The sequence below is a fragment of the Amycolatopsis sp. NPDC001319 genome (assembly GCF_042896185.1).
Classification (GTDB): Bacteria; Actinomycetota; Actinomycetes; order Mycobacteriales; family Pseudonocardiaceae; genus Amycolatopsis.
Window position 1 is genome coordinate 189,417 of record NZ_JBIAWY010000001.1, and the last position, 55,856, is coordinate 245,272.

A 55,856-nucleotide genomic window follows, 5' to 3' on the forward strand; every position below is an offset into this window, starting at 1 on the left:
ACCAAGTTGCGGGTGGCTGGCCTTCGCGCAGTGGCCGAGTTGAGTGGTGAGAGACCTGCGCTGGCGAGTTGCGGGGCGGAGGCGCTGCGCGGTTGAGGTGCGCTGGTGAGACGAGTGCCCGGAGCAAGTTGCGGGTGGCTGGCCTTCGCGCAGTGGCCGAGTTGAGGGGTGAGAGACCTGCGCTGGCGAGTTGCGGGGCGGAGGCGCTGCGCGGTTGAGGCGCGCTGGTGAGACGAGTGCCCGGAGCAAGTTGCGGGTGGCTGGCCTTCGCGCAGTGGCCGGGTTGAGTGGTGAGACGGTTGCGTTGGTGCGGTGCGGGGCTGGGCGCTAAGGGAGCGCGGGGCCGGCGGGCCAGGCGCTCGGGCTGAGCGCGGTGGCCGAGCGTGCTCCCAACCGGCGGTGGCTGCCATGCACCCAACCGCAGGGCGGCAGCGCAGTAGCGGGAACACCCTGACCCCTCCCTGCGCCTCGATCCGCAGCCCCCACACGGTCTGAATCGGCTTGTCAAGGCACGCTTTCCCGCCTTGACAAGCCGATTCAGACCGTCGTGACAATCGATGATCGGGGTGCGTCCAGCGGCACCCGGAAACCACCTGCAGAGGTGACCCGACGACGGCCAAGGCACCAGAGCAGAAGGCAAGCGGACGGTTAGAGGACCACCAGCGCGAGGCAAGGCGGAGCAACGGCCCGAAGGGAACCGCCGAGTGGCGTAATGCCTCTACCAGCGGAAACAGGGTGGTTGGGGGTTGTTGGGTAGTTCGGCAGTTGTTTTCATCATGTGTTAGTCACTCGTTCCGAGATAACCACCTTTTTGGGTGACGGCGTGGCTGCAGGGTGTCAGCCATGACCGAACTGACTCGTCGCCGTCTTCTCGGATCCACCGCCGGGGCCGCCGCTGCCGCCGCCGCGGCCACGCTCCTTCCGCCGAGCGTGCAGAAGGCGCTCGCCCAGGGCGCGCCCAAGCACGGCTCGATCAAGGACATCGAGCACGTCGTGCTGCTGATGCAGGAAAACCGGTCGTTCGACCACTACTTCGGCACCATGCGCGGCGTCCGCGGGTTCGGCGACCCGCACGCCAAGAAGCTGCCGAACGGCAAGTCCGTGTTCTACCAGCCCGACGCCGAGAACCCCGCCGGCTACGCGCTGCCGTTCCACCTCGACACGCACGCCACCAACGCCCAGAAGATCCCCTCGACCTCCCACGCCTGGCAGGTCCAGCACGACGCCCTCAACGGCGGCAAGATGGACAGCTGGCTGCCGGCCCACCGCAAGGCCGACGGCAAGAACGGCCCGTACGTGATGGGCTACCACACGCGCGCCGACCTGCCGTTCCAGTTCGCGCTGGCCGAGTCGTTCACCGTGTGCGACTCCTACTTCTGCTCGGTGCTCGGCCCGACGTGGCCCAACCGCATGATGTGGATGACCGGCACCGTCGACCCCGACGGTGAGAACGGCGGCCCCATCCTCGACAACAACGCCCCCGCCGGCGGCTACACCTGGACCACGTACGCGGAGCGCCTCCAGGCCGCGGGCGTGAGCTGGAAGGTCTACGAGCAGAGCGACACCTACGGCTGCAACATGCTCGAGAACTTCGCCAACTTCAAGAACGCGCCGGCCGACTCGCCGCTCGCCGTCAACGGCCTGACCCACCGCCCCGAGGGCCAGTTCGAGTACGACGCGCGCAACGACAAGCTGCCCACCGTCTCGTGGATCATCTGCACCTCCACGGCTTCGGAGCACCCGAACTACACGCCCGCCGAGGGCGCGGCGTTCGTCGCCTCGAAGATCGACGCCATCGCGTCCAACCCGGACGTGTGGGCCAAGACCGTGTTCATCCTCAACTACGACGAGAACGACGGCCTGTTCGACCACGTCGTCCCGCCGATGCCGCCCGCCGGCACCCCGCACGAGTTCGTCACCAAGACCTCGCCGGGCGGCACCAAGGGCAACGGCCTCTCGGTCGGCGCGGGCTACCGCGTGCCGGCGATCATCATCTCGCCGTGGACCGCGGGTGGCTGGGTGTGCAGCGAGCCGTTCGACCACACGTCGACGCTGCAGTTCCTCGAGCAGGTCACCGGTGTGCGCGAGACGAACATCTCCGACTGGCGCCGCAAGACCTTCGGTGACATGACCTCGGCCTTCCGCTTCAACGACCACAAGGCGCAGCCGCCGACGCTGCCCGACACCTCGGGCCCGCTCACGCTGTCGCGCTACGAGGCCGCGAACCTGCCCGCGCCCGTGTTCCCGGGCACGGACCAGAAGCCGCCGCGCCAGGAGCCGGGCAGCCGCCCGCAAACGCCGAACCACCACCACTGACGGCGTCCCACCCAGAACGCCCTCCCGCGGGCAGAAAAAGCGAACGGCCCCTTCGTGCCACAAGCGCGAAGGGGCCGTTCGTGCCGTTTTGGCTACCGCACAGTCCTACAGCTCGTAGACGTCCAGCACGGTCGGGGCGACGGGCGTCAAGTGTTCGTCGCGGTGCTCGCAGACGACCCCGCGCGCCATGCGGAACACGCGGAACTCGTTGTCGTGGTCGGGATCCTGGTCGTCCCAGACGTGCAGCAGCCCGTAGGAACCCGGCGCCAGCTCGCCGACGCGCGTGAACGTCTCGAGCAGCTCGGGCGCGATCGCGCCGCCGTGCTTGTCGAGGCCGCCGAGGTGCAGCATCGGCATGCCCGCGCTCCAGCGGAGGTCGACGAGGTCCAGCGTGCCGGCGTCCCGCACGGCTCGGTGGACGCGATCGACCAGGCGCTCCAGCAGAGCAGCGTTGTCGTCGCCGCTCGTGGTCGCCGCGATGGTCACCCAGCCGTGGTATTCGTACACGTCGCGAACGGTAGCAGCGCCACAAGCTGCGCCGATGCGCCGGTCGGCCCGCCGCGACGGGCGGTTCTCCAGGCGGGACGGGCGGTCAGCGAGCCAGGGCGCTGGGGCGGCCGTCGCGGCGCAGGACCTTGGTCAGCACGCCCTTGCCGTGCTTCTCCACGGCGGGCAGCAGCCGCTCGCCGAACGCGCACAGCGTGCGCTCCCATGGGTGCCCGAGCGTGCCGAAGCTGAAGTCCTCGGCGAGGAACAGGTGGTAGTCGCCGCGCGGGAACACGGGCACCGGCCACGCCGCGCCCTCGGCCATGCGGTGCGGCCAGAACTTGAACGACTGGTGCTGCCAGTGCAGCACCCACAGCCACTCGTCCTCGCGCACGCTCTCCTTCAGCGCCGCCAGCACGATCCGCGCGACGTCGGGCTCCTCCACCGCGTACGGCCCGAGCCGGAACTCCGCCGACGCGCGGTCGAAGTCACCCGCCGACAGGTCCCACGTCCGCGACGGCGTGGGCTCGCGGAAGCCGGGCCAGTCGTGCGCGAAAGTGCTCGGCCAGAAGCCGAGCTTGTTGTAGACCCAGTACCAAGCGGGCTCGTCGGCCACTCTTGAGAGCGGTTCCCAGGCTGCTGCGTTCACTTATCGACCTCGAAGTCATCGGCCGGCTCAAAACTGTCGAAAGCTTCGTGTCCGGGGGCGAGATTGTCCAGTCCACAGCCGCCCAGTGCAAAAAGCGTCACCCGAGTGGGTGCGTCTCGTGTCCATGGCCTGGGGTTCGGTGACCGAGCGCAGCCGGGGCGCCCGGTCACCGAACGTCACCTCATGCAGCATCCCACAGGGTCATGAACGCTGACGCCTCGCTGAACGCCCACGGCCGCAGCCGCTCGCGGTCGCGCGCCGTGAGCGTGAACTCCTTCGCGCGCCGCACGTCGACGACCAGCGCCTCGCCGCCCGGCAGGATGTCGGACATGCCCTGGGTGAGCAGCCACAGCGCGAGCTGCGCGGCGTCACGCGTGAGCGGTTCCTCCTTGAAGTAGAGCCAAGTCGCGTAGCGGCCGCCGTTGCTCTTGCGCAGGCCGAGCTGCGGGCTGAGGCCCACCTCCAGCTCCCCCAGCGGCACGCGCGCCCGGCCGACCTCGATCAGCTTCGGGTCGCGCCGGCCCAGGTAGCGCAGCCAGCCCTCCGCGATGGCCGAGTAGTGCGGCCGCGTCCGGTCGTCCGCGTGGTGGACCAGTGACCGCATCGCCACCTCGTCCTGCCGAGCCGCGCGCCCGGCCCGCACCGCGTTGGCCGCCCGCCGGTAGTAGTTGAACGCCGCGCGCGCCGGGTCCTCGTACAGCCGCCGCTGGCGCCGCACGAACGACGACCGCGTGGGACCCGTGCTCGCGCTGTAGCCGACGAACGTGGGCAGGGTGATGTAGGCCATGGGACAGCCGCCTTCCGGTCCGAACTCTTCGCCGATGCCGCCCGCGCCGCACACTTGGTGAACAGTGTGCGAGCGGCATCTCCCCTGGACACGGCCAATTTTAGAACATGTGTACGACAGTTTTTGCCGCTCAACGGGTGATCGGCGGCCAGGTTCCGGCGAGAAGTTCACGGGCCTGCTGGAGGATCTGGTCCTCGCAGAAGCTGACGGGCGTGACGTCGGTGGGGATCCAGGAGTCGAGCATCGCGATCCACCGCCGCATCTCGGCAAGCCCGCCGGGGTGGTCGAGCCGCGAATCGAGCTCCCAGACGACAGTGGCACCCTCCTTCACCGACACGTCGCCACGTGCCAGGACGGCCAGCGCTTCGCCGAGCAGCTGCCAGCGGGCCGCCGCCGCGTCGGCGGGCACCTCGATGCCCAGCTCGGCCACGACCTGCGCGAACAGGTCGGGCGCGGTCGCGTCGTCGTGCCCGAGCCCAGCGAGTTCTGGCAGCGTCGGCGAGTCGAGCCCCGCGACGACCGCCCGCACCGCCGCGGCGACCAGGTCATCGGGAAGAACGGTTCGGCCGGCGAGCCGGTCCACGGCCAGGGCGGCCAGTTCACCGCGGGCGGAGGACATACACCGATCCTACGGACGGCCCTGGACCCTGGACGCCACGCGACTGGCGCGGAATGATCTCGCCGACGAATCGATCACGAGTCGACAAACCGGTACCCCCGCAGGTCCGGGTGCATGAAAAACTACGGCCCCGACCAGTGGCAGAGGATGGCGATGAGCTGGCAGGAAGAGCTTCGGCGGCTGGACTCCGATCTGGCCGCGGGCCGGATCGGGCACGCCGAGCACCGGCACAAGCGCGAGGAGCTGCTCGCGGAAGCGTCGGGTGGGGCTGCGGCCTCGCCGGTGGCTTCGCCGTTGCGGGCGGGCGCGAGCGAGCTCCCCGCCCAGGTGACGGAGCCGAGCCCGGCCGCGGGGACCTGGAATGCCGAGCCGGTGTCGTGGAACCAGTCGCAGCAGGGCTGGGCGCCGACCACGCCGACCACGCAGACCACGCCGATGGCGCCGGCCACTCCGAGCACCGCGAACACCTGGGCCAGCGCCAACCCGGCGAGCCAGCCGCAGCAAGCCCAGCCCCAGCCGGTGTGGCACCCCGTCCAGCAGCAGGTCACCGAGCCCGTCCCCGCAGAGCCGCAGCCCGAGCCGGACAAGCAGGACAAGAAGAAGGCCAAGCCGCCGCGGCCGCCGCGGTCGTCGCTGACCCGGAAGCCGCGGTGGAGCCCGAAGGACGGTGAGCCGTCGTTCGCGACCGCGCCGAGCCCGGCCGACACGAGGCCGACCGGCTACCTGCCCGTCACCGGCGACACGGGTGACCTGGGCCGGCAGCAAACGCCCGAGCTGCGCCGCCTCTGGGAGGAAGCGCCGCCGCGCAAGAAGAAGCCGACGTGGCTGTTCCTGTCGCTCGGGGTGCTGGTCGTGCTGGCGCTGGTCGTCGGCGGGATCTGGTACATCGGCAACCGGCCGAACCAGAGCGACAACGCCGACACGGTCTCGCCGCCGCCGGTGCCCACGGCCTCCGGCGGCCAGGAGGCCTCGCTCGAGGACAAGCTCCCGGAGCTGGCGGGCACGCCCAACCCCGACAACTCGACGATGTCGCTCGACAAGGCCGTGCAGCTCAAGGTCGTGTCGCAGGCCGACGCGGACCTGATGAAGGCCGCCACCGCGTCCGAGCTCGTCTACCACGCGTACGCCGACACCACGCACACCGACAACGGCACGATCCTGCTGGCCGTGCCGACGCCCTCGCCCGCGCAGGCCGCGCAGCTCGTGAAGGGGCTGAAGCAGAACCTCACGGCGGGCGGCTTCGGCAGCACGCCGCTCGGACCGGCGCCGACGGACCTCCTCTACTCGGGCAGCAGCCCGGCCGGGCGCGTGCTCGCGTTCTGGTACACCTCCGGTCCGGTGGCCATCGGCATCGGCGTGTCGCAGCCGCTCACGGACGACGCGGTGGTGCTCCGGTCGCGGATCGAACAGATCCGCACGAAGGTCGCGGCGGCCCTGCCCGCCCGCTGACGCGAGCCCCGGCCACGGAAGTCGACCCGCGGGGTCGCGCGGGGTCACAGCCGTGCACAATGTCCACGTCGTCACACACATCGGGTCGCGGTGGCGCACTGATCGTCGCCATGCCGACAGATAAGGGGGGCCCTGGTGTCCTGGCAGGAGGAGCTGCGGCGGCTGGACGAGGAGCTCGCGTCAGGGCGGCTGTCCGCGGACGACTACCGGATCCGGCGCGACCAGGTGCTGTCCTCGGCCGTCGGCCAGCAGGACCAGCCGGCGCCGCAGCAGGCCGCCCCGAGCGCGGACTCGACGCAGATCATCACGCCGGTCAGCCCGCCGCAGGGGATGCCCCAGCAGCAGCCGGCCCCGCCGCAGCAGCCGCCGGTCCAGCAGCAGGCGCCGCAGCAGCCCGCCGGTGACCCGAGCGCCGAGCGCACCCAGGCCGTGCAGTCCTGGCAGATGCAGCAGGCCGACCCCGCGCGCACCGAGTACGTGCAGCCGTCGCAGCAGCCGCCGCAGGCGCAGTACTCCCCGCCCGGCGGGTTCCAGCAGCCCGCCTCCCCGGCCGGCGGTTTCCCGCAGCAGCAGCCGTGGAACGCGCCCGAGGGCGACCAGAGCCCGCCGTGGGGTGGTGGCGAGCTGCCTCCGCTCGGCCCCACCGGCAACGACTCCTTCCGCCAGGGCCCCGAGTTCTTCGCCGAGAAGCCCAAGTCGGGCAACGGCAAGAAGATCGGCGCGATCGTCGGCGCCGTGGTCGTGCTGGCCGCGATCGCCTTCGGCGCCTACTGGCTCTGGGGCCGCGACAGCGGCGGCGGCAACGAGCAGCCCACCGCCCAGCCGACGCAGCAGGCGTCGTCCAGCGCGCCGAAGCCGCCGGACCCCATGGCCGTCGCGAACATGCCGGGCAAGGCCGAATCCCACGACGACATCACGTCGTTCAGCCAGGTCAACTCGCTGTCGTACCTGAACCCCGACGAGCTCGAGGCCTACCAGACCGCCGGTGCGGGCAAGGCCAAGTTCGTGGTCTACCACCTCGACAACGGCGACCAGATCACGCTGCTGCTGACCCAGGCGTCGAGCCCGGCCGCGGCGGCGACCGCGGCCGAGAAGCTCATGCAGATCCAGGTCACCAACGGCGCCAAGCGCGACACCACCGCGCCCGACGGCGTCTTCGCGACCACGATCGACAAGAAGGACGGCCAGTCCGCCCAGGAGCGCGGCCACTACGCGCACGGCAACGTGATCGTCCGCATCGACGTCTCCGGCAAGGGAGACCTGTCGACGGTGAAGGCGGACTTCTCCTCCGCGCTGAACCAGCAGCTCACCACCCTGCCTGCCGATGCCTGAGCACGGCAGCACCGGAACCACCGCCTGCACGATCGTCGCGCGGAACTACGTTCCCGCGGCGCGCGTGCTGGCCCGGTCCTACCTCGCGCAGCACCCGGACGGCCGCTTCGTGATCGCGGTGATCGACGCGCCGCGCGACGAGGTGACCGAACTCGAAGACGGCACGCAGGTCGTCGGCCCCGCCGCGTTCGGCATCGACGAGGACGACTACCTGCGGATGGCCACGGCGTACTCGGTCACCGAGCTCGCCACGTCGGTCAAGCCGTACCTGCTGCGCGAGCTGCTGAAGACGTCCGAGGTCGCGATGTACATCGACCCGGACATCGAGCTGTTCGCCCCCATTCCCGAGGTCACAGAGCTGGCCCGCGAGCACGACATCGTGCTCGTGCCGCACTTCCTGACCCCGCTGCCGCAGGACGGCCTGGAGCCGGACGACGCCGTGATCATGGGCACCGGCATGTTCAACCTCGGCTTCATCGGCGTCGGCCGGGGCGCGGGCGCGTTCCTCGACTTCTGGGCCGGGCGCCTGCGCCACGACGCGATCGTGGCGCCCGAGCAGCAGCTGTTCACCGACCAGCGGTGGGTGGACCAGGTGCCCGCGCTGTTCCGCAACCACGTGGTCACCGACCCGGGTTTCGACGTCGCCTACTGGAACCTCCACGAGCGCCCGATCGCGCGCGAAGCCGACGGCACGTACACCGCGGGCGGCGCGAAGCTGCGCTTCTTCCACTTCAGCGGCTACCGGCCGGAGAAGCCGTGGCTGCTGAGCTTCCACTGCGCGCGCAAGCCGCGCGTGCTGCTCTCACACAACGAAGACCTTCGGGCCATCTGCGACTCGTACGGCGCGAAGCTGCGGGAATCCGGCTACGCCGAGACGCTCGACTCGATCCCCTACGGCTTCAAGAACTTCCGCGACGGCACCGAGGTCCCGAAGCTCGCCCGCCGTGTGTTCCGCGAGGGCTGGATCAAGGCCGAGCGCAAGGACAAGCCCGCGCCGCCCCACGCGTACGGCGAGGACGGCGGCCAGGCGCTGCGCGAGTGGCTGGCCACGCCCGAGGACCAGGCGCAGGCCGCCGCCGGGCTCAACCGGCTGACGCACGCGATCTGGGCTTCGCGCACCGACCTGCAGATGGCGTTCCCGCACCCGTACGGCGCCGACGCGGACAACTTCCGCTTCTGGTGCGCCGGTTCCGGCGTCAGCGAGGCCGGGCTGCCCGAGTGGGCGCTGCCCGCCGAACGGCCCGCCAGCCACCCGCCGGCCGAGGAGTTCGGAGTGAACCTGCTCGGTTACCTCACGGCCGAGCTGGGCCTGGGCGAGATGGGCCGGATCGTGCTCGAGGCCATCGAGACCGGCGGTGTGCCGGTGGCGTCGGTGCTCGAGGAGAAGGCGGTGTCGAACCGCACGGGCATCGAGCGGCCGGCCACGGTCGGCGACCCGCGGTTCCCGCTGAGCGTGCTCGCGGTGAACGCGGACCAGACGCGCGTGATCCTGACCAACCACCCCGAGGTCGGCGCCGGGCGCTACCGCATCGGGCTGTGGGCCTGGGAGCTCGAGGACTTCCCCGAATGGCAGCACGAAGCGTTCGGGATGCTCGACGAGGTGTGGACGGTCAGCGAGTTCTGCCGCCGCGCCATCGCCGCGCACTCGCCGATCCCGGTCAAGACCATCCCGGTGCCGGTGCGCGACCCGGGCGAGCCGTCGCCGCCCGCGCGTGAGCAGGGCGAGCCGGTGCGGTTCCTGTTCGCGTTCGACTTCAACAGCGTGGCCGAGCGGAAGAACCCGTGGGGTGCCGTCGAGGCGTTCCGCCGTGCGTTCGAAGGTCGCGACGACGTGCGCCTCACCATCAAGGCGATCAACGCGAAGCTGCACGCGAACGCCGCCGAGCGCCTGCGCGCGGCCGTGGTCGGCGACGACCGCATCGAGCTCGTGGAGCGCTACCTGTCGGTGGCCGAGCTGCACGAGCTGTACGAGCGCAGCACCTGTTACGTCTCCCTGCACCGCAGCGAGGGCTTCGGCCTCACCGTCGCCGAGGCGATGGCACGCGCGATGCCGGTGATCTCCACGAACTACTCCAGCACCACGGAGTTCCTCGACGCGTCGACGGGCTGGCCCGTGCCGTTCCGGCTGGTGCCGGTGGGCAAGGACAACTACCCGTACCACGCCGACGCCGTGTGGGCCGACCCCGATCTCGACGCCGCGGCCGCCGCGATGCGCGAGGTCGCCGACAACCCGGCCGAAGCCGCGAAGCGCGGCCAGGCGGCGCGCGCGTACATCCTGCGCGAGCGCTCGATGGCCACCGCGGCCAAGTGGATGCGCGAGCAGCTGCAGGACGCGTACGGCGTGTGGCAGTCGGGCCGGCACGCCGGCCAGCCGGCGCCGCCGCACCCGATCACCCCGTTGCACGAAGCCGCGCAGGCCCTGCACTGGCGGCCCGAGCCGGCCGCCCCGTCGCGGCTGCCGCTCGCGCCCGCGCTGCGCAAGGCCGTGCTGCGCGCGATCGACCACTACGACGTCCACCAGCGCAAGGTGATGGGCGCGCTGCTGGCCGGCGCGGAGGAGAGCAACCGGCGGCTGCTGGAACGCATCGAGGCACTTGAGCACAGCTTCGCCGACGCGGCCCGGGCCGCCGATGGCGCGCGGAGCGACAGCCAGGTGCTGGGCGAGCGCATGAAGACGCTCGACGACACCGTCGGCGAGCTGCGTCAGCGCGCCCCGGACACCGAGCTGGCGCTGCGCAACCTCGAATCCGACGTGGCGAAGCTGTCCGAGGGCTACGGCGGCTTCGGTGCCGACCTCGAGGCGACCACGACGTCGGTGCACAAGATGTTCTCCCAGCGCGATGAGCGGCTCGATGCCGACGAGAAGGCCATCCAACGCGTGACGCTCGACGTGAGCGCCATGCGCGACGCCGCCCGCCTGGCCCACGCTCCGGTGCCGCACGGCGCCGACGTGGTGCCGTGCGACGTCGGCGCGCTGCTCATGCCGGTCGACGAGGTCATGCTGCCGTGGATCGTCTTCCACCGATCCTGGGAAGACAGCGAGGCCGACTTGATGGCGCGGCTGGCCGAGGGCGCGTTCCTCGACGTCGGCGCCCACGTCGGCTACCACACGCTGCGGCTGCTGCGGGCCACGCCGGACGTCACACGCGTGGTCGCGGTGGAGGCCGACCCGGTCAATGCGGCGTACCTGCGCCGGAACGTCTCCGTCAACCTCCCGCCCGCGGCCGCCGACCTGGTCACGGTCGTCGAGTCGGCGGCCTGGGACTCGGCCGGCACCGTGCGGCTGACCCAGGCGACGGAGGGCAACAGCGGCGACAACCGCGTGAGCACCGAAGGCCCGGGCATCGAGGTGCCCGCCGTGCGGCTCGACTCCCTGCCGGAGGTGACGGCGCAGCGGATCGGCCTCGTGAAGGTCGACCTGCAGGGCCGCGACCACCGCGCACTGGCGGGCCTGCACGCGGTGCTCGAACGCGACCGTCCGCACGTGGTCTGCGAGTTCGACCCGGGCGCCATCCGGGAGCTGGGCGACGACGCGGCGGCCGTCCTCGCGGGCTACCGCTCGCTGGGCTACACGCCGAAGATCGTCGGCGACTCCGGCCCGGACCCCCGGGAACTCGACGACGCGGCGCTGATCGCGGCCGCGGAGGGTGACGCGAAGGCCTTCGTGACGTTGTGGCTCGCGCCTGCGTGATCCCCGCTCAGGGGGCCACGTGGACGATCGCCATGAGGAACGAGCCGTACCAAGCGCTGATCGCCGCGCCCGCCGGTAGCAGCACCGCGATCACCCGCGTGGGCAGGCGGGCGAGCACCAGCGCGAGTGGCACCGTGAGCACGAACGCGGGCAGCAGGAACCGTGCGCGGGATTGGAAGTAGTTCGACGACCCGAGCGCGACGAGCACCGTCAGCGTGCCGTACAGCTGCCACGGCAGGGGCAGCTTCGTGCACCACGTCCACACCAGCAGTGCCACGGCCGCGAGCACGATGATCGCCGTGATGCTGGTCCAGCTGGACCCGTTCGCAGTCAGCCCCTCACGGACTTGGATCCACGTGAAACGACCGAAGTCGAAGTGCATCTGCCAGGCGTTCTGAAGCCAGAACCAGCCGTCGGCGCGGCCGGCGCGAAATCCGACGTACGTGAGGTAACCCAGCAGGCCCAACGGCGCGAGCAAGCCGCCGAGCCACGGCCGCCAACCGTCCTGGCGCCGGAAGATCGCGACGATCGCCGCGACACCCACCGCGGCGACGAGCGCGCCGGCACTCGCGCGGGTAAGCCCCGCGAAGATCGCGAGCGCGCCCGCGAGCAGCCACTGCCGGCGTGACACGGCGACCAGCGTCCACGCGACGAGGGCGACGAGCAGCGCCTCGGAATAGGCCATGTGCAGCGCCGTCGAACCGGGCCCCAGCGACCACAGCACCGCCAGCAGCAGGCCCACCCGCGGGCCGGCGAACTCGCTGCCCAGCACGAACAAGCCCCACGCCGCGGCGCAGCCCGCCAGCAGCACCACCGCCAGGGCCGCGGGCAGTGCGGGAATGCCGACGAACTTCAGCACCGCGATCAGCGCCGGGTAGAGCGGGAAGAACACGAGGCTGTTCTCGCCGGGCAGGCCGTTGGCGAGGGTGGTCGGCACCTGGTCGTAGCCGTGCGTGGCCACGGAGATGAACCAGTTCGCGTCGAACGCGCCCACGAAGCGGCCCGGGGAGACGTCCGCCTTCCAGCTCATCAGCCACAGCACGCCGAAGGCGAGGAGCTGGAACACCAAGTACAGGCCGACCGCGGGCAACGCCGGGCGGATCCTGGTTCGGAAGGCGGAGTGGGACTCGAGATCCGCGTCGAGGGTGGTCGAATGCACTCGCGCGGAACTCCTGAACAGCTCGGGTGAAATAGGACGAATTCGTACCCGATCGTACCTGCGACCCCCATCTTTCGAGGCCAGAACGCCGTGGGTGGTTTTTCCCGGATCCCGGGCAATTCCGGGGACTGGTCGGCGGCACAGGAGCAAGGCGCTACCCTGCTCGGGGGAATCAGCACGAGTAGACGGGGGTGGTCGCGCTGGTTGAGCAGCCACCTGCTGTGCAGAAGAAGACCCGCATCGTCTTCATCGACATCGGCCGTGGCCTCGGCGCCCTGCTCGTGTTCTACAGCCACATCGCCCACCCGTGGGTGATCGCGAAGAAGGACTCCGCGCCTTACATCAGCTTCCTCGAGGCGCTGACGAGCAATCCGATGCACATGTCCACCCAGGGCATCGGTGAGATCGCCGTGCCGTTCTTCTTCGTCGTCAGCGGTTTCGTCGTCACGCCCATCGCGCTGCGCCAGGGGCAGGGCCGGTTCGCCGTGAACCGGTTGATCCGTGTGTACGCGCCGATGCTGTTCGTGGTGCTGCTGACCGCGTTGATGCTGGTGGTGAACCTGCACCCGCCGTCGACCGGGCAGTCGCAGGAGCTCAACCCGCTCACGATCTTCACCAACACCTTCCTGGTGAACTACCTGATCTACCCGCAGGTCGTGCTGGTGCCGGTGGCGTGGTCGATGATCGTCGAGGTCGTCTTCTACGTGGTGCTGATGGCCGTGCTGCCGCTGCTGCGCCGCTCGGTGTGGCTCGCGATCGCGGTGGAGCTCACGTTCATCTTCGTGGTGATGATGAGCCGTTCGCAGCTCGGGCCGTCGTGGTCGCTGTTCGCGGTGAACGTGTCGTACCTGCCGGTGATGATCATCGGCCAGACCATCTGGGCCACCACGGCCAAGAAGATCCCGCTGTGGACCGGCGCGCTGTACGGCGCGTGCGCCTGGTCGCTGTACGTGCTGGCCGACATCATCGACGTCGGCCGCGTGGACACGTCCTACAACCTCTCGATGGCGTTCGCCGTGCTGCTGTTCATGCTCGGCATGATGGCGGAGCCGAAGCTCAAGCAGCGGAAGTTCTGGACCGCCGTCTCCGAGCGCAGTTACTCGATCTACCTGCTGCACATGCTGGTCTCGTTCGTGCTGCTGCAGCTGCTGCGCCCTGCGGTGCCGCTGCCGATCGCGCTGCTGATCGTGATCCCGGCGGTGTTCGGCGTGGTCGAGGTGTGTTACCGATGGGTCGAACGGCCGAGCCACGCGCTGGCCCGCAAGCTCTCGTACCGGCGCGCGAAGCCGGCGCCGATCAAGGTCAACAGCGAGATCACGATCGAGATCCCGAAGGTCGGGGAACGGCCTCGGCACGCGGCCGGGTCAGCCAATGGGTCGGCGAATGGGTCGGTGTCCGGGTCGCTGAACGGCAGCCTGCCGTCGACGCCGCCCAAGGGCACTCCGAAGCCACCACCTGGCCCGAAGCCGCCTCCCCCGACCGATGCGGAGAAGACGGTCATCACCCGGGCGGCCCCGGCTCGCCGGCCGCAGCCCCAACCGCAGCCGCAGCCTCGGCCCCCGCTCGCGCAGGAGTCGGGCTCCGACCGCACGGCCGAGCCCCGCGCCCGCCACAGCACGCCGCGGCGGCGGCCCTCAGCCCCGCTTGAGCTGCAGCACCAGTCTGACCAGGAAGACCACGGCCAGCGCGGCGACCACGACGATCTCCCACGCCATGGGAGCTCCTTCCGCCGAACACATCGCTGAGTGAGGCGATGCTCTGCCGGTAAGGCGTCCGAACGTGGGACGACGTTCACCGACACGGCGTAACTCACACCTTCGGGCTAGTTGCGTCGCGGGGTCACGAGGCCGGATTCGTAGGCCAGGACCACCAGCTGCGCACGGTCGCGGGCACCGATCTTCGTCATGATCCGGCTGACGTGGGTGCGGGCCGTGGCGGTGGAAATGACCAGGTGAGCGGCGATTTCGTCGTTGGACAGGCCGCCGGCGACGAGGCCGAGCACCTCGCGTTCGCGGTCGGTGATCTCCTTGACCGCGGCCGTGTCGATGCGGCGGTGCTCGGGGCGGCCGACGAACTCCGAGATCAGCCGGCGCGTCACGGTCGGGGCCAGCAGCGCCTCGCCGGCGGCGACCACGCGCAACGCGCGCAGCATCTCCACCGGCTCGGTGTCCTTGAGCAGGAAGCCGCTCGCCCCCGAGCGCAGGGCCTCGTAGACGTACTCGTCGACGTCGAACGTGGTCAGGACCAGCACCTTCACGCCGGCCAGCGCCGGGTCGGCGGTGATGCGGCGGGTGGCTTCGAGGCCGTCGGTGCCGGGCATGCGGACGTCCATCACCACGATGTCCGGTTTGTGCTCGGCCGCGAGCGCCACAGCTTGCGCGCCGTCGCCTGCTTCGCCGACGACGTCGAAGCCGTCTTCGGTCTCCAGCAGTACGCGGAATCCCGCGCGGACCAGGGCCTGGTCGTCGGCCAGCACCACCGTGATCGTCATGCTTCCCCCTTCACGGGCAGTTCGGCACGGACTTCGAAACCGCCCTCGGCGGCACTGACCAAGCCGGCCTGGACCGTCCCACCGAGGGCGGCCGCGCGTTCGTTCATGCCCCGCAGCCCGTGGCCGGGTGTGGGGGCCGTGGTGGTGCGACCGTCGTCGCGGACGGTGAGCGTGAGGGCTCCCGGGCGCCGTTCGAGGTGGACGTCGACGTGCTGCGCCCCGTCGGCGTGACGGACGACGTTGGTGAGCGACTCCTGCAGGATCCGGTAGGCCGCCCCGGCCACGGGCGCCGGCACGTCGCCGGCGTCGCCGTGCAGCCGCACCTCGAGCCCCGCGGATCGAGCGTGGTCGAGCAGCTCTCCCAGCTGCGAGAGGCTCGGCGCGGGTGCCTTGTCCTCGCCCGAACGCAGCACGGCGAGGGTCGCGCGCAGATCGTTGAGCGCCGACGCGCTGGCCGCCTTGATGTTCAGCAACGCCTCTTTCGCCTGCTCAGGCCGCCGATCGGCGACGTGCGCGGCGACGCCGGCCTGCACGTTGATCATCGCCAGGCTGTGCGCCACGACGTCGTGCACCTCGCGCGCGATCTGCAGCCGCTCCTGCTCGGCCAGGCGGTGGCGGTGCTCCACCGCTTGCTCACGCCGCGCCGCCAGGGCCGCGAACTGGTAGCGCACGGCGGTGCCGATGCCGATCACCGCCGCCAGCCACACCACGAACACCCCGGCCGAAGGCGCGATCGCGAACGACCGCGTGGTGATCACGTGGGCCGCGTACCCGGCGACGAGCACTCCGGCGCCGGTCCAGCCCGCGACCACCGGGCCGCTGCGCCGGGTGAGCATGAACAACGCGATCGTCGGTACCAGGATGATCGGTCCGCCGGGCTCGGCCGAGGCGTAGAACGCATACGCCGACGCGGCCGTGAGCACGAATACCGGCAGCGGGTAACGGTGGACGACCAGCAGCGTCAGCACGGTCGCGACCAGCCACGCGGCACCCGCCGCGGTCAGCAGGTGAGCGCCCGGCTGCCAGCGGCCGGCCGCGCTCGTGGCTCCGAGCGTGAACACGAGCACCACGACGGTCCGAAACACGCGTCCGAACCACGGGTTCCGCGCCCGCCACCAGTCCTGCATGGTGCAGAAAACTACCGTTCACGGCGCCTTCGCGCGTCCGTCCGGAAGCGGCACTCCGGCTACGTTTGGTGCCGTACGACGCCCCGAGGAGCTGACATGCCGGACATGCTGACCGTCGACCTGCACCCGATCTTTCGGAGTGACCGCGACATCGACGCAGCCGTGCGAACCGCGATCTTCCGCGCGGCGCGGGAAAAGGTCGAGGTCGTGGAAATCATCACCGGAAAAGGCTCCGGCAAGCTGAAGAAGCGCGTTCTCGCCACGCTGAACCAGCCGCACCTCAAGAAGCTCTACCGCCGGGTGGAAACCGACAAGGACAACGACGGACGGGTGCTGGTCCGCTTCTAGTCGAACGAAGTCGGCAGCTTCGCGGCCGTCTGCTCGTCGGCCGGGGTGTAGGTGGACACGGTGATCTCGGAGCGGCGGCCCGAGTACAGGTACGTGAAGTTGAACTTGAGCAGTCCGACGTCGGGGTGGTCGTAGCACTTCGTGCGGATCGGCTCCGGGTTCACGTCGTGGCGGTTCCACAGCTGCTCGAACAGCGGCGACTCCGCCTTCAGCCGCTTGACCAGCGCTTTCCATGACGGTTCGGCCACGTGCTCGGCCATCGCCGCGCGGAACGACGCGACCACGCGCGGGGTGTTCTGCTCCCAGTCGAGCATCCGGCTGCGCCAGTCCGGGTTGAGGAGGCACTGGACGAGCGTGTTGCGGTCTTCGAACGGGATCGAGTCGACGTCGCCCATGAGCCACGCGTACGCGCGGTTGTAGCCGAGCAGGTCGCAGCGCGCGTTGCGGATCGCGACGGGGAAGGGCTCGAGCTGCGTCATCATCTTGCGCATCGAGGCCGTGATGGCGTTGCACTCGTTGGCGGCCGACGGTTCGGGCGCGCCCGCGAGGGTGAACAGATGCGAGTGCTCGTGCGGATCGAGGCGCAGCGTCCGCGAAATCGCGCCGAGCACCTGCTCTGACGCGTTGATGTCGCGGCCCTGCTCCAGCCACGTGTACCAGGTGACCCCGACACCGGCGAGCTGCGCGACCTCTTCGCGCCGCAGGCCGGGCGTGCGACGGCGGCCGCCAAGGGGCAGGCCGACCTGCTCCGGCGTGATGCGGGCGCGGCGGCTGCGCAGGAACGCGCCGAGCTCGCCGCGGCGGAGGCGTTCTTCGACAGCGGTGGTCATGCTCCCAGTTCAGCACAGCGCGTTGCCTGGTACCAGGTAGTCCCACTACCAGGATAAGAGCGCACCTGGTACCAGTTTCAAAAGCGTCGGAGCGTGGTAGTCATGACGACGACAACCACCACGCCGGTGCACACCACCGGCGTGCCGACGAGACCGGCACTCACCTCCGCCGGCCTGGTCACCGTGCTGCTGGGGGCGGCACTGCCGATCATCGACTTCTTCATCGTCAACGTCGCCCTCCCCACCATCGATGCCGACCTGCACGCCTCGACCGCGACCCTGGAACTGGTGGTGGCCGCGTACGGCATCGCCTACGCCGTGCTGCTGGTCCTCGGCGGCCGGCTCGGCGACGCGTTCGGCCGCCGCCGGCTGTTCCTGCTGGGGCTCACGCTGTTCACGCTGACGTCGCTGGTCTGCGGCCTCGCCCCGAACGCGATGACGCTCGTGCTGGCGCGCGCGGCGCAGGGCGCGGCGTCCGCGATGCTGCTGCCGCAGGTGCTCTCGATCATCCAGGCCGGCACGACCGGCGAACACCGCTCCCGCGCGCTCGGCTTCTACGGCGCGACGGGCGGCATCGCCACCGTCGTCGGCCAGCTGCTGGGCGGCGCTTTGGTGGCCGCCGACCTGTGGGGCACGAGCTGGCGGCCGATCTTCCTGGTCAACGTGCCGATCGGCCTCATCGGGCTGGTGGTCGCGCGCCGCACGGTGCCCGACAGCCGCGCGGAGAACCCGCTCGGCGTCGACCGCTGGGGCACGGCCCTGCTCGCCGCGTCGCTCTTGACGCTGCTCGTGCCGCTGATGGAAGGCGGCGCGCTCGGCTGGCCGTGGTGGACGATCGTGCTGCTGGTGTTGTTCCCGTTCGCCGTGCTGGCCTTCGCCCGCGTCGAGACCCGGCTGGAGTCGCGCGGCGGGATGCCGCTGCTGCCACCGGCGCTGCTGCGCACGGCCAACGTGCGCCACGGCCTGGTTGTGGCGGTGCCGTTCTTCTGCGGCTTCGGGTCCTTCATGTTCGTCTACGCCGTGACCCTGCAGGACGGCCTGCACCTCGGCCCGCTCGGCTCGGGGCTCGTGCTGACGCCGATGGCCGTGGCGTACTTCGTGACGTCGCTGGTCAGCACCCACCTCGTCGCGCGCTTCGGTCAGAAGGTGGTGCTCGCCGGTGGCGTGATCGCGGCGTTCGGCCTGCTCGTGCTCGCGGGCTCGGCGCTGTGGGCGTGGCCGGACCTCACGCTGTGGGAGCTGGCGCCCGCCATGGTCCTCATCGGGATCGGCAACGGCCTGGCGATGACCACGCTGTTCCGCATCGTGCTGTCGCGCGTACCCCACGACCTCGCCGGCATCGGTGGCGGCGTCATGACCACGACGCAGCAGACGTCGCTGGCCCTCGGGGTGGCCGTGTTCGGCAGCCTGTTCGCGGGCTTGAGCACGGGGTCGATGGGCTACGAGGGGGCGTTCGTGCTGGTCATGGCGCTGCTGGCCGCGGTCGCGTTGCTCGTGGTGGTGCTGGCGCGGAAGCTGCCGGACCCGCGGTGAACGCTCAGCCCGGGAGCGACGACCAGCCGCCGCCCCGGGCGAGCAGCGTCCGGACCGCCTCGGCGTGTTCGGCGAAGCTCGCGAGGTCGCCGTGGAGCAACGCGGCGCGCTCGGCGTCCAGCGGGACCGTGTCGTCGCGCCAGAGTTCGAGGGTCCAGTTGGCGGCGAGGAACATCGAGCGCACCAGGCCGATGATCCCGGCGCTGTCGGGGCCACCGCTGCGGCGGTAGGCCTCGAGGATCTCGTTGCACGTGGCGAACAGCTGCGTCAGCCCGGTGACGGCCTCGGCGGGCGTGCCGTCCCAGTCCGGCCCTGGCCACGTGCAGGAACCCAGCTCCAGCCACAGCCGCCAGCCCGCGGTCAGCTCAGCTTCGTTGCACGGAGTCCAGTGCCCGGCCATGGTTCGAGTGTGCGCCCGGGGACGCGGGAGCCGCCGGGGTCATGGGGTTTCTCACTCGGCCGGCTGTTCCCAGAGCCAGAACTCGATGCCCTGGTCGTCGATGCAGTCGGCGGTCGTGCCGTACGGGTGGTGCTCCACCTCACCGGCCGTGCCGCCGTGGTCGCGGACGCGGGCCAGGGCCGCTTCGAGGTCGTCCACGGCGTACATCAGCTTCCAGCCGACCTGCCGGCCCGGGCCGCCCCACAGCCCACCTTCGAGGCCGGGCCCTTCGAAGCGCCAGGCACCCGGAACGGAGCCCGGCGCGAACTGCCAGCCGACGACGCCGCCGTAGAACGCCTTCGCCCGTTCGTCGTCGGGCACCTGGAACGTGAAGTACATGGCCGCACCGTGGCGGGTGGGCTTCGCGGCGGGCTTGGTCGTCTGCCCGGCCTGCGCGACGAGCCAGCGCTGGCCGTACGGGTCCTTGATCGTGCCGGCGAGCCCGTAGCCGCGGTCCTCGACCGGACGAAGCAGCTCACCGCCCAGCTCCACGGCGCGGCGGGCCGACGCGCGGACGTCGGGCACCTCCACGCGGATCAACGGCCCGCCCTCGGGCGCGACGACGTTGCCCAGCTCGGGGAACTCCTCCGCGAGCATCAGCACGCTGTCGCCGATGGCCAGCTCGGCGTGCCCGACGCGGCCGTCGTCCATCACGATCGGATCGGAGCGTCGCCGCGCGCCGAAGACCTCGACGTAGAAGTCCAGCGCGGCCCGGGCATCGGTGACGACGAGGTAGGGCGCGAGCGCGCGCACGGCGGCGTCGGCAGGGGTTTCGGTGGTGGTCATCTCGGCTCCGTTCAGAATGAGGCGCCGCAGGTTGTCCCGCAGCTCCCTGGCGAACGCCGGGTCCGGGTCGACCGGCGTCGGGGGCAGGCGAAGCGCGTCGAACGGTTCAGTCATCGCGGCCCCCTTTCTCCTCATAGCTGTGGCGGAACGCGGCCTTGGCGCGAGTCAGCAACGCTTCGGTGGCGTTGAGCGTGCGGCCGAGGCAGGCGGCGACGTCGCCGACCGGCAGGCCGTCGACGTACCGCAGCGTGAGCACGGCCCGGTGGTGCGCGCCGAGCGACTCGAGCACCTGGCGTGCGCGCAACGCGTCGAGCTCGGTGTCCCACGGATCGTGGGTGTCGGGCTCGTGCACCAGCCGCAGCCCGCGTTCCTCCCGGGCCTTGCGGCGCCAGTGGTCGGCCAGCTTGTGCCGCGCCACCCCGATCAGCCACCCGGTGCTCACCGGCGGCGCGCCGCCTTTGCGGCACGCGGCCACGGCCCCCAGGAACGTCTCCGACGTCAGCTCCTCGGCCAGCACGCGGTCGCCGCAGCGCGCGAGCAGGTACCCGTAGACCTCCGGCAGCGCGGACTCGTACAGCCCGAGCAGCGCGAAAGCCGGGTCCGGTCTCACCCGCGGTTCCGTCACACCCACATCGTCGTCCGGCGGCGGCGTTTTCCGTCGGGTGAATTTCGGGCCGCCGGAAAATCGTTGGTCGGCTGGCGCGGCGGGCGGCGACACTGCGGTCATGACCGGGCGAGGAAGAGCGACAGGGTTGAGTCTCACTTCGTGGGTGCTGTTCGCCGGGTCCGGGCCGGTGGCGAAGGCCGTGATGGGCACAGGGTGGTCACCGGCCGCGGTCACGGCGGTGCGCATCGCGCTGGCGGCTGTGGTGCTCGTGCCCGGCGTCGCGCTCGTACGGCCGTGGGCGTTGCGCTTCCGCGGGTCCGACGTGTGGCTGGTGCTCGGCTACGGCGTGCTCGGCGTGGCCGGGGTGCAGCTGTGTTTCTTCGTGGCCGTGGACCGCGTGCCGGTCGGGGTGGCGATGGTGCTGGTGAACCTCGCGCCCGCGTTGGTCGCCCTGTGGGTCCGCGTGGTGCGGCGCGAACGGCTGCCGGCGCTCGTGTGGGTCGGGACCGCGCTCGGCGTGGCCGGGCTCGCGCTCGTCGCGCAGATCTGGCAGGGCGGCCGGCTCGACACACTCGGCATCGCCGCCGGCGTGGGCGCGGCCGTGTGCTCGGCGGGCTACTTCCTCCTCGGCGAACGCGGCGCCGGCCGCCACGACTCGGTGGGCCTCACCGCGGTCGGGCTGGCGATCGGCGCCGTGGTGGTCGGCGCCGTCAGTCCACCTTGGACGGTCGCGCCGGCGGCGGTCACCCGGACGGCCACGCTCGGCAGCCTGCACGTGCCCGTGTGGCTGGCGCTGCTGGTGCTGGCCGTGGCCGGCACGGTGCTGCCCTACCTGGCCGGGCTGCGCGCGTTGCGCGATCTGCCCCCGGCCCTGGCAAGCGTGCTGGCCCTGGTGGAACCCCTCGTCGCCGCGGGCCTGGCCTGGCTGTGGCTCGGCGAAACCCTCGGCGCGACCCAACTGGTGGGCGCGGTGGTGTTGCTCGCGGGGGCGGTTCTGGTGCAGGTGGCCGGATCCCGCAGCCCGGAAGACGTACGGGATCCGACGACGGTCCTCACCTGATTCGGGTAATGCAGGTGAGGTTTGGCCTGCGAAGTTCTTGAACGTTGTGAAGATGCCGATCCCGGCAGCGTGGTAAGCCCGGTCGGCCAACGCCGGTGCGCTCTGGCCCGCCGAGGCAGTCAGGGCGCCGACAGATCACGTGGGTGTCCCAGATGGCCCGGCGTTGCTAGAAGGCCTGGTGCAGGTCCGGATCCTCACAGGCGAGGACGGTGGTGGCTTCGCGCAGATAGCGATAGGCGCCAGCGATGTGCCCGGTTCGGCCAGGGCGGTAGCAGCGCGGCGGAGGAATCCGGCACATTCGTCATGATCAACCCGACGCGCCGCTCACACGTCAACAATCTAAATAGCTGTCACCAGCTAGCGGGGCGGCGGCGGTCCGGCTCGTAGGGCTGCGTGATCACTTCCATGCCGTTGCCGCTCGGGTCGAGGAAGTAGACGCCGCGGCCGCCGTGGTTGTGGTTGATCTCGCCGGCCTGGCGGCCGGCCGGATCGGCGTGGTAGGGCACGCCGGTTTCCTTCAGCCGCGCGAAAAACGCGTCGAAGTCGGCCTCCGGGATGAGGAAACAGTAGTGCTGCAGGCGAAGGTCCTGCGGCGGGATCGTCGCGAAGTCCAGGCGGACGCCGTTCGCGGTTTCGACGGGGATGAACGGTCCCCATTCCTCGCCCACTTCGAGGCCCAGCAAGCGGGCGAGGAACTCGGCGGACTCCCGGTTGTCCCGGGACGGCACGATCAGATGGTTGAGCTCAACGGAAACGGACACGGACACGGACACGGACAATGCCTCCAGAAGGCATCCCGGCACCTCCATGTCTCACCCGGCCGGTGACCGACACGCGATGCCGCGTCCGTGATCGTAAACCAGGGGCTAGGAAACCGTCACGCGCTTTCGGCCCGCCGCGCGCGGGCGGCCGACGCCCTGCCACGACAGGCCCGCGTCGATGACCGTGCGCGGGTCGAGGAGGTTGCGGGTGTCGACGACGTCGTCGCCCTCCATGGCGTCGGCCATGATGGTCCAGTCGAGGTGCTTGAACTCGGCCCACTCGGTGAGGACGACGATCACGTCGGCGTCCTTCGCGACCTGGTACGGGTCGTCGACCACGGTCATGCCGTCGATGGCGCCGTCGACGGCCGGGTCGTAGGCGGTGATCTCCGCGCCCAGCGCGCCGAGCACCGAGGAGACGGCGAGGGCGGGCGAGTCGCGCAGGTCGTTGGTGCCGGCCTTGAACGCCAGGCCCAGCACGCCGATCCGCGCGCCGGCGAGGGTGCCGCCGCAGGCGCCGGCGATCTTCGCGACGATGCGGTCGCGCTGGGCGATGTTCTCGTCGATGGCCGAGGTGAGCATGCGGAAGTCGTAGTTCACCGACTCCGCGACCTTCACCAGCGCGCTGGTGTCCTTGGGCAGGCACGAGCCGCCCCAGCCCGGGCCGGGCTTGAGGAACGTGCGGCCGATGCGCCGGTCGTAGCCCATTCCTTCGGTCACCAAGTCGATGTCGGCGCCGAGGCGCTCGCACAGCTCGGCGATCGAGTTCACATAGGACAGTTTCAGCGCCAGGAAGCAGTTGGCCGCGTACTTCACGAGCTCCGCGCTCGCCGCGTCGGCGACGACGACCGGGGCGCCGAGGTCCGCGTAGAGGTCACCGACCCAGCGTGCCGCGCCGGGAGTGTCGGAGCCGACCACGATGCGGTCGGGGTTGAGGAAGTCGGAAACCGCCGTGCCTTCCCGCAGGAACTCCGGATTGGACACGATCGGGACGTCTTCGCGGCCGAGCATCGCGCGGATGCGCCGCGACGTGCCCACGGGCACGGTCGACTTGGTGATCAGCGCGCAGCCGGCGGGCAGCACGTCGCCGATCTCGGCGGTCACCGCCTCCACCGCGCGCAGGTCCGCGGAACCGCCGGCGCCCATCGGCGTCGGCACGCACAGGAAGACACCGTCCGCCTCCTGCACGGCTTTGCGCGCGCCGACGACGAACGACAGCCGCCCGCCCGCGATGCCACCGGTGACCAGTTCGGCCAGCCCCGGTTCGAGAATGTCCACTCTGCCGGCGATGAGGCGAGAGACCTTCGCCTCGTCCACGTCCACGCAGGTGACGCGATGCCCCAGGCTCGCGAGACATGCCCCCGTGGTCAATCCGACGTACCCCGTCCCCACCACCACGATCCGAGCTGCGCTCATGATGCCGAAGGTGACATTCGGAGTTGAAGCGGGCGCTAACGGAAAACGGCGGGGCCGAATACTCCACGCGAGAAGTGAAGAACGGCCTCGCGTGAGGCAGCACACCCGGCGCCGGTGCGAACGAGCGTTAACCTGTCGCTACGGTGCAGGGCCGCACCACGAGCAGCAGAAAGGCTGAAGATGCAGATCACCGACACCGCAGCGCTCGTCACGGGTGGTGCTTCCGGCCTCGGCGGCGCCACCGCCAAGGCGCTGGCCGCCAAGGGCGCGCGCGTCTTCGCGCTCGACCTCGCCGCGTCGATCGAGAAGGCGGAACAGGTCGACGGCGTCACCTACGTCGAGGCCGACGTCACCGACCCCGACCAGGTCCAGGCCGCCGTCGACACCGCGGCAGGCTCAGGCGTGCCGCTGCGCACGGTCGTGAACTGCGCCGGCATCGGCCCCTCGGCCCGCATCCTGTCGAAGAAGGGCCGCCACGACCTCGCGCTCTACGCGAAGGTCGTGCAGATCAACCTCATCGGCACCTTCAACGTGCTCACCATCGCCGCCGAGGCCATCGCCAAGACCGAGCCGCTGACCGACGACGCCCGCGGCGTCATCATCAACACCGCCTCCGTCGCGGCCTACGACGGCCAGATCGGCCAGGTCGCCTACTCGTCGTCGAAGGGCGGCGTCGTCGGCCTCACGCTGCCGGCCGCGCGCGACCTCGCGTCGCAAGGCATCCGCGTGCTGACGATCGCGCCGGGCATCGTCGACACCCCGATGCTCGCCACGGTCAGCGACGAGTTCCGCGCGGGCCTCGCCGCCGGCGTGCCGTTCCCGAAGCGCCTGGCGCGCCCGGACGAGTACGCGCAGCTCGCCCTCTCGCTGATCGACCACGACTACCTCAACGGCGAAGTCGTCCGCATGGACGGCGCGCTGCGCATGGCCCCGCGCTGATGCTCCCCGGCGGTCTGGACCACGCGCGTGGTCCAGACCGCCCCCGCGTCACGCCTTCGTCAGCCGCGCTTCCAGCCCGATGCCGTCGGTGGTGATGTGGCAGGCACCGAAGCGGCTTTCGCGCGCCAACGTTTCGAACTGCTCCGGCGTGTACGCGCGCTTGCGCAGCTGCCCGAGTGTCCACTTTGTCGTGAGCGCACCCACGGGCCCCAGGTTCATCCCAGCCACCTCGGCGGCAATGTCCTCCGAGGTGGCCGTCTTGCGCAGGTCCTGCACCAGCGCCACCCCGCCCGGCCGCAGCACGCGCCACATCTCGTCGAGCGCGTCGACCGGGTCGGCGAAGTTCTTGAACGCCGCCTGCGTGATCAGGAAATCGAACGACTCCGCCGCGAACGGCATCGCCGCGACGTCGCCGTGCACGAACTCCGCCGCGACCCCCTGCTCACGCGCGTACTGGCTCGCCAGGGACACGAACGTGCGGCTCACGTCCAGCCCCGTGACCGCGAAGCCGAGCCGCGCCACCTCGACCGCGTGGAAGCCGGGCCCGGGTGCCACCTCCAGAACGTCGGCGCCACCGGGCAGCTGCTTGGCCAGCTCCGCCGCCGACGAGCGGTAGAACGCCAGCTGCGGCGCCGTTCCGCGACCGCGCGCGTACGCCCGCGCGACCGGTCCTTCCATCTCCGGCACGAGCTTGGTCCGGTGCCGTTTGACCTCGGTGTTCGTCATGATCGCACTCCAGTTCGGTGAGTCGGCCGAACCGCTCCGGGGAGTGCGGGCCCGTATCCTGTGATCGCAGCCTGAGGATCGGGTCCGCTGCCGCGGAATCGGTTCGAGGGTTTCCCCGGTCCCGGTGGCGGTGTGCCAGCACTGCCTCCGGGGCCGGCTTTCTACTCCTGACCACCTTCGACGAAAGCGGTCAAGTCTTCCGGCAGTTCGCCGGTCTCGCGGTAGTGCCGCCACTCGACGACGCCCGGCAGCGCACTCGTGGCCAGGTCGTCACGCAGTCCGCGCACCCAGTCGATCTCGGCGCGCAGCAGCACCAGCTCGTATTCGCCTTCGACGAGGAACAGCCGCGGCACCTCGGCGCGCAACGCGTCGAGCGCCGCCACCCGCTCGGCGAGGCGCTTGTCCAGCGCGGTGAGCCGTTTCGTCAGCAGGTCCGCCACCTCGTCCGGGCCGAGCGAAGCCATGATCGACAGCCCGGCCTGGAACTTCGTCGGTTCGAGGTCCGGCTCGCCGAGCAGCTCGGCCACCCAGTCCTCCAGCTCGGCGCGGCCGGCGTCGGTGAGGCGGTAGATCGTGCGCTCGGGCCGCGCGCCGTCGCGGACGCTCTCCACGGTGGCGACGAAGCCGTGCTTCTCCAGGTTGCCGACGACCGTGTAGAGCGAGCCCCACTTGATCTTCATGTCGGCGTCCTTGCCGCGTTCGCGCAGCACGGAGGCCATTTCGTAGGGGTGCATCGGCCGCTCGACCAGGGCCGACAGCACGGCCAGCCCCAGCATGTTCCCGACCTTGCGCCGCTTCACGGTCACCACTTCCTCGTCTACGAGTATTCGCAGACGAGTATAGGCACAGCCGGCCGGTGACCGCCAGGGTTCAGCGGTGGATCAGCAGCACCGAGGACTGATCGGGCGGCAGGGGGACGGCGCGCTGCAGCAGCCAAGACCCGTCTTTGCCGGCACGGACGGTGCCCAGGGCGACCACGGCAGCCGAGCGGCCGAACCCGGTCAGCACGATCCGGTCGCCTTCGTGCAGCGCGCCCGCACCGGCCGGGATGACGGTCGTCGGGCCACCGGTGCCGATCACCGTCACGGACTCGCCGGACGCCGTCACCGTGCGCAGACCCCAGGGTCCCGACAGCTCGTCCGGGTTCGACTTCAAGAGCGCGAAGTCGTCGAGCCCGGTGGTGATCACGCCGACGAACCCGGCCTGCGTCGCGACCACGTCGCCGGGCTTCGCATCGACACCGGAGATGCCGAACTGTGCCGCGGCCCCTGCGCGCACGACGGTCCCCGTCGAGACCGCCGGGTCGTGCGCCGAGCTGGTGAGCGTGCCGAAGACGGGGTGCTGCGGGTTTCCGGTGGCCAGCGAGGTGTTCCACGCGGCCGCGGTGGGTGGGAGCTTCGCGGTCGCGAGGCCGTCGCCTACCTGGGTCTCGCCGGAGGTGAACCTCGCCGTGTCCACTTGCGGAGCCGTCACCGCGACGCCCGTGGCCGGGCCGCCGTCCGGCGCCGAAGCGACAAAGCCGTACGCCGGAGCCGTGAGCTGTGCCGAAGGGACGGTCAGCTGCGCCTGAACCCGCAGCTCAGGCCCGGTGAGGAACGCCAGCCGGACGCCACCGTCGCGCTCCTGGCGGCGGAGCACGACGATCGGGCCCACCTCCGGCCGGCTGCCCGCAAACACCACCTGCGCCGCCGGCCCACCCCAGCCCCACCGCGCGCGCTCGATCACGGCCACGTTCCCGGCCAGCGACCCCCGCGCGGGCCACTGCGTCACCGGCACGGCCTGGACCTGCGACGACGTGGTCTGCGTGGTGACGACCGTCGCCGCACCCAGCGCGAGCACCACCGCAGCGGCCGCGGCCCCGACCAGCGCCCGCTGCCTGCGTCGGGCCCGCGTCCCGAGCACCCGCCGTGCCATCCGAGCCGCGTCCCCCGGCTCCGGCGGAGCCAGCGTGGTCTCGCCGAGCTCCCGGAGAACGGTGTCGGTGAACTCCTGCTGCCTCAACGCGGTCCCCTCCCGCTCGCCGCCGGACTCGGCTCGTGCGTGGCCTCCCACAACTCCCGCAGCCGGGCCAGCCCGCGCGCCGTCGACGACTTCACCGTCCCGACGCCGCAACCCAGCAGCCGAGCGGTCTCCGCCTCGCCGAGGTCCAGGTAGAACCGCGCCGCCAGCACCGCCCGCATCCGCGGCGGCAGCTGCCACAGCAGCGCGACCATCTCCGACCGGCCCGCCGATACCGCGAACGCGTCTCCCCCGGCCTCGACGTCTGCCCCGGCGATCGGCATCAGCCGCTCGCGTCGGCGACGGTCGCGGCGAGCGAGGAAAACACGGAACAACGCCTGCCGCGCGTAGGCGCGTTCGTGCTCGATGTCCGCGCGGCCGACGTGCTTGACCAGCCGCAGCAGCGCGTCGTGCACCACGTCCTCGGCCTCGCCGCGGTCGCCGGTCAGCACGAGCGCGTAGCGGAACAGCTCGTCGTAGTGCTGCTCGACGAAAACCTCGAACCCGCGCACGCCCACCGCCCTCCGCTACCTGACGCCCCCTTGGATCACGGAGGACACCGGAAAGTTGCCTGGGCGGCCGAACTCGGGCCGGCGAGTCACTCGGCGGGCTGCCACACCCAGTTCTGCCGCTCGTAGGCCACCTGGAAGCCCAGGTCGAGCATGTTGTGCAGCGACGAATTGTGCTCACCCTCGGCCTCGGCACCGGTTTCGGCGACGAGCAGGCTGCAGCCCAGCTCGGCCGCAAGCCGGGCGCGGGCGGCGAGGAGCTCCGTCTGCCCGCCGCGGTTGCGGGCGTGCTCGGCGACCGCGCCGCCGAACATCTGGCCGATCTCGCCCTGCCGGTACATCATCGCGGTGCCGACCATCTCGTCCTCGAGCCACACGGCGAACGGGTGGCAGTTCGGCTCGGCGGCCGACGCGGCGAACATCTCCGCGAAGTGCTCTTCGGGCATGCCGAAGACGCTCAGCATCAACGCCGCCCACCGGTACAGGTCACCGCGTTCGACCGGCGCGATCCGGATGCCGTCGGCCGGCCTGCGCTCGTCGTCGTCGGCACGGGCCACGACCTCGTCGACGGGGGCGACGAGCTTGGCCCACGACGACGTGGTCGTCAGCCCCTCGCGCGCGCAGATCTCGGCCCAGTCGTCCGGAATCACCGACGGCGCAAGCTGCAACGTGGCGCGACGCGTGCCTGCCGCGCGGTAGAACGCGCACACCTCGGCGATCAGCTCCGCGGTGACGGGCTCCTCGCGGCCGAAACCGAGCGCCTTGCTCCAGTAGTCCGTCGGGTCGTTGCGCACCGCCAGCACCACCGCACCGCCGAGGCGGGTGGCCGTCATGCCGAGCGCGGAACGCACCGTCTCGGGACCGCCGGTCTCGAGCTGGAACAGCGCTTCCGCCTCGGAATCCTCGATCGCCAGCGGCGGGTCGACCTTGATCACCAGGTCACCCTACTGCGCGCCGGACCCCGGATCAGATGTCGAGCATGAAAGGCACCTCGACTTGTGCCCGATCGGACATCCACTCGCGCAACGCCTTGGTGGCCAGCACGTCGTCCTCGTTGTACTGCAGGAGACGCTCGCGCTGGGTGTCGTCGGGGGTTTCGCCGTCCATGCCCACGGCGTCGCGGTACCAGCGCATCGACGCTTCGCCGCCGGCCTCCGCGTCGCGCCACTGGAAGCCCGCGACGGGGGCGATCACCTTGAGGCCCTTGCCGCGCGAGCACAGGAACTGGTCGGTGACGCTGCGGAAGAGATCCACCCACTCGTCGGAGTCCACAAAGGACTGCACGTCCTTCTTCGCCGGGATCCCCGGGTGGTCGCCGAAGCGCTCGACGGAGCCGAACAGCCAGCGGTTCTCCGCCAGCGCGTTGTAGCAGTAGGCGCGGAACGTGAGCCCGGCCGCCAGCGTGCGGTCGCGCACGTCGGTGAACCACGCCCAGAACTCCGCGAACGAACGCGCTTCGTCCGTGGTCGGTAAGGGCTCCCAGGTGGCGAAGGCGCGGTAGCCCCGCTCGACGCCGATGTCGGCACCCGAGAGCAGCGTGCCCCACAGGTACGCGCCGGCGTCGCCGAAGCTCTCCATGTCGACGTCGACCTCGACGTCGCCGCGCGGCACCTCGACCAGCGGCGTGCGGCGCACCACCGTGAGGTCGGCCAGCCACGCGCGCGCGAGCATGATCGCGTCGGCGAACGTGCCGCCGGTCCAGTTCATCGGCGGTGCCTCGGCGGCCGGATCGAGCGCGGCCAGCTTGTCCACAGTGGACACGCCGGCCCGGCGCAGCTCGCCGGCGTCCTCGCCGCGCACCACGAGGCTGACGTCGCGGGTCTCGGTGAGCTGCGCCTCGCACGTAGGCCAGAACGGGCAGCGCCGGCACTCCAGCACTCGCGAGGGTTGGGCCAGCGGTTCGCCTTCGGTCGCGGCCGCGGTGGCGACGGCGAGCCGGTCGGCGAAGCGCGCGTCGTACTCCGCCAGCGCGCTGCGGCCGCCGGGCCAGGTGCCGGCGGTGAGGTCGTGCCAGACCACCACGTCGGCGTCGAGCCCGATGACCCCGCCGACGGCGCGGCCGGTCTCGGCGCGCCCGTACGTCTGCAGCATCCGCCGCAGGTGCGCGAGCCTAAGCTGGTCGCGCGGCTGCGAACGGACCTTGCGCGTCTCGTCCGGCGTGCGGTGCGCCGGGTCGAGGTCGGTCAGCCCGGTGGTCGGCGCACCCTGGCCGCGGTCGGTGATGCGGTGGCGCACCACGAGCACCGGCACGTACCCGGTCGCGGTGCGCACGAGCAGGTCGACGCCGCCGCGCCGGTGCCCGACCGGGTCGGCCCGCAGCAGCGGGCCCCAGATGAACCGCGCGCCCTCGGCGAAGGCCTCCTCCGTGAGCCGCACGCGGTCGGCCGCGGGCAGGTCACGCGGGATGCGCACCCAGGTCGCGCCGGCCGCCTGATGGTTCTCGGCATCAGAGCCCTCGACGTCGGTGGTCGCGTCGATGAGGCGCTGCAGGATCGCCTCGCGGTGCGCCGTCGCGTCGGCGATCCGCTGCTGCGCCGTCGGATCCGGCGGCGGCAGCGGGACGTCGCGCATCGCGGGGTCGTGCTCCAGATGCACACGACGACGGCAGCGACTGACCGCTCCGGCGTCGAGCAGCACCTCGTTACCCATGACGATCACCTTATCCGCCCCCACCGACAGAACTGCCTTTCCGTGCTGCGAGCCGACATGCCCGGCCCTGCTCGGACCAGTAAGTTCGACCCCGACGAGTAGCAGGAGGTGGGCCATGGCGCGCAAGGCCAAGCAGGACGCGGGTGAAGCTCGGATCACCCCGAAGAAGGCGAAGAACGCGATCGCGGTGGCCAAGGTGCTCGGCCCGGCCGTGATCCCGGTCGTCGCGCCGTACGCGGTGCGCGCGGCGGGCGCGGCCCGGGAGATGTACGACCGCTACCAGGCGCGCAAGCTCGGCGTCGCCGTCGACCAGCTCGGCGAGTTCTCCGGCCGCGGTGCCGCGCTGCACGCGCGGATCGCCGGTCTCGTGCAGGGGCTGGGCGAGCTCAGGAAGTCGAGCAAGGCCACCGACGCCGACGCGAAGTTCGCGACCGACACCCAGGGCACCCTCGAACAGCTGTCGGCCACGGTCCGCGCGGCCGAGCGGATGCCCGCCGCCCGGCGCAAGGCCGCGCACCGCGCGGTCGCGAGCGAGCTCGACTCCCTGGAGGAACAGCTGCTGCACCGGCTCGGCGTCTGAGCGCGAGCCGGGCCGCTCACCCGAAGTGGTGAACGGCCCGGCTTCGGCCGTTTCGACAAGCAGACTCAAGACGGCAGCGGAATCCACTTGTGCGACCACGCGACCACGGCGTCGAGGACCGGCTCCAGGTCCTGGCTCTTCGCCGTGAGGTGGTACTCGACCTGCAGCGGCGTGGCGGTGAGGACGCGCTTCTCCAGCAGGCCGTCCTCCTCCAGCTTCCGCAGCCGCTGCGTCAGCATCGTGTCGCTGATGCCGGGCACCGCGGCCTTGATCAGGGCGTAGCGGTGGTGACCGGTGAAGACCGCCCGCAGGATCGCGCCCGTCCAGCGCGTGCCGATCAGCTCGATCGCCGCGTGGAAGCGCGTGCACACGCGGTGGGCTTCCTCCGCCTGCCGGTCCACGGCCATTCCCTCAGTCGCCCGAGCGAAGCGGCGCCAGCGACGCGGTGACCCGCACCAGCTCGTCGAACATGGCCTTGGCCGAGGTCTTCACGATCTCGTTGGGCACGAACTCGCCCTCGTCGCTGATGAACTGCTGCACGAACGGCACCGACACCGCGTCGAAGACCGGGGTCATGCGCAGCGTCGTCACGACCTGCTTGATCTGCTGCACCGCGCGCGTGCCGGCCGCGACGCCGCCGTAGCTGACCAGGCCGACGGCCTTGTACTTCCACTCGTTGTGCAGGTAGTCGATGGCGTTCTTCAGCTCGGCGTTGTAGCCGTAGTTGTACTCCGGCATCACGAAGACGAACGCGTCCGCTTCGGACACCTTGGCGCTCCAGTCCTTCGTGTGCTGGTGCTCGTACTGACCGAGGCGCGGGTGCTTCGGTTCGTTGAAGAACGGCAGGTTGACCACGGCGAGGTCCACGAGCTCGACGTCGAAGCCGCCGTGCTCGATCGCCGCGGCCTCCGTCCACTTCGCCACCGGCAGGCCCACGCGGCCCGGTCGCGTGCTCGCCAGGATGATCTCAAGCTTCGGCAACGCCGTCGCCTCCTCCCGGCCCGGCAGAACGCGGGCCGCTCGACTAAGGAATCCTGAGCAACTTAGCATTCCTTAGTGAACGACCCGCGTCCGACCGGTTACTTGATGAACCCCTTGTCGAGCATCCACTGGTGCGCGACCACGCCGGCGTCCTTGCCGTCGACGTCGACCTGCTTGCACAGCTGCACCATCTGCTCGTTGTCGATCGCCGCGGTCACCTTCTCGAGCGGGCCCCGCAGCGCGGGGTGCTGGTTCAGGAAGTCCGTGCGCATCGTCACCGCGGCGTTGTACTGCGGGAACGCCTTCTTGTCGTCCTCCAGCACGCGCAGGTTGAGCCCCGAGATCCGGCCGTCGGTGGTGAACACCTCGCCGACCGGGCACGTGCCGTTGGCCACGGCTGAGTAGATCGTGCCGATGCCGAAGTTCTCGATCTTCGGGTTCTGGAAGCCGTACGCCTTGACCGCCGCCGGGAAGCCGTCCTGGCGGCTGGTGAACTCCGTCTCCAGGCAGAACCGCGCCTGGTCGGGCTTCTGCTTGAGGAAGTTCGCCAGGTCGGTGGTGGTCTTGAGGTTGTTCTGCTTGGCGTACGCCTCCGTCGTGGCGAACGCGTACTGGTCGTTGAGCGGCGAGTACTTGAGCCAGGTGATGCCGTTCTTCTCGGCGTCGGCCTTCGCGGTCGCGTCGTACTGCGCCTGCTCGCCGCCCGGCACCGGCAGCTCGTTGCCCTGGTAGTTGATCCAGCCGGTGCCGGTGTACTCCCACGTGACGTCGGTCTGGCCGTTGAGCAGCGCCTGGCGCGACGAGTTGGACCCCTTGATGTCGGTGAGGTCCACGACGTCGGCGCCGGCGGCGCTCAGCGCCATCTCCGCCATGTAGCCCAGGATGATGTTCTCGGTGAAGTCCTTCGACCCCACCACCACGCGCACACCCTGCACGCCGGGGATCGGCTGGATGGAACCGGGCTGGATCGAGTACGGCACGGACGTGTTGAGGTCGAGCCCGCACGCCGAGAGCGTCCCGGCGAGCAGCGCCGCCCCCGCGAGGACGCCCGCCTTCTTGAGGACGTTCATCAGCGCAGCCCCTTCGGCCCGAAGTACTGTTCCGCGACCGCGCCCAGCCAGTCGACCAGCAGCGCCAGCGCGACGGCCAGCACGGAGCCGGTGATCAGCACCTTGGTGAGGTTGAGCTTGTAGCCGGTGTCGATCAGCAGGCCGAACCCACCGGCGTTGACGAACATCCCGAACGTCGCGGTCCCCACGGCCAGCACGAGCGACGTGCGCAGACCGGCCAGGATCAGCGGGATCGCCAGCGGGAACTCCACGCGCCACAGCACGGCCGACGAGGACATCCCGATGCCGCGCCCTGCGTCGATCAGCGCCGGGTCCACCTGCTGCAGGCCCACCATCGTGTTCCGCAACACCGGCAGCAGCGAGTAGAACGCCAGCGGCAGCGCCGCGACCCACAGCCCGCCGACGGCGCCGGTGACGATGAACCACAGCACCAGCACACCCAGCGCGGGCGCGGCCTGGCCGATGTTGGCGACCGCGAGGAAAACGGGCGCGAGGAACCGCGCCCACCGCCGCGTGACCATGACTCCGAGCGGCACGGCCACGAGCACCACGAGCACCACCACGACCAGCGTCATCGCGACGTGGTCGCGCAGCGCGGTGAGCAGCGAAGTGGCATTGAGCGTGGTCGCCTCGGTGGCGGTGACGCCGGTGCCGAACACCCAGCCGAGCGTGACCGCGACCAGCACGACCACGGCGATGGGCTGCGCGAACAGGCGGAAGCGCTCCGCGCCGCGGGAGCCGGATTCGGTGGAGAAGCCCGCTTCGACGACTGCTGTCACTGCGTCACACCCCCGACCGTCTCGTGATCGTCGGCGTGCTCGTCGCGCAGCTGCTGGATCGTGTTGATCACGGTGTCCAGCTCGATCGTGCCGGCGAACTCGCCGCGCGCGCCGGTGACCGGCACCGAACCACCCTCGGCGAGCATGGCCTCCAGGGCGTCCTGCAGCGTCGACTGCAGGCTCACGATGTCGCGCAACGGCTTGCCCGCGTCGGCGAGCGAGGTCGCCGCGGTGAGCTGGCGCCGGTGCACCCAGCGCGTGGGACGGCGGCGCCGGTCGAGGACGAGCACGAAGTGCTTGCGCTGGTCGTCGAGCTTGCGCGCGATGTCGGCCGGGTCTTCGTCCTCGGCCGCGGTGAGCGCGTCCTGCTTCAGCTCGACGTCGCGTACGCGCAGCAGGGTCAGCTGCTTGAGCGAAGCGCCGGCGCCGACGAAGCCGGCGACGGTGTCGTCGGCCGGGTTGGCGAGGATCGCGTCCGGGGTGTCGTACTGCAGGATCTTCGACTCGTTGCCGAGGACCGCGATCTTGTCGCCGAGCTTCACGGCCTCGTCGAAGTCGTGCGTGACGAACACGATCGTCTTCTTGAGTTCGGTCTGCAGCCGCAAGAGCTCGTCCTGCAGATTGCCGCGCGTGATGGGGTCCACGGCGCCGAACGGCTCGTCCATCAGCAGCACCGGCGGGTCGGCCGCGAGCGCGCGGGCCACGCCGACGCGCTGCTGCTGGCCACCGGAGAGCTGGCGCGGGAAGCGGTCGCGGAAGTCGGCCGGGTCAAGGCCGACCAGGTCCATCATCTCCTCGACGCGCGAGGAGACCCGCTTCTTGTCCCAGCCGAGCAGCCCCGGCACCACGCCGATGTTCTGCGCCACGGTGAAGTGCGGGAACAGCCCGGCCTGCTGGATCGCGTAGCCGATGCGGCGGCGCAGGGTGTCGACGTCGAGCTTCAGCGCGTCCTCGCCGCCGATCGTGATGCGCCCGGAGGTGGGCTCGATCAGCCGGTTGATCATCCGCATCGTGGTCGTCTTGCCACAGCCGGACGGGCCGACCAGGACGACGATCTTGCCGGCGGGCACGACCATCGAGAAGTCGTCGACGGCGGGCGCGCGCGTGCCCGGGTAGCGCTTGGTGACGTGTTCCAGTTCGATTTCGGCGCCGGAGACATGGTCGTCGGCAGCGTGGTCTTCGAAAGCGTGCTCAGCCACGGAGCCCCCTCGGTACGGTCAATCGCTTGATCAGGACGTAGATGGCGTCGAGCACGAGCGCGAGGATCACGACGCCGACGGTGCCCGTGAGGGCCTGGTTGAGCGAGTTGGCGCTGCCCGCGTTGGTGAGGCCCGAGAAGACCTCGGATCCGAGGCCGGGGCCCTTCGCGTAGGCCGCGATCACCGCGATGCCCATCAGCATCTGCGTCGCGACGCGCATGCCGGTGAGGATCGCGGGCCACGCCAGCCGCAGCTCGACGCGGGTGAGCACGGAGAACCGGCCCATCCCGATGCCGCGCGCGGCATCCGTCACCGCTGGGTCGACGCCCGCGAGGCCGACGATCGTGTTCCGCACGATCGGGAGCAGGCCGTAGAGCACCAGCGCGATGACCGCGGTGGTGGAGCCGAGCCCCGAGAGCGGGATCAGCAGCCCGAGGAGGGCGAAGGAGGGAACGGTCAGGATCGTGCTGGCCAGCGCCGTGGCGACAGCCGAGCCGATGGGACTGCGGTACACCACGATGCCGATCGCCACACCCAGTACGGCGGCGAGGATCGTGCACTGCACGACCATGCTCGTGTGCAGGTACGCCTGCAGCCACAACCGGTCCCACCGGTCCGAGATGTACTCGAAGAGGTTCATGCGTATTCGTTCTCCTGCCGCTAGTGAGGAGCCCCAGACGTCACCCGTTCGGAGTAGCTCATCAACCGGGAGGGTGACTACCCAGAACGAACGCGGACCAAACCTCCTGTCTCACCGTTGGTCAGACCACCGTTTCGCATCCTGAGACGATCGGCAACCGAAGCGAGCGGCCTGGCCGGGCGGTCGCCACCTGATCGCAACGCTGCGACCAGCATTTACTTGAACGTTCACCGAGACCGTGCTCACAGGCCGGGAGTGCTCGATCACCCGCCGGAGTGCCGATAAACTGCTGTTCGTGAGCACCCGGACCCGGCACCGCGGCGCGTTGGCCGCTGCGCGCGGCGGGCTGCTCGCGGCCAGTTCGGCGTCACTCGCGGTGACCGCCCACGGCGTCGCCGACGGCGGGCTGCCCGACCCGGCGCTCACGGTCCTGCTCACCGGTCTGCTCGGCTGGACGGGCACCGCGCTCGCGGGCAAGGCCCGCGGCCGCCTCGCGACCATCGCCGTGCTCGGTGCCGGCCAGCTGGTGATGCACCTGGTGCTGACGACGCTCGCGGGCCACGACGGCCACCCGGCCGCGGGCTGGGCGAGCGGCTGGACGATGACGGCTTCGCACGCCGTCGCCACGCTCATCACCGCCCTGCTGCTGGCTCGCGCCGACGCGCTGCTGCTGGCCGTGCTCCACGTGGTGCGAGCGGTCCTGCCGCTCCTCACACCGCCACAGCCCGTGCCCGCCGGCGCGGCCGTGGCACTCCCGCCGCGACCGTCGCGGTCCGTGGCGATCCTCGACGTCGAGCTGCGGCGCGTCCGCGGCCGGCGCGGGCCTCCGGCACTGCCCTGAACCCGATTTCCCTTTTCCCTCACCGGTGGAGCCCCCGAAGGCTCTCCACCGGATCACCCCCTGTTCAGGAGCAGTTGTGTCCCATCACGTCTTCAAGCGCGCCGGTGTGCTGGCCGCCACCGTCGGCATCACCGGCCTGCTCGGCGCCGGCATCGCGTCGGCCCACGTCACCGCCAACGTCTACGGCGCCCCGGCGACCCAGGGCGGGTACGGCGCGATCTTCTTCCGCGTTCCCAACGAGGACGCGAAGCTCGGCACCATCGGGCTCGAAGTGGACTTCAAGCCGGAGTACGGCATCGGCAGCGTGAGCACCAAGCCGATCCCGGGCTGGACCGCGCAGGTCACCAAGTCGACGCTCCCCCAGCCGGTGACCACCGCGTCGGGCACGAAGATCACCGAAGCCGTCACCAAGGTCGTCTGGACCGCCGACGCCGGCACCAAGATCGGGCAGAACCAGTTCCAGGAGTTCGAGGTCAGCGCCGGCCCGCTGCCGGCGAACGTGGACCAGCTCGAGTTCCCCGCCATCCAGACCTACGAGGCCGGCAAGGTGGTGTCGTGGAACGAAACCGCGACCGCCGGCGGTGAGGAGCCGGAACACCCGGCGCCCACCATCAAGCTCGCCGCCAAGAGTGGCGGGGATGAGCACGCCGGCATGACCGCGTCGACCACGAACGCCGAAACGCAGGCGGCCGCGGTCGATTCCTCCGACAGCACCGCCCGTTGGCTCGGCGGCGCCGGCCTCGTCGTCGGCGCGCTCGGGCTCGGCTTCGGCGTCGGAGCCATCACGCGCTCGCGGCGCACCGGAAACACCGAAGGAACCAAGTAAATGCGGAAAGCGCTCCTCGCGCTGGCGATCACCGGGGTGGCCCTGCTGGGCACGGCCACCCCGGCGCTGGCGCACAACGTGCTGATCAGTTCCAACCCGGCCGACGGCGCATCGCTGGCCACCGGTCCGGCGAAGGTCACGCTGACGTTCGACCAGTACGTGCAGAACGCCGACGTGAACCAGATCGCGGTGACCGGACCCGACGGGAACCAGTGGGCCGAAGGCCCGGTGACCGTGGAGAACAACGTGATCAGCGCACCGCTGCGGCCGCTCGGCCCGGCGGGCAAGTACACGGTCGGCTACCGGATCCTGTCGGCCGACGGGCACCCGGTGTCGGGCGAGATCCCGTTCACCCTCACCAAGGCGGGCTCGGGTACGCCGGCGAAGGTCGACGCGGCCAAGGCGTCCGGGGCACCGGCCGCCGGTACGTCGGCGACGTCCTCGACGTCCAGCTCGACCGGGATTCCCATCTGGGTCTGGATCGCGGGCGCGGTGGTGCTGCTCGCGATCGGGCTCACCGTCGCGCTGCGCACCGGGCGTGAGCCGAGCCAGGAGAAGACGAAGCAGTGACGAGAGCCGAGACCACCTCGACGGTCCGCTGGTCCACGCTGCTCTGCGTGGTCACGGCGGGCCTGCTGGGCGCGCTGATCGGCGTCGCGCTCACGGCGTCGGCACCCATCCCGGGTGTGGTGGAGCCCAGCGAGGTGGTCTCGGCCGCCATCCCGATCGTGCGCGTGCTGATGGACCTGGCCGCGGTCGCCACGATCGGGCTGGGCCTGCTTTCGGTGATGGTCGGCTACGACCGGCCGAAGCTCACCGAGCCGATCATGCGGCGGGCGCGGCCGGCCGCCGTCGCCGCCGCGTTGATCTGGTCGGCGAGCTCGGTGGTCGCGCTGATCCTGCAGACCGCGGAGTACAAGCCGGGCAAGTCGACGCTGACCGCGAGCGACATCGGCGCGTACATCGCCGAAGTCGGCGCGGGCAAGGCGCTGGTGATCGTCGCGGTGCTGGCGCTGCTGCACGCCGGGCTCGGGTTCCTCGCGCTGCGCCAGGGCGAGAAGGTGCCGGCCGAGGTGCGCGTGGGCGTCGGCATGTTCGCGCTGCTGCCGCTGCCGGTGACCGGCCACGCGTCCAACTCGTCGTGGCACGACTACACGATGATCTCGATGGAGCTGCACGTGATGAGCGCCGTCGCCTGGTGCGGCGGCCTCGGCGCGATGATCGTGCTGCTCGCGACGAACCGCACGCTGCTGGCCCACGCGCTGCCGCGGTTCTCCAAGCTGGCGACGCTGTGCCTGGCCGTCTCGGCGGTGACCGGCGTGTTCAACGGCGCCGTCGAGATCCTGGCCAACCCGACCATCAGCTTCTGGGCGGGTGTGTTCACGACGCCGTACGGGCAGCTGGTGCTGCTGAAGATCGCGTGCACCGGGGCGATCGCGCTGCTCGCGGCCAACCTGCGCTGGCGGCTGATGCCGCAGATCGTGCGCCACAACCGCACGGCGATCGCGTCGTGGGCGACGCTTGAGCTCACGGTCATGGGGCTGGCGTTCGGCTTCGCCGTCGTGCTGACACGGGCGCCGGTCGCGGTCTCCTGAAGCCGATTTCCTCGAAATCCCACTGTTTCCCAGCTCATTACCCGTTGGTTCTCACCGCACGTAGCTGCAAGTTGCACCACGGGAGTAGCAGTCCTCCGTTAGAGGCGATCGGCCGCACCGAATTTTCTACTGGCGCGGAGACCCCGCAAGCGATCTTCGGGGAAGCGACGAGTGGTCCTCTTCAGGCGTCGAATGCACGTGCAGCAGCTCATGAATGTGGCGCGGGCCACTAGTGCCGGTCAGCGGTAGCGCGTCCAGCCGGCGGCCGTGCGGCCGTGGCGGAGGTCGTCGAGACGGCGGTGCAGCTCGGGGCGCACCTGCGGGTGGCTGCGCAGGATCGGCAGCACGCTGGTGGTGAGCTTCAGCTCGCGCACGGCGCGCAGCACCGGGAAGCCCGACCAGGCCGTGACGTCGAAGCCGTACGCGCGGGAAAACTCCTCGTAGCGGCCCGGCGGGTCCCCGAACCGCTCACGGCCCACGGCCAGCGGCGTGAGATCCCACTCCGGCGGGCCGACGCAGGACGAGTCGAAGTCGCACAGCACGGGGCCGTCCGGGCCGGGAATCACGTTGCCGGGGTAGGCGTCGCCGTGGACGAAGCCTCTGGCCAGCGGGAAGTCCAGCTCGGCCAGCTGCGCCTCGACCTCGGCGCAGCGCTCCAGCAGGAACCGCCGGTCGTCGTCGGCGAGCTCCTCGGCGTCGGACACCCGGGCGCGCACCGCGTCGAACGGCGCCCACTCGGCGAGCCCGGCGGGCGGCGGCAGCGCGTGGACCCGGCGCAGCAGCCCGGCCAGGTCGGCGGGCGTGGGCGGGCGCCCGACGGACGGGACCTCGTGCCACGCCGTGACCAGGTGCGCCCCGGCGTGCATGGGCTGGCCGATGCCTTCCAGCAGGCGGATCGCGGGAATGTCATGGCGCGCGAAGTGCTCCGCGACGCACACGACCGTGCCGACGCGGTGCCGAAGCCTGGTCGAGCCGACGATCCGGACCACGACCGGGGCCGTGGCCAGCACGTACACCGCGTTGTTGGTGAACCGCAGCAGCCGCGCGCCGGCCGGGTCCAGGCCCAGCAACGCGCACGTTTCGGTCAGCGCTTCCCGCAGCTTCGCGGGCGTGAACCGGCCGCCGACGTCAGGCGGCGTAGAAGATCTTGAGCCGGTCGGCGAGATCACGGGCGTCACCGTTGTTGCGTCGACGCTCGGCCTCCACCTGCAGCGGGCGCAGGCGGTCCTTCACGCGCTCCGACTTGATGCTCTCGGCGTAGTCGATGGCCTTGCTGCCCACCTTGGCGCCGTGGTCGAGATCGCCGTCGAGCAGGTGGTTGGTGGCCAGCGCGCTGAGCATGAACGTCTTGCTGCGCGCCATGTCGTCGGTGTAGGAGTCGACGGCCCTGGTCAGGGCCGGGATGGCGTACTTGGTGTGCTCGGGGTTCTTCTGCGCCAGCACGGTGTGCACGGTGCCGGTCATCGCGTAGACGTCGGTCTCGTTGAAGAACTTCACCCACGACTCGGCGTTGGCGATGTCGGCGCGCGCGAACTCGTCCTTGCTGCGGCCGAGCAGCTTCGTGGCCTGCTCCTCGTTGCCCATCATCGCGTAGGCCCAGGCCTCGTTGGCGCAGAGCACCGCGACGGCGAGCTCGGAACCCGACTCCTGGGCGGCGATCTGGCCGAGCTGGAAGAGCTTCAGCGCGTCGTTGGGGGCGTCGTTGTGCAGGTAGACGCGGCCCATGCGGTAGAGGACGTTGGCGACGAGCGGGTGGCTGTCACCCTGCTTGGCCAGGTCGAGCGCGTTGGCGAAGTGGCCGCGGGCGGAGTCCATCAGGCCGGTGTCGAACGAGGTCCAGCCGGCGAGGCTGTGCAGGTCGGCGAGCGCGACGAACAGGCGCTGCTTCACCGCTTCGGTCGCGGTGGACTCGAGCATCTGCTGGCCCCAGGACAGCTGCGCCACCACGGCGTCGCGGCAGAACCCGCCACCGTACTGGTAGTCGAGCGCGCGAAGCGCCCTCGTCGCCGCCTCCACCTGGCGGACGTCGGTCGTGCCGATGCGCCCGGGTGCGGGCGTTCGCGCGGGGGCCGCGGACCACGTCCCCGATTCCTGACCGAACACCGCCGCACCCATCGTGACCTGGGCGGCGTGCGCGAGGAACCTCCGTCGCTTCACGGACTCGTCCTCCTCAGCCTGCCGGCCGTCGGACGAACCGACGACCCGTATCGCCGTGGTCTCGTCGTACGCGAGACCCATGTATCCACGGGGGACACCCAGGCCGTCGGCGATTCTCGTGAGCACGTCGTAGGCCATGACCTGGCGACCCTTGAGGATCTCCGACACCTCGGACTGCGACTGGCCGGTCATCGCGGCGATCTGGCGCTGCGAGACACCGTGCTTGCGCAACAGGCGGTACACCGCGCTGACCTCCCGGGCCGCCAGCGCCGAGCGCATCTCCGGCTGTTCCCAGGCATCGGGCGGAACCGGGCTGCCCTGCCGGGCATCGGTGCCACCGGAAACACTGTCGCCAGCACTGGCGTCCATAACGACCCCTCACCGTCCGTTGGGCGTCGGAAGCAGACTAAGCACACCTCGAGAAGCATGTGAACCGAGCAGACAGTGTGTCTGATCGGCCCGGCCGAACTCCACTGACCGCTTACCGTGGAACCCCGCCCGGTCACCGCTATGACGCGGTTTCGACCTTCTATCGCACTCGGTTTCACTTCACTGTAGTTGTCAGATCTCCGTCACCGCCCGGACACCGGTAGCGATCACGGAGAGCGACGAAGACCGGGAGACCGGCGACGACGCGGATGTGCATCTCGCAAGGTGCACACAGGGACGAGAGAGCGGTGGAGGGCCAGTGGAGTTCGTTGACTCGCTCGCAGGAGGACATGCCGGGACCGCGATGCGGCCCTTGCGGCCCGCCCCGGGCGTGCCGGGAATCGCGACCGCGACCCGGCCGGTCACCCCCTCCGCCGCGGCCGACCCCCGCACCGCGGGTGTCCGTCACTACGAAGGCGGACAGCTGGTGTGGCGCGTGCAGTGCGGCGACCTCATCAGCCGCGAGCGCGCGGTGACGGTGTTCGTGGAGAACGACCAGGTCGTCGTCGTTTCGCCTCCCGGTGAGACCGCTCGCCTGACATCCGGTCAGCTCGGCCAGCTCAGGGCCGCTCTCAACGAAGCCGCCAAAATGGCGGAAAGGTAACGGTGAGCTCTCCATGGATCAGGTACTCGGGCAGGTCCTCCGCAACGCGGTCTGGGAACGCCTCGACATGCTGTCCGACCTGGCGACCCGCGCCGACGCCCAGTCGCTCGTCTCGGTGGCCCGCTCCGAACTGCCGCGCCTGACCGAAGGCTGGCGGGCGATGCTGCAGGCCCACGAGCCCGACGAGCGTGGTGACTGCCCCACGTGCTCCACCCGGTGGCACCGCTGCAAGGCGCCGTGCTCGGTGTGGCAGGTGGCGCACGAGCACCTCGTCGCCGGCGGCCTCGCTCCGCAGGCCCGCACGCAGGACGAGGGCCGTGCGAGCCGTCGCCGCGTCCCGAACCAGGCGCGGCGCGCGACGCCCGCCGAAACCACCGGCCGCCACGCGCTGGTGAACCCCCGGGCCGTCACGGCCTGATCCCGAGCAGGCGAGCGAGCCCCGGACCCGACTGCCCCGGTCGGACCGGCACCGGCACTCTCGCCGTGGCCGCGGGCTGGTTCGTCCGTCCCCCCGAGCGAGGCGAACCAGCCCCGGTTACCCCAGTCCCCATCGCGATTAATCGAAAATTATCACGGCAAGCTCTAGCGGACGGCGAAATCCGCCGCTAGGTTGAAGATCATCGCAGCCGGGCCAACTCCCTGGCTACGACCACAAACTCCGCGGGCCGGTGCCGTTGCACTCCCCTCCCCCGACCGGCACCGGCCCGCGGTTCCACTTCCCGGAGTTATCGGGTTTGCCCGATTACCACTCTGGTTACCGGACTGATCACCGCACGGCTTTCACTCGCGTGACGAGCACACCCGCGAGGACCGTCGCCAGCGCCGCCGCCCCGAACAGCGCCGGGTAGCCGCCGAGGAACTTGAGGATCAACGTCGTCAGCAGCGGTGCCACGACCTGGGGCAGCGAACCGGCGATGTTCACCACGCCGAGGTCCTTCGCCCGGTTCTGCGCGACCGGCAGCACCTGCGTGAGCATCGCCAGCGCCACGGCCATGTACACACCGAACCCGATGCCCAGCAGCGGCGAAGCGATCAGCGCCGCCGGCCACGTCTGCCACACCACCAGCAGCAGCGCGGCGATCGCCATCACGGCCGAGGACGCCAGGACGTACGGCTTGCGGCGGCCCGACTTGTCCGAGAAGTGCCCGGCCAGCACGGCGCCGATCACCAGCGCCACGCCGTAGAGGCCCATCATGATGAGCAGCCCGTCTTCCGGCGACGGGTAGTGCACCGCGTCCTTGAGGAAGAACAGCAGGAACAGCGTGCCGAACGCGTTGCCCAGGTTGATCATGAAGTGACAGCCCCAGGCCCACGCGAAGTCCGGGTGCTTGCGCGGCGACACCCACAGGTCGTTGAGGAACCGCCGGAACCGCGTGCTGGACCGGAACTCCCGGGGCAGGCGCGCGTCGGGCGTGCGGAACACGAACGCGCCGGCCCCGCCGAGCACGATCACCGCGCACACCGCGTACCCCAGCGGCAGGCCCGCCACGTCGAGCATCACCACGACCACCACGGCGCCGAGCACCGTGCCGAGCATCTGCGCGATGCCGACGAGCCCACCGACCTGCGCGCGCTGCCCGACCGGGACGCGGTCGGCGATGCCGCACATGAGCGTGGCGCCCAGCATGCCGTTGAGCCCGGCCTGCACGAGGCACCAGCCGATGGTCATCACGACGACGTTGGGCGCCTCGGCCAGCACCAGCAGCCCGGCCGCGCCGAGGACGGCACCCAGGACGGTCCACGGGTGGCGGCGGCCGAAGCGCGAGACCGTGCGGTCGGACAGCAGGCCGACCAGCGGGTTCGCGACGAGCGCCACCGCCGCGCCGACGCCCGTGGCCACGCCGAACACCGTTTCCTTGTTCGCGGCGTCGAGCAGCTCGGCCTGCTGCGGCAGCAGGACCTGGATCGGCGCGTAGATCCCCAGCCACATCGCGATGTTCGCGAAGAACAGCAGGCTCATCCAGCTCGGCCGCACCCGCGCGACGGGTTCGGCCAGCGCCGCCGGAAGCCGGTTGGTGGTCGTGTCACTCATGGCGGACCAGCTTTCGGTACCAGGCGAAGGAGTCCTTCGGTGTGCGGCGCTGAGTCTCGTAGTCCACGTGCACGAGCCCGAAGCGGGGTGCGTAGCCCTTGGACCACTCGAAGTTGTCGAGCAGGGACCAGACGAAGTAGCCGCGCACGTCGACGCCGGCGTTCATCGCTTCGCGCAGGGCCCGGAGGTGGCCGTCGAGGAAGTCGATGCGTTCGGGGTCGTGGACCTGGCCGTGTTCGTCGGGTGCGTCGGCGAAGCTGCAGCCGTTTTCGGTGATGTAGACGGGCGCGAGGTGCTCTCGGTAGCGGTCTTGGAACGACACCAGCAGCTCGTGCAGGCCCTGGGGCACGATCGGCGAGTCGTTGGTGGTCACCGGGTAACCCTCGACCGGGCGCAGCTCGAACGGAAGGGGATTCCCCTCGCCGGGTGCCGCGACGCCTTGGGGCTCGTAGTAGTTGACGCCGTAGAAGTCGAGCGGCTGGTGGATCGTGGTCAGGTCTTTTTCGAAGCCGCCGGGCAGGTGGGGGTGGATCTGCTCGGGATAGCTGCCGAGCAGGACCGGGTCGGCGAAGGTGCGGTTGAGGAGGGCGTCGAGCCAGGTTTTGGCGGCTTCGGTTTCGTCGTCTTCGTCGGCGGGCCAGATGGGTGAGTGGTTGTTGGCCGTGCCGACGCTCTCGGCACCGGCGGCCCGCAGCGCCTGGGTGGCGAGGCCGTGGGCGAGGTTCTGGTGGTGGGCCGTCGGGAGGGCGTCGAGCAGGAGGAACCGGCCGGGCGCGTACTCGCCGATGCCGTAGCCGTAGATCGACATGACCATGGGCTCGTTGAGCGGGATCCACAGTTTCACCCGGTCGGCGAAGCGTTCGCCGAGGATGGCGGCGTATTCGGCGAAGTGGTGGGCGGTGTCGCGGTTGAGCCAGCCGCCGTCGTCTTCGAGCGCCTGGGGCGTGTCCCAGTGGTACAGCGTGACGGCGGGCGCGATGCCGGCGGCGCAGACGTCGTCGATGAGCTTGTCGTAGAAGGCGAGGCCTTCGGCGTTGGGTTTGCCGGTGCCGGTCGGCTGGATGCGCGGCCAGGCGATGGACATCCGGTAGGCGCCCACCCCGAGTTCCGCCATCAGGGCGATGTCTTCGGAGTAGCGGTGGTAGTGGTCCGCCGCTACCTTGGCGTCCTCACCGCGGGCGATCTTGCCGTCGGTCGCGGTGAAGGTGTCCCAGATGGACGGTCCGCGGCCGGCTTCGGCCGTGGCGCCTTCGATCTGGAACGCCGAGGTCGAGACACCCCACAGGAATTCGGGCGGGAAGGTCGGATAGTCCACCGGCGGAACACACCTTTCTCATCCGGCCACCCGGTCGGGTGAACGTGAAAAGTTCTCATATGCTAGGTCGTCACTCGTCCAGGGGGAAGCCCACAAGGGCGCTAAAGTCCCAGATCAGACGAGTGGTTCCGCCGGCACCGGCGGAACAGGGAAGCGAGAAGGACCGAGGAACGACAGTGTCGGAGACCCAGGCGGAGACAACTCCGCTGCGGCGCAAGCCCGTGCAGCAGCGCAGCGCCAAGCGCGTGGAGCAGATGCTCGACGCCAGCGCGCAGCTCATCGACGAGCTCGGCTACGACGCGCTGACGACCACGCTGATCGCCAAACGCGCGAACGTCGCGGTGGGCTCGCTGTACCAGTTCTTCCCCGACAAGCGGGCCGTCGTCCAGGCGCTGACGCAGCGCAACCTGGAGCGTTTCGTGGCCGCCGTGAACGAGCGGCTGAAGGAGCTCAACCCCGAGCACTGGTGGAACATCGTCGACTCCGTGCTCGACATCTACCTGCGGATGCACCGCGAGGTCCCGGGCTTCTCCAAGGTCCACTTCGGTGACGTCATCGACGTCCAGCTCCTCGACGAGGAGCGCGACAACAACTCCGTGATCGTCGACTCGCTGGTGGACATCCTGCGCGTGCAGGTCGACCGCCCGGCGGACGAGCTCCGGTTCGCCATCGCCATCGCCAACGAGACCGCCGACGCACTGCTGAAGCTGGCCTTCCGCCGCGACCCGCAGGGCGACGAGCGGATCGTGGCGGAGGCCAAGCACGTGGTGAAGGGCTACTTGGCGAGCAAGTTCGGCGAGTGATGGCGGGTGGCCGTTTCGAACCACTCGAGGGCCGGCGTGAGTGGCGTTGGTGCGGCCCAGCCGTTGACGGTGGCGAGTAGCCGGAGGTAGCGGTCTCGGCGGGGGTCTTGGGCTTGCTTGATGCGCGCCAGGTCTTGCCGGGTCGGGTTGATGCGCCTGAGGGCTTGGGCGCCTTCCGGCCCTCTGGGATCTGCTTCTTGGTTGATCCCGGCCACTTCGGCGATGACGTCTTTGGCCGGGATCCGCGTGCGGGGCTGGGCGGCGGCCAGGTCGTGGAGTGCGGCGCGGAAGTCCGGGTCCTGGGTGAGCTCGGCCAGCTCGACCCAGGCGTCGACTTGGTCGGGGGTGGGCTCGTCGGGCAGCTCCGGGGTGAGGGTGCGTTTGATGCCCGCTTGCGACGCGTCGAGGCCGCCGAAGACCTCGTCGAGGAACTCACCGATCAGCTTCCGCCGCTCTTGCACCGACATCGCGGCCAGCTCATGCACCATCTCGACTTCCTCCCAGCCGACCCCGTTGCGCGCGACGGCCAGGAGAACCGCGCGCCGCAACTGGAGCACTTTGATCGTTTCGCCGATCGCCTGAGCCTCTCCGGCCGCGACCTCGCTCAGCTCGGTTTCGTGTCCGACGACGGCTCGAATGGTCTTCAGCCCGACGCCGAGCGCTCTCAAAGCCCGGATCACGCCGAGCCTTTTCGCGGCGTCCGGGCTGTACCGCCGACGTCCGGCCGAATCCCGACCGTTGGTGGGGACCAGCCCGAGGTCGGAGTAGTAACGGACCGCCTTGACGGACAGCTTGGTTCGCCGGGCCAGCTCGCCGATGGAGAGAAGTTCGTCGTCTTCCACGGGGACAAGCGTGCCTGCTCCTCCGGTGGGAGGCGCAAGGGTTTCGGTTTGTCCACAGGAGTTGTCCACAACTTGTGTCCGCTGTGGACAACTCGGCTTTTGCGGCCTTGGCGCGACTTCCGGCCGGTAGAATGGGATCGGGGCGTCCCCCCGTGGTGGGCGGGGGTTTGTCTCCGCCGGGGTGGGCGGGCAACAGGGTTGTTGCTGGGGGGTTGGTCGGCGGCGCTGCGGGGCGGAGGGCTGGTACATCGGCGCGGCGGAGCGACGGCCAGCGGAGGTGTAGCCGGCGCGGAGCCAGGCGACTTTTCGGCGGCGCGGAGCGGGGCAGTTGTGGTGTTCGTGAGGTTTCAGAGCACGACCCGCAACCGGCGGGGTGGGTTCACCGGCGTGTTCGGCTTGGTGAATGGGCTCGCGAAGGCGGGGCGGCTGTCCGAGGGGCAGGAGGCGTTCCGGCGGGCCTCGAATGATTGGTACGACGCCAATTTCCCCAATCCCGCCAAGGCGGATCCCGGGGTGTACGAGCGGCCCGGTGCGGCGGCGTGGTTCAAGGTGGGGGCGGAGGAGTTCGTCGCGCGGGTTCGCGGGTACTTGGAGATCCTCGACGCGCACGGGGTCGGGTGTGAGCGCGTTGAGTCACCCGCGCCGGGGCAGGTGGTATACGAGGACGAGTTCCAGGTTGTGGTGGTGCCGTCAGCCGAAGTTCTTGTGTTCGCCGCGGTAGGTCGGGACGGTGCGGTCGAGTTGGTCGCCTCGCAGGAGGTGGTAGGTGTCGAAGCGTTCGGCGAGTTCGCCGGCCTTGGCGTGGCGCAGCCAGACGCGGTCGCCGAGGCGCAGGGTGCGGGCGGCGGGGCCGGTGACCGGGGTTTGGACCTCGCCGGCGCCTTCGAAGCTCAGGAGTTTCAGGCCGGCCGGGAGGTAAGGCGAGGGCACGCGCGAGGCGCCCGCGGGGCCCGAGGCGATGTAGCCGCCGGCGAATAGCGTGGCGACGTCGCGGGCCGGGCGGCGGACGACGGGCAGGGCGAACAGCGCGGCGGGGCGCGGGTGGAAGCGGGAGTAGCCGTCGAACAGCGTCGGCGCGACGAGGCCTGAGCCGGCGGCGATTTCGGTGACGGCGGGTTCCGCGCCGGTCGTTTCGATGCTGCCGGTGCCGCCGCCGTTGACGAACTCGAGGTCGGCGATGTCGCGCACGGCGCGGACGACGGCGCCGCGGCGGCGCGAGATCTCGGCGGCCGAGCGGCGCTGCATCCAGCCGATCACGGAGTTGGACACGCCGCTGCCCGCCGCGTCGCCGAGGCCGGCGATCTGGCCTTCGTAGGCCATCAGGCCCTTGAGCACGAAGCCCGGCCGCGCGGCGATTTCGCGGGCGAAGGACACGGCTTGTTTCACGGTGAACACCGGCGAACGCCGTGTGCCGACGTGGACGCCGGGCAGGGGGCGCCACGACGCGTCCAATTCGAGGCACACGCGGATGTCCGGGTGGCCGTGGCCGAGGGCGGCGTCGACGAGGTCCAGGTGCTCCGCGGAATCCACCATGATCGTGATGGCCGCGCGCGCTTCGTCCGACGCGGCGAGGCGGCGCAGCGCCTCGTGGTCGGCCGTCGGGTAGGCCACGACGATGTCGCGCGAGGTGCCCTGCTCCACGTGCCACACGGCTTCGGCGAGCGAGTAGCACATCAGGCCCTCGAAGCCGTCGCGCGCGAGGACGCGTTCCAGCAGGTAGCGGCACCGGACCGACTTGCTGACCACCCGGATCGGCTTGCCGGCGGCGCGGCGCAGCAGGTCGTCCGCGTTCGCGTCGAACGCGTCGAGGTCGACGATCGCGAAGGGTGGATCGAGGTCCTTCGTCGCGAGGTCGTAGCCGTTCGGAGAGGTGGTCACGGACTTACGGTACGACAACAACGCTTGAAACGCGAATCTCATTCACTTACTGTTCCACCAGCTACCTTCAACGACACTCAGCTCAGCGACGACAAGGTGCGCGATGACTCCGTGGAGCAACTGGGCCGGCACCGCCAAGGCCTCCCCGCAACGGGTGCACCGGCCCCGCAGCACGGCCGAGATCGCCGAAGTCGTGAGCGGCATCGCCGACGCCGGGCGCCGCGTGCGGCCGTGGGGCAGCGGCCACTCCTTCACGGCCATCGCCGTCGCCCACAGCGACGCGCTCGACCTCACGCGCTGGACCGGCATCGAGACGGCCGACCTCGAAACGCACCGCGTGACCGTGCGCGCCGGAACCACGATCAAGCAGCTCAACGCTGAGCTCGACGGCCTCGGCCTGGCCATGACGAACCTCGGTGACATCGACGCACAGACCATCGCCGGCGCGATTTCCACCGGCACCCACGGCACCGGCGCGCGCTTCGGCGGCATCTCGGCGCAGATCGTCGGGCTGCAGCTCGTGCTCGCCGACGGCTCGGTCGTCACCTGCTCCGCCGACGAACGCCCGGACCTGTTCAACGCCGCCCGCGTCGGCCTCGGCGCCCTCGGCGTGATCACCACCGTCACCCTGCAGTGTGAACCCTCGTTCGTGTTGACCGCGCAGGAACGGCCCGAGCCGCTGGAGCAGGTGCTCGAAGGCTTCGACGAGTTCGCCGCCGCGTGCGACCACTTCGAGTTCTACTGGTTCCCCTACGGCAAGAACGCCCTGGTCAAGCGCAACAACCGGCAGCCGCTCGGCACCGAGCGCAAGCCCCTGTCGAAGGTGCGCCAGTTCGTGGACTACGAGCTCACGGAGAACGTTGCCTTCGGCGGCATCTGCCGGCTCGGCCGCGCCGTGCCGAAGCTCGTGCAGCCGCTCGGCGGGTTCGCCGCACAGGTGCTTTCGGCGCGCGAGTACAGCGACCTCTCGCACCGCGTGTTCGTGACGCACCGCGGCGTGCGGTTCGTCGAGTCGGAATACGCGGTTCCACGTGAATCACTGCTCGACGTGCTCGCCGAGCTGCGCGCGCTCGTGCCGCGGCTCGAGAACCCGGTGATGTTCCCCGTCGAGGTGCGCGTGGCCGCGGCCGACGACATCTGGCTGTCCACGGCGAACGGTCGCGACTCCGCCTACATCGCCATCCACCAGTTCGTCGGCATGCCCTACCGCGAGTACTTCGCGGGCTTCGAGGCGATCGTCGCCCAGGTCGGCGGCCGCCCGCACTGGGGCAAGATGCACGACCTCGACTCCCACACCCTGCGCACGCGCTACCCGCACTTCGACGATTTCCTGCGCGTGCGCAAGGAGTGCGACCCGGCCGGCACGTTCACCAACACGTACCTGGACCGGGTGCTCGGGCCGGCCTAGATCGGCTCGAACAGCGAGCTGACCGATTCGCCGTTGTGGATCCGCCGCATCGCCTCGGCCATCGCCGGCGCGATCGAAAGGATCTTCAGCTTCTCGCTGCGCTCCTCGACCGCGACCGGCACCGTGTTGGTGCAGACGATCTCCAGCACGTCTTCCTGGCTGCCGATCCGGTCGATCGCCTTGTCGGCGAACAACCCGTGGGTACAGGCGACGCGGATCGTGCGCGGCTTCAGCTCCCGCAGGCGGTCGAGCAGCTCCAGCACGGTGCTGCCGCGCGCGATCTCGTCGTCGAGCACGATCACGTCGCGGCCGGTGATGTCGCCGATCACCGACGTGATCTCCACGCGGTCGTCGGCGTAGCGCTGCTTGGTGCCCGACGCGACACGCGCGCCGAGCAGCCGCGCGAAGTGCGCCGCCTCCTTCGCGTTGCCCAGGTCGGGCGAGACGACGGTGGCGTTGGACAGGTCGTACTGCCGGAAGTGGCGCGCCAGCTCGTGCAGCGCGTGCAGGTGGTCGACGGGCACCGAGAAGAAGCCGTGGACCTGCGGCGAGTGCAGCGTCATCGCGAGCACGCGGTCGGCGCCGGCGGTGACCATGAGGTCGGCCACGAGCCGGCCGCCGATGGAGATGCGCGGCGCGTCCTTCTTGTCCGAGCGCGCGTACGCGTAGTGCGGCATCACCACGGAGATGCGGGCCGCCGACGCGCCGCGCGCCGCGTCGAGCATCAGCAGCAGCTCCACCAGGTGCTCCTGCACCGGCTTCACCAGCGGCTGGATGATGAACACGTCGCGTTCGCGGCAGTTTGCCTGCAGCTGCACCTGGAGGCAGTCGTTGGCGAAACGTTCGACTTGCACCGGGAGCAGCGGCACACCGAGGTGGGTGCAGATCTCCGCCGCGAGTTCGGGATGAGCGCTACCGCTGAAAACCGCGATGTCCCGCAAGGAAGGATTCCCCGTTCGACTGGTCCGGTGGTTACGGATCCAATCCTAGAGGTGCAGGTCAGAGGGCCGAGATCGCGGTCGGGATCGTGTCCTCACCGGAGATCAGCTCAAGGGTGCGGCGCGCGGTCGACGGCGCGTCGAGCAGGGCGACGACCACCGCGGCCACGTCTTCCCGCGGCACGGCGGCGCGGCCCGTCTTGGGGGCGATCTTGACGTTGCCGGTGCCGGACTCGTTGGTCAGCGCGCCGGGACGCAGGATCGTCCAGTCGAGATCGCGGGCCTTCAGGTCTTCCTCCGCCGCCGCCTTCGCGTGCAGGTACGCGCGGAAAACGGGGTCGAGGCCCGGTGCGTCAGGAGTGTCGGCGCCCATGGAGCCGATCTGGATGAACCGTCGGACGCCCGCGCTCTGGGCCGCCTCGGCGAACAGCGCCGCGGCCGCGCGGTCGACGGTGTCCTTACGCGCCTCGCCACTGCCCGGCCCGGCGCCCGCGGCGAACACCGCCGCGTCGGCCCCGCGGAGGACCCCGGCGACCGCGTCCACATCGGACTGCTCCAGATCGAGCACCACGGTCTCGGCGCCGGCCGCGAGCAGGTCGCCCTCGTGATCGGGGTTGCGCACGATCCCGACGGGCTGATCACCCCGCTCGGACAGCAGCTTCTCGAGACGAAGGGCGATCTGGCCGTGTCCACCGGCAATGACGACTCGCATGATCCCGACGGTAGTCCGGTCCGGGGCCCGATGCAGGTCAGTCGACGTCGGCGGGGACTTCGGCGGTGCGCAGCAGCAGGTCGTACGCCATTTCGTTGACCCAGCGCGACACGGGGTCCTCGGCGAGGAGGATGCGCTCGGTGCGGCCCTCGAGGTCGAGGTCGACCTGGGCGTGGGGGTCGGCGGTGGCGATACCGAGCCCGTACGCGCGAGCGCGCGGCAGGCAGTTCGCCACGTAGTCTTCCGTCAGTACGGCAGGCGATGGGAGAACCATCGCGGCCTCGCCGTAACGTGCGAACGGAACCGCGGAGGCCATCGCGGTCCGCCAGTGCCGTGCGACCGCGAGGACGCCGATGATCTCGGCGGCCGGCGCGGGTGCGGTCGCAGCCAGCTCTGGCCAGGTCCAGCAGTCGACGGTGGCGCGATCGGCGACGGGACCGACACCCATCGCGATCCGCTCCGCGTGCACGTCGGTACGAAGCCGGGCGACGATGCTGACCTTGCGGCCGAGCAGGGTCGCCTCGGGCAGCACAACGCCGTTCCAGCCCAGAAGGGCCGCGGCCTTGCGCGCCAGCTCGTCGACGCTCGCGGGGAGCTCGATCGGCGGCACCACCCGGCTCGGCATCGACCGGCTGCGCTTCGCGCCGCCGGCGACCGTCGAGCGCTCGGTGTTCTGAGGTGTAGCCGCCACGAGTCCGCCTCCTTCAACAACCTGTACCCCTGTGTGCCTTGTGAAACGGGCACATGACTTGAGTACCAGTGCGGCGGCACGGGGTCTTCACGTTGCGCGAGTGGCTGCGATCGGCGGCGCTCAGCGGTCGGTGACCGGTCGGTAGGCGGTCGGTGGACTTCGGCCCGACGGTGCCGCCAAGCGAGTGAGCCGGGGATGAGTGGCGTTACGGACCGCCTACGAACGGCTACCCACGGACCGGGACGCCCGCGTGGCAAAGAGTCCAGCGCGTTACGCCGTTCGGCGCAACCGGGCGGTGTTCCACTGTGGACGTCGCAGGTGGGAGGGGGTCACCCGGTTGGCGGTGACCTTCGCCGCAGCGGTGTCACACGGGCCCGGATTAGGGTTTGACGACTCGTCGAGTCCCCTCGAGTCCAGTCGCGTGAGGAGCGAGCATGACGCAGATCCGGCCCCGCCGATCGGTGCTCTACATGCCGGGCGCCAACGAACGCGCGCTCGAGAAGGCCAAGACCCTGCCGGCCGACGCGCTCGTCCTCGACCTCGAGGACGCCGTCGCGCCGGACGCGAAGGAAGCCGCGCGCGAGCGGGTGTGTGCCGCGCTCGGGAACTACGGGACGCGCGAGGTGGCCATCCGCGTCAACGGCCTCGACACCGAGTGGCACGACGCCGACCTGCGCGCCGCCTCGTCCGCCGGCCCCGCCGCCGTGGTCGTGCCGAAGGTGAACTCGGCGGGCGAGGTGCACAACATCGAGCGCGCCCTGGAGCTCGGCGGCGCGCCCGAGACGACGAAGATCTGGGCGATGCTGGAAACGCCCGTCGCGATCCTGCACGCGGAGGAGATCGCCGCCGCGTCGCCCCGGCTCACCGTGCTCGTGATGGGCACGAACGACCTGACGAAGGAGCTGCACGCCGCCTTCATCCCGGGCCGCTGGCCGCTGCTTTCCGCGTTGTCGGCCGCCGTCCTCGCCGCCCGCGCGACCGGCAAGGTCATCCTCGACGGCGTGTACAACGACGTGAAGGACGCTTCGGGTTTCGAGACCGAATGCCGCCAGGGCCGCGACTTCGGCTTCGACGGCAAGACGCTGATCCACCCGTCGCAGCTGGAGCCGTGCAACCGGATCTTCTCCCCGTCCCCCGCGGACGTCGACCACGCGCGCCGCGTGATCGCGGCCTTCGACGAGGCCCGCGCGGCCGGCCGCGGCGTGGTGACGGTGGACGGGCGGATGATCGAGAACCTCCACGTGGAGGAAGCGCAGCGGGTGCTGGCGCTGGCCGAGGCGGTCGGCAGCTGAGTCCCAGGTGGACGGTCGGTCGTCAGCCGACCGGCCAGGGTCGTTGCTCCGGCCGCAGCTCTTCGTACGCCGCGGCCGCGCGCAGGACGGCCAGGTCCGCGAAGCGGGGCCCCGCGATCTGCAGGCCGATCGGGATGCCGTCCGACGTGTAGCCGCAGTTCAGGGCGATGGCCGGCTGGCCGGACATGTTGTAGGGCATCGTGAAGGGGATGTGCTCGAAGGGGCGCGCCGGGTCGTTGGTGGGGGAAGCGGCGTCGAAGGCGGGGGCGGAGACGGCGCACACCGGCGAGAGGACGACGTCGTAGGGCGAGGTGGCGTGCAACGCCGCGGTGCTGATGCGGTCGATGCAGGCGAAGCCGCGGTAGGTGTCGAGGGCTGAGACCGAGGCGGCGGATCCGGCCCAGGTGGCGATGTAGGGCAGGACGCGGGCGCGGCGGTCTTCCGGCAGCGCCAGCAGGTCGGACCAGGCGCGGACGCGCCAGAAGACGTCGAGGCCGTCGAGGAGTTCGCGGGTGAGGAAGGGGTCGACCGGGGAGATCTCGGCGCCCGCGGATTCGAAGAGGGTGGCGGCCGCGGTGACGGCGGCGGTGATCTGCGGGTCGACGGGCAGGCCGACGCCGGGGTCGAGGTGGAGGCCGACACGCAGGCCGCGCAGCGAACCGGCCGGTGTGGCCCAGTCGAGGGTGGCCGGCGGGAGGCTGAGGTGGTCGCGGGGGTCGGGCGCGGACAGGACGCCCATCAGCAGCGCGGTGTCGGCGACGGTCCTGGTCAGCGGGCCGGCGACGCGGCCGAGGAACGGCGGGTCCACCGGCACGCGGCCGAAGCTCGGCTTCAGGCCGACGAGGCCGCACCAGCCGGCGGGCAGGCGGATGGAGCCGCCGATGTCGGTGCCGACGTGGAGGGGACCGTAGCCGGACGCGGCGGCCGCGGCGGCGCCGGCGCTGGAGCCGCCGGGCGTGCGCGAGAGGTCCCACGGGTTGCGGGTGGCGGTGTGGAAGCTGGAGAGGCCGGAGGTGAGCATGCCGTAGTCGGGCATGGTCGTTTTGGCCAGCAGCACGGCGCCGGACTCGCGGACGCGCGCGGCGGCGGGAGCGTCGGCGGCGGCCGGGGTGAGGGCCGTGGCGGCGGTGCCGAGCGGGACGGGTGTGCCGCGGGTGGCGATGTTTTCCTTCAGCGTCAAGGGAACGCCGTCGATCGGGCCCAGTGGTTCGCCGGCGTGCCAGCGGGCTTCGGACTGCTTCGCGGCGGAGCGCGCTGAAGCCGCGTCGTACGCGTACAGGGCGTGCAGCTGCGGCTCGCGCGCCTCGATGCGAGTGAGGACGGACTCGGTCGCCTCGACGGGCGACACCGTGCCCGCGCGGTAGCCCGCGACCAGGTCCACCGCGGTCAGATCGGCCAGCTCCATCGTTACCTCCGATTCACGAAGCGGGTGGTTCGAAACGCCCGTCGACGGCGGTCCAGCCCCCGTCGACGGCGAGCACGGAGCCCGTGACGAACGTCGAAGCGTCCGAAGCGAGGTACACCACGGCGCCGGCCA

55 protein-coding genes (1 of these 55 only partly in view) are annotated in these 55,856 nt (G+C 70.6%); 19 read left to right on the forward strand and 36 right to left on the reverse strand.

The features are described 5' to 3' along the window. Positions 1–843: 843 nt before the first annotated feature. The gene (locus tag ACFY1H_RS00925) at positions 844–2,316 is read left to right on the forward strand and encodes a phosphocholine-specific phospholipase C (protein WP_366577049.1); all 1,473 of its coding nucleotides are present in this window, start codon (positions 844–846) and stop codon (positions 2,314–2,316) included. Positions 2,317–2,421: 105 nt separating this feature from the next. Here ACFY1H_RS00925 and ACFY1H_RS00930 read toward each other — a convergent pair whose 3' ends face one another. From ACFY1H_RS00930 to ACFY1H_RS00945, 4 genes are all read right to left on the reverse strand, one after another. Further along, the gene (locus ACFY1H_RS00930) at positions 2,422–2,823 is read right to left on the reverse strand and encodes an immunity 7 family protein (protein ID WP_366577047.1); all 402 of its coding nucleotides are present in this window, start codon (positions 2,821–2,823) and stop codon (positions 2,422–2,424) included. Between the two features lie 85 nt (positions 2,824–2,908). After that, on the reverse strand, positions 2,909–3,418 hold the full coding sequence (locus tag ACFY1H_RS00935) for a DUF2716 domain-containing protein (RefSeq protein ID WP_386943707.1): 510 nt from the start codon (positions 3,416–3,418) through the stop codon (positions 2,909–2,911). Between the two features lie 214 nt (positions 3,419–3,632). Further along, complete coding sequence (locus ACFY1H_RS00940; RefSeq protein WP_386943709.1) at positions 3,633–4,238, reverse strand: hypothetical protein; 606 nt, start codon at positions 4,236–4,238, stop codon at positions 3,633–3,635. Between the two features lie 130 nt (positions 4,239–4,368). Beyond that, entirely contained in the window at positions 4,369–4,857 is a 489-nt protein-coding gene (locus tag ACFY1H_RS00945) for a hypothetical protein (protein WP_366577042.1), read from the reverse strand. Between the two features lie 114 nt (positions 4,858–4,971). On the opposite strand from ACFY1H_RS00945, the gene ACFY1H_RS00950 reads away from it, so the two are divergent. The 3 genes from ACFY1H_RS00950 (at position 4,972) to ACFY1H_RS00960 (ending at position 11,329) form a co-directional block, all read left to right on the forward strand. After that, complete coding sequence (locus ACFY1H_RS00950; RefSeq protein ID WP_366577040.1) at positions 4,972–6,306, forward strand: hypothetical protein; 1,335 nt, start codon at positions 4,972–4,974, stop codon at positions 6,304–6,306. Between the two features lie 135 nt (positions 6,307–6,441). Then, a complete protein-coding gene (locus ACFY1H_RS00955) occupies positions 6,442–7,638 on the forward strand; it encodes a hypothetical protein (RefSeq protein WP_386943711.1) in 1,197 nt (398 codons plus the stop codon). Continuing rightward, positions 7,631–11,329, forward strand: a complete 3,699-nt coding sequence (locus ACFY1H_RS00960; protein WP_386943713.1) for an FkbM family methyltransferase — start codon at positions 7,631–7,633, stop codon at positions 11,327–11,329. The genes ACFY1H_RS00955 and ACFY1H_RS00960 overlap by 8 nt, the downstream gene beginning before the upstream one ends. Positions 11,330–11,336: 7 nt before the next feature. On the opposite strand, the gene ACFY1H_RS00965 is transcribed toward ACFY1H_RS00960, so the two are convergent. Further along, complete coding sequence (locus ACFY1H_RS00965; protein WP_386943715.1) at positions 11,337–12,488, reverse strand: hypothetical protein; 1,152 nt, start codon at positions 12,486–12,488, stop codon at positions 11,337–11,339. Positions 12,489–12,709: 221 nt separating this feature from the next. Between ACFY1H_RS00965 and ACFY1H_RS00970 the strand changes: the two genes are divergently transcribed. Next, entirely contained in the window at positions 12,710–14,233 is a 1,524-nt protein-coding gene (locus ACFY1H_RS00970) for an acyltransferase family protein (RefSeq protein ID WP_386943717.1), read from the forward strand. A gap of 77 nt (positions 14,234–14,310) precedes the next feature. Here the strand turns inward: ACFY1H_RS00970 and ACFY1H_RS00975 are convergent, their stop codons facing one another. Together ACFY1H_RS00975 and ACFY1H_RS00980 are read right to left on the reverse strand one after the other, a co-directional pair. Then, positions 14,311–14,979, reverse strand: coding sequence for a response regulator transcription factor (locus tag ACFY1H_RS00975; RefSeq protein WP_366577034.1), 669 nt, complete (start codon positions 14,977–14,979; stop codon positions 14,311–14,313). Continuing rightward, the gene (locus ACFY1H_RS00980) at positions 14,976–16,106 is read right to left on the reverse strand and encodes a sensor histidine kinase (RefSeq protein WP_366577032.1); all 1,131 of its coding nucleotides are present in this window, start codon (positions 16,104–16,106) and stop codon (positions 14,976–14,978) included. The genes ACFY1H_RS00975 and ACFY1H_RS00980 overlap by 4 nt, the downstream gene beginning before the upstream one ends. A gap of 96 nt (positions 16,107–16,202) precedes the next feature. On the opposite strand from ACFY1H_RS00980, the gene ACFY1H_RS00985 reads away from it, so the two are divergent. Then, a complete protein-coding gene (locus tag ACFY1H_RS00985) occupies positions 16,203–16,454 on the forward strand; it encodes a Smr/MutS family protein (protein WP_366577030.1) in 252 nt (83 codons plus the stop codon). On the opposite strand, the gene ACFY1H_RS00990 is transcribed toward ACFY1H_RS00985, so the two are convergent. Continuing rightward, on the reverse strand, positions 16,451–17,284 hold the full coding sequence (locus ACFY1H_RS00990; RefSeq protein ID WP_386943719.1) for a helix-turn-helix transcriptional regulator: 834 nt from the start codon (positions 17,282–17,284) through the stop codon (positions 16,451–16,453). The genes ACFY1H_RS00985 and ACFY1H_RS00990 overlap by 4 nt on opposite strands. Before the next feature lie 102 nt (positions 17,285–17,386). Between ACFY1H_RS00990 and ACFY1H_RS00995 the strand changes: the two genes are divergently transcribed. Then, positions 17,387–18,817 carry an MFS transporter gene (locus ACFY1H_RS00995; protein ID WP_386943721.1) on the forward strand — a complete coding sequence of 477 codons (1,431 nt, stop codon included), beginning with the start codon at positions 17,387–17,389 and terminating at the stop codon, positions 18,815–18,817. 4 nt (positions 18,818–18,821) lie between these two features. Here ACFY1H_RS00995 and ACFY1H_RS01000 read toward each other — a convergent pair whose 3' ends face one another. From ACFY1H_RS01000 to ACFY1H_RS01010, 3 genes are read right to left on the reverse strand one after another with little or no spacing between them, the layout of a single operon-like run. Further along, positions 18,822–19,217 carry a hypothetical protein gene (locus tag ACFY1H_RS01000; protein ID WP_386943723.1) on the reverse strand — a complete coding sequence of 132 codons (396 nt, stop codon included), beginning with the start codon at positions 19,215–19,217 and terminating at the stop codon, positions 18,822–18,824. 51 nt (positions 19,218–19,268) lie between these two features. Beyond that, a complete protein-coding gene (locus ACFY1H_RS01005; RefSeq protein ID WP_386943725.1) occupies positions 19,269–20,156 on the reverse strand; it encodes a VOC family protein in 888 nt (295 codons plus the stop codon). Next, positions 20,149–20,667: a sigma-70 family RNA polymerase sigma factor gene (locus tag ACFY1H_RS01010; protein WP_366577022.1), complete on the reverse strand. Its 519-nt coding sequence runs from the start codon at positions 20,665–20,667 to the stop codon at positions 20,149–20,151. The genes ACFY1H_RS01005 and ACFY1H_RS01010 overlap by 8 nt, the downstream gene beginning before the upstream one ends. 127 nt (positions 20,668–20,794) lie before the next feature. Between ACFY1H_RS01010 and ACFY1H_RS01015 the strand changes: the two genes are divergently transcribed. Beyond that, on the forward strand, positions 20,795–21,709 hold the full coding sequence (locus tag ACFY1H_RS01015) for a DMT family transporter (RefSeq protein WP_386943727.1): 915 nt from the start codon (positions 20,795–20,797) through the stop codon (positions 21,707–21,709). Positions 21,710–22,059: 350 nt separating this feature from the next. Here the strand turns inward: ACFY1H_RS01015 and ACFY1H_RS01020 are convergent, their stop codons facing one another. Both ACFY1H_RS01020 and ACFY1H_RS01025 read right to left on the reverse strand, forming a co-directional pair. Next, complete coding sequence (locus tag ACFY1H_RS01020; RefSeq protein WP_386943729.1) at positions 22,060–22,518, reverse strand: VOC family protein; 459 nt, start codon at positions 22,516–22,518, stop codon at positions 22,060–22,062. A gap of 57 nt (positions 22,519–22,575) precedes the next feature. Next, positions 22,576–23,886 (reverse strand): UDP-glucose/GDP-mannose dehydrogenase family protein, encoded by a 1,311-nt coding sequence (locus ACFY1H_RS01025; protein WP_366577018.1) that lies wholly within the window; start codon positions 23,884–23,886, stop codon positions 22,576–22,578. A 180-nt stretch (positions 23,887–24,066) separates the two neighbouring features. Between ACFY1H_RS01025 and ACFY1H_RS01030 the strand changes: the two genes are divergently transcribed. Next, positions 24,067–24,825 (forward strand): SDR family NAD(P)-dependent oxidoreductase, encoded by a 759-nt coding sequence (locus ACFY1H_RS01030; protein WP_360598662.1) that lies wholly within the window; start codon positions 24,067–24,069, stop codon positions 24,823–24,825. Between the two features lie 48 nt (positions 24,826–24,873). Here the strand turns inward: ACFY1H_RS01030 and ACFY1H_RS01035 are convergent, their stop codons facing one another. The 6 genes from ACFY1H_RS01035 to ACFY1H_RS01060 form a co-directional block, all read right to left on the reverse strand. Then, positions 24,874–25,551 (reverse strand): class I SAM-dependent methyltransferase, encoded by a 678-nt coding sequence (locus ACFY1H_RS01035; protein ID WP_386943731.1) that lies wholly within the window; start codon positions 25,549–25,551, stop codon positions 24,874–24,876. A 161-nt stretch (positions 25,552–25,712) separates the two neighbouring features. Then, on the reverse strand, positions 25,713–26,351 hold the full coding sequence (locus tag ACFY1H_RS01040) for a helix-turn-helix transcriptional regulator (RefSeq protein WP_386944818.1): 639 nt from the start codon (positions 26,349–26,351) through the stop codon (positions 25,713–25,715). A gap of 70 nt (positions 26,352–26,421) precedes the next feature. Further along, on the reverse strand, positions 26,422–27,552 hold the full coding sequence (locus ACFY1H_RS01045) for a hypothetical protein (protein WP_386943733.1): 1,131 nt from the start codon (positions 27,550–27,552) through the stop codon (positions 26,422–26,424). Further along, positions 27,549–28,061 carry a sigma-70 family RNA polymerase sigma factor gene (locus tag ACFY1H_RS01050; RefSeq protein WP_386943735.1) on the reverse strand — a complete coding sequence of 171 codons (513 nt, stop codon included), beginning with the start codon at positions 28,059–28,061 and terminating at the stop codon, positions 27,549–27,551. The genes ACFY1H_RS01045 and ACFY1H_RS01050 overlap by 4 nt, the downstream gene beginning before the upstream one ends. 86 nt (positions 28,062–28,147) lie before the next feature. Beyond that, positions 28,148–28,993 carry a GNAT family N-acetyltransferase gene (locus tag ACFY1H_RS01055; RefSeq protein ID WP_386943737.1) on the reverse strand — a complete coding sequence of 282 codons (846 nt, stop codon included), beginning with the start codon at positions 28,991–28,993 and terminating at the stop codon, positions 28,148–28,150. A 31-nt stretch (positions 28,994–29,024) separates the two neighbouring features. After that, positions 29,025–30,707 (reverse strand): TM0106 family RecB-like putative nuclease, encoded by a 1,683-nt coding sequence (locus ACFY1H_RS01060; protein WP_386943739.1) that lies wholly within the window; start codon positions 30,705–30,707, stop codon positions 29,025–29,027. 115 nt (positions 30,708–30,822) lie between these two features. On the opposite strand from ACFY1H_RS01060, the gene ACFY1H_RS01065 reads away from it, so the two are divergent. Then, entirely contained in the window at positions 30,823–31,287 is a 465-nt protein-coding gene (locus tag ACFY1H_RS01065; RefSeq protein WP_366586099.1) for a DUF6474 family protein, read from the forward strand. Between the two features lie 65 nt (positions 31,288–31,352). On the opposite strand, the gene ACFY1H_RS01070 is transcribed toward ACFY1H_RS01065, so the two are convergent. From ACFY1H_RS01070 to ACFY1H_RS01095, 6 genes are all read right to left on the reverse strand, one after another. Next, positions 31,353–31,688: a winged helix-turn-helix transcriptional regulator gene (locus ACFY1H_RS01070; RefSeq protein ID WP_366586097.1), complete on the reverse strand. Its 336-nt coding sequence runs from the start codon at positions 31,686–31,688 to the stop codon at positions 31,353–31,355. Positions 31,689–31,698: 10 nt separating this feature from the next. Then, the gene (locus ACFY1H_RS01075; protein ID WP_366586095.1) at positions 31,699–32,268 is read right to left on the reverse strand and encodes an NAD(P)H-dependent oxidoreductase; all 570 of its coding nucleotides are present in this window, start codon (positions 32,266–32,268) and stop codon (positions 31,699–31,701) included. A 98-nt stretch (positions 32,269–32,366) separates the two neighbouring features. Continuing rightward, complete coding sequence (locus ACFY1H_RS01080) at positions 32,367–33,338, reverse strand: glycine betaine ABC transporter substrate-binding protein (protein ID WP_386943742.1); 972 nt, start codon at positions 33,336–33,338, stop codon at positions 32,367–32,369. After that, positions 33,338–34,117, reverse strand: a complete 780-nt coding sequence (locus ACFY1H_RS01085; RefSeq protein ID WP_386943744.1) for an ABC transporter permease — start codon at positions 34,115–34,117, stop codon at positions 33,338–33,340. The genes ACFY1H_RS01080 and ACFY1H_RS01085 overlap by 1 nt, the downstream gene beginning before the upstream one ends. Then, positions 34,114–35,316, reverse strand: coding sequence for an ABC transporter ATP-binding protein (locus tag ACFY1H_RS01090; RefSeq protein WP_386943746.1), 1,203 nt, complete (start codon positions 35,314–35,316; stop codon positions 34,114–34,116). Before ACFY1H_RS01090 ends, ACFY1H_RS01085 begins: the two co-directional genes overlap by 4 nt. Continuing rightward, complete coding sequence (locus tag ACFY1H_RS01095) at positions 35,309–35,956, reverse strand: ABC transporter permease (protein WP_386943748.1); 648 nt, start codon at positions 35,954–35,956, stop codon at positions 35,309–35,311. The genes ACFY1H_RS01090 and ACFY1H_RS01095 overlap by 8 nt, the downstream gene beginning before the upstream one ends. Positions 35,957–36,251: 295 nt before the next feature. Here ACFY1H_RS01095 and ACFY1H_RS01100 point away from each other — a divergent pair, with 295 nt between their 5' ends. The 4 genes from ACFY1H_RS01100 to ACFY1H_RS01115 all read left to right on the forward strand — a co-directional run bounded on the left by ACFY1H_RS01100 (position 36,252) and on the right by ACFY1H_RS01115 (position 39,218). Next, positions 36,252–36,797: a hypothetical protein gene (locus tag ACFY1H_RS01100; RefSeq protein ID WP_386943750.1), complete on the forward strand. Its 546-nt coding sequence runs from the start codon at positions 36,252–36,254 to the stop codon at positions 36,795–36,797. Positions 36,798–36,873: 76 nt separating this feature from the next. Next, positions 36,874–37,623, forward strand: coding sequence for a YcnI family protein (locus tag ACFY1H_RS01105; protein WP_386943752.1), 750 nt, complete (start codon positions 36,874–36,876; stop codon positions 37,621–37,623). Then, the gene (locus ACFY1H_RS01110) at positions 37,624–38,193 is read left to right on the forward strand and encodes a copper resistance protein CopC (protein WP_386943754.1); all 570 of its coding nucleotides are present in this window, start codon (positions 37,624–37,626) and stop codon (positions 38,191–38,193) included. Beyond that, the gene (locus tag ACFY1H_RS01115) at positions 38,190–39,218 is read left to right on the forward strand and encodes a CopD family protein (protein WP_366586083.1); all 1,029 of its coding nucleotides are present in this window, start codon (positions 38,190–38,192) and stop codon (positions 39,216–39,218) included. The genes ACFY1H_RS01110 and ACFY1H_RS01115 overlap by 4 nt, the downstream gene beginning before the upstream one ends. A 239-nt stretch (positions 39,219–39,457) precedes the next feature. Here the strand turns inward: ACFY1H_RS01115 and ACFY1H_RS01120 are convergent, their stop codons facing one another. Then, on the reverse strand, positions 39,458–40,387 hold the full coding sequence (locus ACFY1H_RS01120) for a phosphotransferase family protein (protein ID WP_386943756.1): 930 nt from the start codon (positions 40,385–40,387) through the stop codon (positions 39,458–39,460). After that, on the reverse strand, positions 40,347–41,744 hold the full coding sequence (locus tag ACFY1H_RS01125; RefSeq protein WP_366586079.1) for a helix-turn-helix transcriptional regulator: 1,398 nt from the start codon (positions 41,742–41,744) through the stop codon (positions 40,347–40,349). The genes ACFY1H_RS01120 and ACFY1H_RS01125 overlap by 41 nt, the downstream gene beginning before the upstream one ends. A 319-nt stretch (positions 41,745–42,063) precedes the next feature. On the opposite strand from ACFY1H_RS01125, the gene ACFY1H_RS01130 reads away from it, so the two are divergent. After that, positions 42,064–42,408, forward strand: a complete 345-nt coding sequence (locus tag ACFY1H_RS01130) for a hypothetical protein (protein ID WP_366586077.1) — start codon at positions 42,064–42,066, stop codon at positions 42,406–42,408. A 13-nt stretch (positions 42,409–42,421) separates the two neighbouring features. Continuing rightward, complete coding sequence (locus tag ACFY1H_RS01135; RefSeq protein ID WP_360598643.1) at positions 42,422–42,826, forward strand: hypothetical protein; 405 nt, start codon at positions 42,422–42,424, stop codon at positions 42,824–42,826. 348 nt (positions 42,827–43,174) lie between these two features. Here the strand turns inward: ACFY1H_RS01135 and ACFY1H_RS01140 are convergent, their stop codons facing one another. Both ACFY1H_RS01140 and ACFY1H_RS01145 read right to left on the reverse strand, forming a co-directional pair. Continuing rightward, a complete protein-coding gene (locus tag ACFY1H_RS01140; RefSeq protein ID WP_386943759.1) occupies positions 43,175–44,440 on the reverse strand; it encodes an MFS transporter in 1,266 nt (421 codons plus the stop codon). Continuing rightward, positions 44,433–45,755: a GH1 family beta-glucosidase gene (locus tag ACFY1H_RS01145; RefSeq protein ID WP_386943761.1), complete on the reverse strand. Its 1,323-nt coding sequence runs from the start codon at positions 45,753–45,755 to the stop codon at positions 44,433–44,435. Before ACFY1H_RS01145 ends, ACFY1H_RS01140 begins: the two co-directional genes overlap by 8 nt. A 176-nt stretch (positions 45,756–45,931) precedes the next feature. Between ACFY1H_RS01145 and ACFY1H_RS01150 the strand changes: the two genes are divergently transcribed. Next, a complete protein-coding gene (locus tag ACFY1H_RS01150) occupies positions 45,932–46,558 on the forward strand; it encodes a TetR/AcrR family transcriptional regulator (RefSeq protein WP_220245489.1) in 627 nt (208 codons plus the stop codon). On the opposite strand, the gene ACFY1H_RS01155 is transcribed toward ACFY1H_RS01150, so the two are convergent. After that, positions 46,531–47,400: a MerR family transcriptional regulator gene (locus tag ACFY1H_RS01155; protein ID WP_386943763.1), complete on the reverse strand. Its 870-nt coding sequence runs from the start codon at positions 47,398–47,400 to the stop codon at positions 46,531–46,533. The genes ACFY1H_RS01150 and ACFY1H_RS01155 overlap by 28 nt on opposite strands. A 690-nt stretch (positions 47,401–48,090) precedes the next feature. Then, positions 48,091–49,320 (reverse strand): amino acid deaminase/aldolase, encoded by a 1,230-nt coding sequence (locus ACFY1H_RS01160; protein ID WP_386943765.1) that lies wholly within the window; start codon positions 49,318–49,320, stop codon positions 48,091–48,093. 61 nt (positions 49,321–49,381) lie between these two features. Between ACFY1H_RS01160 and ACFY1H_RS01165 the strand changes: the two genes are divergently transcribed. After that, on the forward strand, positions 49,382–50,686 hold the full coding sequence (locus ACFY1H_RS01165) for a D-arabinono-1,4-lactone oxidase (protein ID WP_366586066.1): 1,305 nt from the start codon (positions 49,382–49,384) through the stop codon (positions 50,684–50,686). Here ACFY1H_RS01165 and ACFY1H_RS01170 read toward each other — a convergent pair. Genes ACFY1H_RS01170 through ACFY1H_RS01180 form a run of 3 tightly spaced genes read right to left on the reverse strand, consistent with a single transcriptional unit; the run spans position 50,683 to position 53,027 of the window. After that, positions 50,683–51,627: a ribose-phosphate pyrophosphokinase gene (locus ACFY1H_RS01170; RefSeq protein WP_366586064.1), complete on the reverse strand. Its 945-nt coding sequence runs from the start codon at positions 51,625–51,627 to the stop codon at positions 50,683–50,685. The genes ACFY1H_RS01165 and ACFY1H_RS01170 overlap by 4 nt on opposite strands. A gap of 58 nt (positions 51,628–51,685) precedes the next feature. Then, a complete protein-coding gene (locus ACFY1H_RS01175) occupies positions 51,686–52,336 on the reverse strand; it encodes an NAD(P)H-binding protein (RefSeq protein WP_386943768.1) in 651 nt (216 codons plus the stop codon). A 37-nt stretch (positions 52,337–52,373) separates the two neighbouring features. After that, on the reverse strand, positions 52,374–53,027 hold the full coding sequence (locus ACFY1H_RS01180) for a hypothetical protein (RefSeq protein ID WP_366586060.1): 654 nt from the start codon (positions 53,025–53,027) through the stop codon (positions 52,374–52,376). A gap of 434 nt (positions 53,028–53,461) precedes the next feature. Here ACFY1H_RS01180 and ACFY1H_RS01185 point away from each other — a divergent pair, with 434 nt between their 5' ends. Further along, entirely contained in the window at positions 53,462–54,319 is an 858-nt protein-coding gene (locus ACFY1H_RS01185) for a CoA ester lyase (RefSeq protein WP_366586058.1), read from the forward strand. A gap of 22 nt (positions 54,320–54,341) precedes the next feature. Here the strand turns inward: ACFY1H_RS01185 and ACFY1H_RS01190 are convergent, their stop codons facing one another. Then, positions 54,342–55,724: an amidase gene (locus ACFY1H_RS01190; protein WP_386943770.1), complete on the reverse strand. Its 1,383-nt coding sequence runs from the start codon at positions 55,722–55,724 to the stop codon at positions 54,342–54,344. 13 nt (positions 55,725–55,737) lie between these two features. Continuing rightward, positions 55,738–55,856 carry the final stretch of an SDR family NAD(P)-dependent oxidoreductase gene (locus ACFY1H_RS01195; RefSeq protein ID WP_366586054.1) on the reverse strand. It continues 640 nt past the right edge of the window, so only the last 119 of its 759 coding nucleotides appear in the window; the start codon falls outside the window, past its right edge; the stop codon is at positions 55,738–55,740.

Excerpts from the sequence above, each read along its gene's own strand:
- ACFY1H_RS00925 (WP_366577049.1), top strand. The coding sequence starts at position 844 with ATGACCGAACTGACTCGTCGCCGTCTTCTCGGATCCACCGCCGGGGCC.
- ACFY1H_RS00940 (WP_386943709.1), bottom strand. The coding sequence starts at position 4,238 with ATGGCCTACATCACCCTGCCCACGTTCGTCGGCTACAGCGCGAGCACG.
- ACFY1H_RS00945 (WP_366577042.1), bottom strand. The coding sequence starts at position 4,857 with ATGTCCTCCGCCCGCGGTGAACTGGCCGCCCTGGCCGTGGACCGGCTC.
- ACFY1H_RS00950 (WP_366577040.1), top strand. The coding sequence starts at position 4,972 with ATGAAAAACTACGGCCCCGACCAGTGGCAGAGGATGGCGATGAGCTGG.
- ACFY1H_RS00960 (WP_386943713.1), top strand. The coding sequence starts at position 7,631 with ATGCCTGAGCACGGCAGCACCGGAACCACCGCCTGCACGATCGTCGCG.
- ACFY1H_RS00975 (WP_366577034.1), bottom strand. The coding sequence starts at position 14,979 with ATGACGATCACGGTGGTGCTGGCCGACGACCAGGCCCTGGTCCGCGCG.
- ACFY1H_RS00980 (WP_366577032.1), bottom strand. The coding sequence starts at position 16,106 with ATGCAGGACTGGTGGCGGGCGCGGAACCCGTGGTTCGGACGCGTGTTT.
- ACFY1H_RS00985 (WP_366577030.1), top strand. The coding sequence starts at position 16,203 with ATGCCGGACATGCTGACCGTCGACCTGCACCCGATCTTTCGGAGTGAC.
- ACFY1H_RS00990 (WP_386943719.1), bottom strand. The coding sequence starts at position 17,284 with ATGACCACCGCTGTCGAAGAACGCCTCCGCCGCGGCGAGCTCGGCGCG.
- ACFY1H_RS00995 (WP_386943721.1), top strand. The coding sequence starts at position 17,387 with ATGACGACGACAACCACCACGCCGGTGCACACCACCGGCGTGCCGACG.
- ACFY1H_RS01000 (WP_386943723.1), bottom strand. The coding sequence starts at position 19,217 with ATGGCCGGGCACTGGACTCCGTGCAACGAAGCTGAGCTGACCGCGGGC.
- ACFY1H_RS01005 (WP_386943725.1), bottom strand. The coding sequence starts at position 20,156 with ATGACTGAACCGTTCGACGCGCTTCGCCTGCCCCCGACGCCGGTCGAC.
- ACFY1H_RS01020 (WP_386943729.1), bottom strand. The coding sequence starts at position 22,518 with ATGGAGGTGCCGGGATGCCTTCTGGAGGCATTGTCCGTGTCCGTGTCC.
- ACFY1H_RS01025 (WP_366577018.1), bottom strand. The coding sequence starts at position 23,886 with ATGAGCGCAGCTCGGATCGTGGTGGTGGGGACGGGGTACGTCGGATTG.
- ACFY1H_RS01030 (WP_360598662.1), top strand. The coding sequence starts at position 24,067 with ATGCAGATCACCGACACCGCAGCGCTCGTCACGGGTGGTGCTTCCGGC.
- ACFY1H_RS01035 (WP_386943731.1), bottom strand. The coding sequence starts at position 25,551 with ATGACGAACACCGAGGTCAAACGGCACCGGACCAAGCTCGTGCCGGAG.
- ACFY1H_RS01060 (WP_386943739.1), bottom strand. The coding sequence starts at position 30,707 with ATGGGTAACGAGGTGCTGCTCGACGCCGGAGCGGTCAGTCGCTGCCGT.
- ACFY1H_RS01065 (WP_366586099.1), top strand. The coding sequence starts at position 30,823 with ATGGCGCGCAAGGCCAAGCAGGACGCGGGTGAAGCTCGGATCACCCCG.
- ACFY1H_RS01080 (WP_386943742.1), bottom strand. The coding sequence starts at position 33,338 with ATGAACGTCCTCAAGAAGGCGGGCGTCCTCGCGGGGGCGGCGCTGCTC.
- ACFY1H_RS01095 (WP_386943748.1), bottom strand. The coding sequence starts at position 35,956 with ATGAACCTCTTCGAGTACATCTCGGACCGGTGGGACCGGTTGTGGCTG.
- ACFY1H_RS01110 (WP_386943754.1), top strand. The coding sequence starts at position 37,624 with ATGCGGAAAGCGCTCCTCGCGCTGGCGATCACCGGGGTGGCCCTGCTG.
- ACFY1H_RS01125 (WP_366586079.1), bottom strand. The coding sequence starts at position 41,744 with ATGGACGCCAGTGCTGGCGACAGTGTTTCCGGTGGCACCGATGCCCGG.
- ACFY1H_RS01135 (WP_360598643.1), top strand. The coding sequence starts at position 42,422 with ATGGATCAGGTACTCGGGCAGGTCCTCCGCAACGCGGTCTGGGAACGC.
- ACFY1H_RS01140 (WP_386943759.1), bottom strand. The coding sequence starts at position 44,440 with ATGAGTGACACGACCACCAACCGGCTTCCGGCGGCGCTGGCCGAACCC.
- ACFY1H_RS01160 (WP_386943765.1), bottom strand. The coding sequence starts at position 49,320 with ATGAGATTCGCGTTTCAAGCGTTGTTGTCGTACCGTAAGTCCGTGACC.
- ACFY1H_RS01165 (WP_366586066.1), top strand. The coding sequence starts at position 49,382 with ATGACTCCGTGGAGCAACTGGGCCGGCACCGCCAAGGCCTCCCCGCAA.
- ACFY1H_RS01175 (WP_386943768.1), bottom strand. The coding sequence starts at position 52,336 with ATGCGAGTCGTCATTGCCGGTGGACACGGCCAGATCGCCCTTCGTCTC.
- ACFY1H_RS01185 (WP_366586058.1), top strand. The coding sequence starts at position 53,462 with ATGACGCAGATCCGGCCCCGCCGATCGGTGCTCTACATGCCGGGCGCC.
- ACFY1H_RS01190 (WP_386943770.1), bottom strand. The coding sequence starts at position 55,724 with ATGGAGCTGGCCGATCTGACCGCGGTGGACCTGGTCGCGGGCTACCGC.